Genomic DNA, 57,056 nt, shown 5'->3' on the forward strand with positions numbered 1-57,056 from the left:
CGCGCCCGCGACGGGCGGCCCGCCGGACTCCGCCGGCGGCAGCGCGTGCTCGAGGCGGCGGTTGATGCGGTCGAGTGCGAGATAGATCACCGGCGTGGTGTAGAGCGTGAGCAATTGGCTGAGCAGCAGGCCGCCGATGATGGAGATGCCGAGCGGAAAGCGCAGCTCGGCGCCGGTGCCGCTCTCGATCGCCAGCGGCAGCGCTCCGAACAGCGCGGCCAGCGTCGTCATCATGATCGGGCGGAAGCGCAAGAGGCAGGCCTGCACGATCGCCTCATGCGCCGGCATCCCCTGCCCGCGCTCGGCCTCGAGCGCGAAATCGATCATCATGATCGCGTTCTTCTTGACGATGCCCATCAACAGGATGATGCCGATCAACCCGATCACCGAGAGATCCTGCCCGCACAGCATCAGCGCCAGGATCGCGCCGACGCCGGCCGAGGGCAGCGTCGAGAGGATCGTGATCGGGTGGATGTAGCTCTCATAGAGCACGCCGAGCACGATGTAGATCGTGATGACGGCGGCGAGCAGCAGCCAGGGCTGGCCCGCCAACGCCTTGGCGAATTCGGCGGCGTCGCCGGCATAGACGCCGACGATGCTGTTGGGCATCTCGATCCGGGTCTCGATGGTCTTAACGGCCTCGACAGCGTCGCCGAGCGCCGCGCCCGGGGCGAGATTGAAGCTGAGCGAGATCGACGGGAATTGCGCCTGGTGCGAAATCGCGAGCGGCGCGGTGGTGCGGGTCAGCGTCGCCACGGCGGAGAGCGGCACCTGTGCGTTGGGCGCGCCGGCAGTCGCGCTCGCCGCGCCCGGCAGATAGAGCTTCGACAGGATCGAGGGATCGCGCTGGTACATCGGCAGCGCTTCCAGCACCACGCGGTACTGGTTGGCCTGGCCGTAGATGGTCGAGATCTGCCGCTGCGCGAAGGCGTCGTTGAGCGTGTCGGTGATGCCCTGGAGGCTGACGCCGAGCTGGCCGGCGCGGGTGCGATCGACCGTGAGCTGCGCCCGCAGACCGCCTTCCTGCGCCTCCGAGGAGACGTCGCGGAACAGCGGATCGCGCCGCATCTCGGCAACCAGCTTGCGCGCCCATTCCGACACCAGGGCAGCGTCGGTGCCGGTCAGCGTGTACTGGTATTGCGAGCGGCTCGACTGGGTCGAGATCTGCACGTCCTGCACCGGCTGGAAATAGACGGTCATGCCGGGGATGGCGGCCACTCGCTCCTTCAGCCGGGTGATGACCACGCTGACATCATCGCGCCGCTCGCCGCGAGGTTTCAGCGTCATGACAAGACGGCCGACATTGGTGGTCGGATTGACCGAACCAGCACCGATCACCGAGACCACGCCTGTTACATCGGGGTCGGCCTTGATGGCGTCGGCCGCCGCGGCTTGCCGCTTCTGCATCTCTGCGAACGACACGTCCGGACCGGCTTCCGTCACCGCCGTGATCGAGGCAGTGTCCTGCAGCGGCAGGAAGCCCTTTGGCGCGACGACATAGAGCGCCAGGGTCGCAATCAGCGTGGCGAAGGTCACGACCAACGTCGCGCGCTGGCGCTCCAGCACCCAGAGCAGCGTGCGGTGATAGAACTCGACGGTGCGGTCGATGAAACGGCTGACCGCGGCAAGACCCGGCACTGCCAGCTCTTCATGGGCATGCTTCAGCAGGCGCGAGCACATCATCGGCGTCAGCGTCAGCGAGACGACGGCCGAAGTCACGACCGCGATCGTCAGCGTCAGCGCGAATTCGCGGAACATGCGGCCGACAAGGCCCGACATGAACAGCAGCGGGATGAACACCGCGATCAGCGACACCGTCAGCGAGATCACGGTGAAGCCGATCTCGCTGGCGCCCTTTAGCGAAGCCTCCATCGCGCTATCGCCGTTTTCCATGTGGCGGACGATGTTCTCGATCATGACGATGGCGTCGTCGACGACGAAGCCGGTGCCGATGGTGAGCGCCATCAGCGACAGATTGTCGAGGCTGAAGCCGGCGAAATACATGATGCCGAAGCTGGTGATCAGCGACAGCGGCAGCGCCACGCCGGCGATCAGCGTGGCCCGCAGCGAACGCAGGAACAGCAGCACCACCAGCGTCACCAGCACGACGCTCAGGATCAGCGTGAACTGCACGTCGCGGACCGAGGCACGGATGGTGACGGTGCGGTCGGAGACGATGGTGAGGTTCACGCCGGCCGGAATAGCGCGTTGAACCTTTGGGATTTCCGCGCGGATCTGGCTGACGACGTCGATCACATTGGCGCCCGGCTGACGCTGGATGTCGATGATGACGGCGGGCGAGCCCTGGTACCAGCCGCCGGTGCGGTCGTTCTCGAGCCCATCGACGATCTGCGCCACGTCGGCGATGGTGACGGGGGAGCCGTTGCGGTAGGCGATGATGACGGGCTTGTAGGCGTCGGCGGCGGCGATCTGGTCGTTGGCGGCGATGATGTAGGATTGCTGCGCGCCGTCGAGCGAGCCTTTCGGCCCGGAGACGTTGGCATTGGCGATCGCGGTGCGCAGGTCTTCCATGGCGATGCCATAGGCGGCCAGCCGCGCGAGATCCGCCTGGATGCGGACGGCTGGCTTCAGTCCGCCGAGCACAGAGACGCGCCCGACGCCGGAAATCTGGCTCAGCCGCTGCGCCAGAAGCGTGTCGGCGATGTCGCTCATCGCCCGCAACGAGATCGTGTCGGAGCGCAGCGCCAACGTCATCACCGGCGCATCGGCCGGGTTCACCTTGGCGTAGGTCGGCGGATAAGGCAGCGTCTTGGGCAGCACGCCGGCCGCAGCGTTGATCGCGGCCTGGACGTCCTGGGTCGCGCCGTCGATGTCGCGGTTGAGATCAAACTGGAGCGAGATCTGGCTGACGCCGAACGAGCTCGTCGAGTTCATCGCCGACAGCGACGGGATCTGGCCGAGTTGCCGCTCCAGCGGCGCGGTGATCAGCGAGGCGATCACGTCGGGGCTCGCGCCGGGCAATTGCGTCGTCACCTGCACGGTCGGGAAATCGACCTGCGGCAGCGCGGACACCGGCAGCGCGAAATAGCCGAGCAGCCCGCCAATCAGAAGCGCGATGCCGAGCAACGAGGTCGCGATCGGCCGTCGGATGAAGGGTTCGGAGACGCCCATGGGATGCGCCTGCGCTCAGGCGGCTGTTGTCGGGATCATGGCTGCTTGGCTCCACTTCCCGATGCACCAGGACTTGACGGAGGCCCTGGTGCCGGTCCGGTCTGGCCCTTCTGGTCGCCTTCGCTGCTCTTGCGCTTGGCGCGGAACTCGCCGTCCTTGTCTTGTCCGTCCTTCTGGCCGTCTTTTGCGCCGTCCTTCTTCTGACCATCCGGCCCGCGCGAGCGCTTGCGCGGCGCCAGATCGGCCGACGGGGTCTGGTCGTCGCGCCCGATGACCACCTTGGAGCCATCGGACAGATTGGCAAAGCCGGTGGTGACGACCTTGTCGGTCGCCGACAGGCCGCTGGCGATCACGGCGTCATGCTCGTTCTGCTGCGTCACCGTCACCGGCTTGGCCGCAACCACGTTGTCCTCGCCGATGACATAGCTGAAGGTGCCGATCGGTCCGCGCTGCACGGCCGAGGTCGGCACCACCAGCGCCTGCGTCAAGGTCTCGACCTTGAGGCGGACATTGACGAACTGGCCGGGCCAGAGCTGGTAATTGGCGTTGGGGAATTCGGCCTTGAGCCTGAGCGTTCCCGTGGTCTGGTCGACCTGGTTGTCGATGCCGGTGAGCTTGCCGGTGTCGATCACGGTGAGGCCGTCATTGCCGAACACGTCGACCGCGAGCGCGCCCTTCGCCGCCGCGGCGTTGACCCGCATGATCTGCTGCTGCGGCAGGCTGAACCACACCGCGATCGGCTGCAATTGCGTGATCACCACGAGGCCGGTGGTGTCGGAGGCGTGGATGATGTTGCCTTGGTCGACCTGGCGCAGGCCGGCGCGGCCCGAGATCGGCGCCACGATCTTGGTGTAGCTCAGCGTCGCCGCCGCATTGTCGATCGCGGCCTGATCGGCCTTCACCAGCGCCTCCGTCTGCGCGACCAGCGCGCGCTGGGTGTCGGCCTGCTGCTTGGATCCGGCATTGGAGGCAGCTAACTGCTCGTAGCGCGTGAGGTCGATACGCTGGTTGGCGAGCTGGGCCTGGTCCTGGGCCTTCTTCGCGACGGCCTGATCGTACGTCGCCTGGTAGAGCGCCGGGTCGATCTCGCCGACCACGTCGCCTTTCTTGACGTCCTGGCCCTCGGTGAAATTCACTGCGATCAGCTTGCCGTCGACCTGCGAGCGGACGGTCACGGTGTTGAGCGCGCGGATCGCGCCGACGCCGTCAAGATAAACGGGAACGTCCTGGATACGCGGCGTCGCCGCCAGCACTGGTACCGGCAGATCGGGCCGTTGGTTGCGGCCGTTCGCCTGCTGCGGCTGCTGGTGCCAGGTGCTCCAGCCGTAGTAGCCAAGCCCGCCGAGGATCGCCAGCGTGATCAGGGGCATGATGAAGCCGCGCCCGCGCGGCTTCTTCGCCGTTCCCTCCTTCGCGCCTTGCTTCGTATCCGGCTTAAAGAGCATTGACCGGTTTCTCCATCCTCGGCTCCCAGCCGCCGCCGAGCGCCTGATACAGGCTGACGATAGCAAGAAGGCGGGCAAGTTGCGCCTGCGACAGCGCGTCTTCCGCCTGGAACAGGGTCAGTTGCGTGTTGAGCACGGTGACGATGTCGGCGGTGCCGGCGCGCAATTGCTGTTCGGAGAGATCGAATGCGCGGCGGGAGGCGTTGAGGACGTCACGCTGCAATTGCAGCCTGATCGTGGTTTGCTTGATCGAGAACAGCGCGTTATCAACGTCGGCAAAGGATTGAATGATGGTCTTGCGGTAGGTCTGCAGCAGTTCGTCCTGCCGCGCCTTGGCAAACTCGAAATTGCCGAGGATCTTGCCGCCGTCGAAGATCGGCTGCGTCGCGCTGCCAACCAGCTGGAAGAAGGCCGCATGCGGCTGAAACAGCGAGACCAGGGCGGAGCTCTGATAGCCGCCATTGCCGGTCAGCTGGATGGTCGGAAAGAACTGCGCGCGGGCATTGCCGATATTCGCCGTCGCCGAGGCGAGCTGCGCCTCCTGCCGACGAATGTCGGGGCGCTGGGTCAAGAGCTCGGACGGCAGACCGGGTGTCACGCGGGGTATAGCGATCCGGTTCAGCGAGCCGCCGAGCACGCGCACGCTCTCCGGCGGCCGCGACACCAGGACCGCAAGCGCATTGACGTTCTGGTCGAGCGTCTGGCGCAGCGGCGGCACCAGTGCCTTCTGGTTTGCGAGCACGCTCTCCTGCTGGGCGACGTCGAGATCGGTACCGGTGCCGGCCTTGCGCCGTTCCCTGACGGCATCGAGGATGCGCTGCGCGCTCGCGATGTTGCGCTGTGACGTCCGGATGCGATCCTGCGAGGCCAGCACCTGGAAGTAAGCGTTAGCGACGCCTGCGAGCGTGGTCAGCGCAACGACGTCGCGATCGAAGCGGTTGGCATTTGCCGTCTCTTCCGCCGTTTGCAGGGCGTCCCGGTTCTGGCCCCAGAAATCGAGCTGGTAGCTTGCGCTCAGCGAAGCCTGGTAGTTGACGACCTCACGGCCGCCATTGGTGAGCCCCGAGGCGGAGGAGCCGGAGGTGCGCGAATAGGCCTCCTGCCCGGTGCCGGAAAGGCTCGGCAGCAGCGCCGCACCCGCCTGCCGCGCCTGCGCGTCAGCCTCGACGATGCGCGACACGGCGGCGGCAATGTCGAGGTTGACGGTCTGCGCCTCCTCCATCAGCTGTGTCAGCTCCGACGAGCGGAAGCTGCGCCACCAATCCAGCGACGGCGGGGCATCCGCCTTGCCCGCGTATTTGTACTGCGTGGGAACGTCGAGCGCGGGATCAGGTAGATCCTGCGTCAACACGCAAGCGCCCGAGCCGGCGGCAAGGCAAACGACCGCAAGCCAGCGCGCCGCACGTCGCGTCCGGGACGTGGCGCCTGGAGACCGCCGCACAGCGATCGCAGGAACATCCTGTGTCACACATACCCCCCGCCGGGCAGATCGAGCCGCCACCGCGCAGCTGGAGTAACCGATTCGCGGCGGCACAGTCGGGGGGCTTTGGACAACTCGTTCACAAGGTGAGGCTTTCTACGGAACCGGACACCCATACTAGCCGGGTGCGGAACAGCGGGACAGTCCCGCAGTTGCGAGATGGTCGCCAAAGTGCGACGATCCCGCGGCGAACAAATTGCAAAAAGTCTCTGTCCTGCAGTACTTTCTTGAATCTCGAAGCCGTTCCGGAGCGCATTCAAGCTTACCAACATTTCATGTGATATTGCCGCCACACCAACTTCAGTGGCTTTAATTCGTCCGTAGCGCTCGCAATCCGGCTTCAGAGCTGGTCGCGAAGCCGTCCGAGCCGGTCCACGAGGTTGTTTACCGTCGAAAATAAACAGGCATTCGTCGCGCCGATATGTCTGCCGGCTTCTGCAGGCTATCCACGCGCGTCGTTATCGACGCGTCCCGCCCAAAGGCGATGAATTGTCGCGAGTGCGCTGACGACGGCCTTAATCTTCCATGTTTTGGCAGAGTCCGACCCGATCTTCCTCTGTTGTCGGCGCCGCGTAGCCCAGCATCATCGGCCATCGTCCCTCGCAAGAATTTCACTGCTTCGACGGGCACTTCCGCCGGTTTCGCCGCAGCGCAAAAGCCTTCCCCTTTGGCCTCCCAAGCACTAGGTTCTGGCCAACCTGATCAACCCCTTTGCCAGTGATTTGCCCAGACATGACCATCAACAACGACGTTGTCGAAGCCATCGGCAACACCCCGCTGATCAAGCTTAAGCGCGCTTCCGAACTGACCGGCTGCACCATCCTGGGCAAGGCCGAGTTCATGAATCCCGGCCAGTCGGTGAAGGATCGCGCCGGCAAATGGATGATCCTGGAGGCCGAGAAGCGCGGCGAGCTCAAGCCCGGCGGTCTCGTCGTGGAATCGACCGCCGGCAATACCGGCATCGGCCTTGCGGTCGTGGCCAGCGCGCGCGGTTACCGCACGCTGATCGTGATCCCGGAGACGCAGAGCCAGGAGAAGAAGGATTTCCTGAAGCTGTGCGGCGCCGAGTTGCTGGAATCACCGGCACTGCCCTATTCCAATCCGAACAACTACCAGCATGTCGGCCGCCGTCTTGCTGACGAGCTGCGCAAGACCGAGCCGAACGGCGTGCTGTTCGCCGACCAGTGGAACAACCTCGACAATGCGAAGGCGCATTACGAGTCCACAGGTCCCGAGATATGGGAGCAGACCGGCGGCAAGATCGACGGTTTCGTCTGCTCGGTCGGCAGCGGCGGCACGCTCTCCGGCAGCAGCCGCTTCCTGAAAGAGAAGAGCAAGGACGTCAGGATCGCCTGCGCCGATCCCCATGGCGCCGGCATGTATGAGTATTTCAGAACGGGCGATGCCAAGGCGACGCCGGGCGGCTCGATCACCGAGGGCATCGGCCTCAACCGCGCGACCGCAATCGTCGAGAGCGCAAAGGTCGATGACGCTTATCTCATTCCCGATGCGGAAGCAGTTACGGTGATCTACGAACTGCTCCAGCACGAAGGCTTGTGCCTCGGCGGCTCGACCGGCATCAACGTTGCCGGCGCGATGCGTCTCGCGAAACAGCTCGGGCCCGGCAAGACGATCGTCACCGTGCTCTGCGATTCTGGCAGCCGTTACCAGTCGAAGCTGTTCAACGCCGACTTCATGCGCGCCAAGAGCCTTCCTGTGCCTGAATGGCTGGAGAAGCGCAGCAACATCAAGCTGCCGTTCGTCTAGCCCCAAGTCGGCCGCGACGATCCCTGCGACACCCGCGCGAGCCGCTCGTTCGATAGCGAAGGCTTGTTCGCGCGCGTGCGCGGCGGGAGGGGTGCGCTGTAGGAGCCTTCGCTGTCGCCGCTCGGCCAGAACATGAGCGCGAGCATCAGCGCGAGGTTGACGAGCGCGCCGACCGCCGTTGCCTGCTGCTCCTGCCCGATCCCCCAGGCCGGAAAACGGCCCGCGACGACATGGTCGACGATCATGAGCGCGAACCAGGCAGGCACCACGCAGACCGGATCCCAGCCGATGTCGCGGATGCGCATCGATTGCAGCGTGAAGGTCGCAACTCCGAAGAACACGATCGCGGCGATCATCGCCCAGCTCTTGGTGAGGTCTTCGGGTCGGATCGCGCCGGGCGAGTTGTTGTTCAGCACGGCCATTGCGATGGCAAAGCAGATCGCCGTCATCACGATCGCAAGCGCGACCGTCGCGAGGAGGAAATGCAATCGCCCGAGCCGGGCGTTCAAGCCGAAGACGAAACCGAGCATTGGCGCACCCTTTTTGGCGCCACATGCCCAGAGATAGCTTTCGGAGCCATGAACCGGCACGGTCGCGCAGCGCCGCATGGTTTCCGGAGGACTAAGGTGGCCGGCGCAATTCGAGGCTTCGCCCCACCCGGCACGGTCAGGCGCCCTCGCCGCCTTCCGAGGCCGCAGCACAATAGTTGCGCCAGAACTGGCGGTAACCCGCCTCGACCCTGGCCGTGTAGATTTCGACATTGCCGGCAGGCGAAGCCGCGATCCGAGCCGGCAAGTCCGCGCGCAGCTTCGCCAGATGCGCCGGCTGTGCCGCATATTTGGATGCGATCGCGGCATAGCCCTCGTCATTATCGGCGACCCAGTCATTGAGACCGACCGCAGCCACGATCGACCCGCCGGCGCGCGACGATGCACCGTTGCCGAGCTTGGCTACGACCGGCACGCCCGCATAGAGCGATTCCCAGGTGCTGACGCCGCCGTTTTGCGGGAACGTGTCGAGCGATATGTCGACGTTCGCAAACGCCCGCAAGTGCTCGTGGCGCGGCGACGAGCCCAGGCAGGTGACATTCTCCTCGGCAATTCCCTGTGCCACGAACCGCGCGACCAAATTGTCGCGCAGCATGGGATCGTCGAGCAGGGTATGTTTGATGATGATCTTCGAACCCGTCACCTCGCGCATCACTTTCGACCACACCCGGATGGCCTCGTCCGAGATCTTGTAGATGCGGTTGAACACGCCGAAGGTGACATAACCATTGCGGAGCATGGGCGGCTCCGATGCAGGTAGATCCAAAATGGGATCGATCGTGATCAGGCACGGCAGGTCGTAGACCTTTTCAGCCAGCAGATGGCGCGCCGATTGCGGAATGAAGACCGGATCCGCGAGCACGTAGTCCATGGTCTGAAGGCCCGTGCCCGTGGCGTGACCAAACCCCGAGACCTGGATCGGAGCCGGCTTGCGGGCGAAGACATGGAGCCTGTTGCCGGTCGTGTGCCCGGACACGTCGATCAGGATATCGACCTTGTCAGCCTGAATGCGATCGGCCAGTTCGTCGTCCGACATCTGCCAGGCGTCGACCCAGACGTCCGCCGAGGATCTGAATGCGGCGGTGATCTCATCTCTTACCGGCGAGCACGAATAGCAGACGATCTCGAACCTGGCGTGGTCATGGTGGCGCAGCACTGGCAACAGAGCGAACGCTGCCGAGTGATGCCAAAATTCGGCAGCAACATAGCCGACCACGATCCGCTTGTCGGGATCAAGCTGCCGGGGGGCAAGAATCCTTCGCGGCAACTTCGAGCCGATCGCGTTCCACCACTGCTTTCGTGCGGCCTGCTGAACCGCGAAATCGGCGTCGGAAAGATAGTCGAGAAAGAAGATCTTCCGGCCGATCAAGGACGCATCCGGTACAATGGCCAGCGCCGCATCGAGTAGCTCGATCGCCGATGCGATCTCGCCCTGGTTGGCAAAACAAGCGCTCAGCAGCGCCATCGCGATCGCGGAGCGTGGATATTCCTCCAGCAACGTGGTGCACGCCAGAATCGCTTGCGCCGTGTTTCCCATGGCAAGCGCGACTTGTGCCTTCCCCTGCAGGGCCACCTCGAGCTTGGGCGCAAGCGCAAGGGCCGCATCAAAGTCCGCCGCCGCCTGTTCCAGGCTCGACGTCTCAAGATTGAGCCGTCCACGATTCGCCAAGATCTTCGCCGACCCCGGCCTGATCGCGAGCGCCGCCTCCAGCGCGCCCTTGGCCTCGTCGAAGTTTTTGAGCTCGATATTGACCAAACCTTTGCCGACGAGCGCCTCCACGTTTCGCGGCTGAAACAACAGTGCGCGCTCGAAGCTCTGTTTGGCGCGAACAAGCTGGCGCAGCGCAAGCTCTGCCAGGCCGCGATTGCAGAGCGCATCGGCATGATCGGGCTTCAGCCCGATCGCGCGATCGTACGATTCGATAGCCTGCTCGACGCGGTTGAGATGCAACAAGGTATTGCCGAGGTTGGCCAAGGCCATGGGGAAGCTCGGCTTCAACGCGATGGCCCGCTCCAGGGATGTACGCGCGTCCTCATATTCCCCAAGTGCGAAATGCGTGGCTCCCAAATCGGAAAATGCCTGTGCCGAGCGTGGGTCGACCGTCACGGCATATTTGAGCGCCTGTTTCGCTGCCTCGAAGTGTCGGCTCGCGAATGCGCCCAAGCCAAGCAGGTGCAAGGCGCCGAAATGCTCCGGAAGTTCATTGAGGATCTGGCGGCAGAGCGCCTCGGTCTCCGCATACCGGCCCTGGCCATAGGCCGTATTCGCGGTCGAAATGATCGCGTCCGCCTGCTTCTTCAATTTCTTCTGCAACCGCGCGTTCTGGAACGCGCGTGCGCCGGCGCCGCTGCTCTGCAAGGATTCTCTCCGGAGGATGCCCGGGAGGATTCTAGCTGATTCGCGGCCAAGGCCGTCCGGTTTAGGCGGCCCGGCAATCTCCGGAAGATGCCGGTGCTCAACGCAGGCCTCGCCTACGCAACGCCGCCGTCACTCGAGGCGGCGGCACAATAGTCGCGCCAGAACTTTCGGTAACCCACCTCGAGCTCGCGCGTGTAGGTCTCGACATTGCCCGAGGGCGAAACCGCGATCCGAGCCGGCAAATCCGCGCGCAATCTCGCCAGATACTCGGGCTGTGACGCAAATTTGCGGGCGATCTCGACATAGCCATCGTCATCTTCCGCGACCCAGTCGCCGAGGCCGACGGCGGTCACGATGGAGGCGCCAGCACGCGAGGAGGCACCGTTGCCGAGCTTGGCAACGACGGGAACGCCCTTGTAGAGAGATTCCCAGGTGCTGATGCCGCCATTTTGCGGGAACGTGTCGAAGGAAATATCGACTTGGGCGAAAGCCGCCAGATGGTCGTCGCGCGAGGTGGTGCCGAGGCAGGTGAGGCTCTCTTCGACAACACCCTGCGCCAGGAAACGCGCGATCAGGCTATCGCGCAGCAGCGGATCATCGAGCAGACCATGCTTGAGGATGATCTTCGATCCCGGCAGCTCCCGCATGATGCGCGACCAAACACGGATCGCATCATCCGAGATTTTGTAAATGCGGTTGAACACACCGAAAGTGACGTAGCCGTTGCGGAGCATCGGCAGCTCTGAGGGCTGCAGATCCGAGACTGGTTCAATCGTGATCAGGCACGGCAGATCGTGGATTTTCTCGGCAAACAGATGCCGAACCGACGGCGGAATGAAAATGGGATCCGCCAGCACGTAGTCCATGGTCGGCATGCCCGTGCCTGTCGCGTGTCCGAAGCCAGTGGCCTGGATCGGGGCCGGCTTCCGAGCGAAAGTCAGCAGCCTGTTTCCGGTCGTGTGCCCCGAAACGTCGATCAGGATGTCGACATTGTCCGCCTGGATACGATCGGCGAGCTCGTCATCCGAAAGCCCCCAGGCTTCGACCCAGACGTCCGCCAACGATTTGAACATGGCGGTGTACTCGTCCCCGCCCGGCCAGGAATAGTAGCAGATGATTTCGAATTTGGTGTGATCGTGATGGCGCAGCACCGGCAGCAGCGTGAGCCCCGCGGAGTGCTGCCGGAATTCGGCAGCGACATAGCCGACCACGATCCGCTTCTCCGGATCCAGCGGCCGCTTCGGCAGCTCCCTTCGCGGCTGTTTGGAGCCGATCTGGTCCCACCAGGATTTTCGCACCGCCTGCTGGACCACGAAATCGGCCTCGGCGCGGTAGTCCTCCAGGAAGATCTTTCCTCTGATCGCATCCCCATAATCCGGCCGGAGCGCCAGCGCACGATCGAGATATTCGATCGCGGCGTCCATGTCCCCCTGGTTCGAATACGAGAAGCCCATCAGCGCCAGCCCCATCTCGGAGCGCGGATTTTGCTCGATCAGGGCCGCTGCGGCCGCCATCGCCTGCGCGGTCTTTCCCATGACGAGGCAGGTCTGGGCCTTGCCGCGCAGAGCCAGCTCGAGCTTGGGCGAGATCGCAAGCGCCGCCTCGAAATCCGCAAGCGCGGGCTCCAGGCGCTGCAACTCGTAACTGAGCCGCCCGCGTTGGGCTACGATCCTCGGCGAGCCGGGCTTGATCGCGAGCGCCATGGCAAACTTGGCGGCCGCCTCGTCGTGGTGCCGCAGCTCCATGGCGACCATGCCGCTGCCGACGATGGCCTCGGCGTGACGGGGCTGAAACAGCAGGGCCCTGTCGAAGCTTTCCTTGGCGCGCATGATCTGTCCAAGCACAACTTCGACCATGCCGCGATTGCAGAATGCATCGGCATAATCCGGCTTGATCTTGATGGCGCGCTCATGCAGCTCCAGCGCCTGTTCGTACTGCCCCAGATGCATCAGCGTGTTGCCGAGGTTGGTCAGCGCGACCGCGAAATTCGGCTTTAGCGCGATGGCCCTTTCCTGGCACCGCCGCGCCTCCTCGTAATTGCCGAGGTCGAAATGCACGGTGGCGAGGTTGTTGTGGGCATCATGCAGTCGCGGATCGAGTGCAATCACGCGCTCGAGCAGCTGTTGCGCCTCCTCCAGGCGGCGACCGTCATGCGCGCACATGCCAAGCAGGTGCATCGCGTCGACATGATCGGGCAGCGCCTTCAGGATATCCCGGCAGAGTGCTTCGGTCTCGGCATATCGACCCCGGCCATAGGCGCTAGCCGCGGCGGAGAGGACGGCGTCGGCCTGCTTCATCAATTTCTTCTGCAATCGCGCGTTCTGAAATGCGCGCGCGCCGGCGCCGCTGGTCTGCAAGGTGTCTCTCCGAGGGATAGCCCGGCGAGAGTCTAACTGATTCGCAGGCCTGGCCGGCCGGTCAGCCGGCGCGGTGATACCCCGGGATTTCCCGGGGCTCAGCGGCCCGGCGCCGCTGGCCTCCTACGCATGTCGCCGCCCTTCGAAGCCGCGGCGCAATAGTCGCGCCAGAACTGGCGATAAGCCGCTTCGACCTCGCGCGTGTAGATTTCGACGTTGCCGGCGGGCGAAGCCGCGATCCGAGCCGGCAAGTCCGCGCGCAGCTTCGCCAGATGCGCCGGCTGTGCCGCATATTTGGATGCGATCGCGGCATAGCCCTCGTCATTATCGGCGACCCAGTCATTGAGATCGACCGCAGCCACGATCGACCCGCCGGCGCGCGACGATGCACCGTTGCCGAGCTTGGCTACGACCGGCACGCCCGCATAGAGCGATTCCCAGGTGCTGACGCCGCCGTTTTGCGGGAACGTGTCGAGCGATATGTCTATGTTCGCAAACGCCAGCAGATGCTCGTGGCGCGGCGACGAGCCCAGGCAGGTGACATTCTCCTCGGCAATGCCCTGTGCTACGAACCGCGCGACCAGGCTGTCGCGCAGCATGGGATCGTCGAGCAGGGTATGCTTGATGATGATCTTCGAACCCGTCACCTCGCGCATCACTTTCGACCACACCCGGATGGCCTCGTCCGAGATCTTGTAGATGCGGTTGAACACGCCGAAGGTGACATAACCATTGCGGAGCATGGGCGGCTCCGATGCAGGTAGATCCAAAATGGGATCGATCGTGATCAGGCACGGCAGGTCGTAGACCTTTTCAGCCAGCAGATGGCGCGCCGATTGCGGAATGAAGACCGGATCCGCGAGCACGTAGTCCATGGTCTGAAGGCCCGTGCCCGTGGCGTGACCAAACCCCGAGACCTGGATCGGGGCCGGCTTGCGGGCGAAGACATGGAGCCTGTTGCCGGTCGTGTGCCCGGACACGTCGATCAGGATATCGACCTTGTCGGCCTGAATGCGATCGGCCAGCTCGTCGTCCGAAAGCTGCCAGGCATCGACCCAGACGTCCGCCATGGACCTGAATTCGTCGGTCATCTCATCTCCTAACGGCGAGCACGAATAGCAGACGATCTCGAACCTGGCATGATCATGATGGCGCAGTACCGGTAACAGAGCGAATGCTGCGGAGTGGTTCCTGAATTCGGAAGCGACGTATCCGATCAATATCCGCTTGTCCCGATCGAGCTTGCGGGACGACAACGCGCTTTGCGGCAATCTGGCGCCGATCGCGTCCCACCACTGCTTTCGTGCGGCCTGCTGAACCGCAAAATCGGCGTCGGGGAGATAGTCCAGAAAGAAGATCTTGCGCCCGATCAAGTCCGCATAATCAGGCGCGATTGCCAGCCCCGCGTCGAGATGTTCGAGCGCAGTCGCGATGTCTCCCTGGCTCGCATAGCAGGAAGCCAGAAGCGCAATTCCGATGTCGGACCGCGGATTTTCCTCGAGCAACGTCTTGACCGCCGCAATCGCCCCGGCCGTGTTGCCCCTGACAAGGTTGACTTGCGCCTTTCCCTGCAAGGCCACTTCGAGCCTTGGCGAAAGCTCCAGCGCCCCATCAAAGTCCGCGAGCGCCTGCTCCAGCCGCGACAGATCGAGATTGAGCCGTCCGCGCTGCGCCAGAATCTTCGGCGAATCCGGCTTGATCGCGAGCCCTGCCGCGATCGCCGCGGCCGCCTCTTCGTAGTGCCGGAGCTCGATGCATACCATGCCCTTGCCCGCGATCGCTTCCGCGTGGCGCGGCTGAAAAGCGAGGGCGCGATCGAAACTCCCCTTGGCGCGCTGGAACTGACCTTCGATCAGCTCCGCCATGCCCCGATTGCAAAATGCATCGGCATAGTCCGGCTTCAGCCTGATAGCGCGTTCGTGCAGCTCGATAGCCTGCTCGGCGAGGCCCATGTGCAGCAGCGTATTGCCCAGATTGGTCAAGGCGATCGGAGAATTCGGCTTCAGCGCAATCGCCTTCTCCTGGCATGCGCGAGCGTCCTGAAACTTCTGGAGGGTGAAATACACTGCCCCGAGATTACCATGGGCATCGGGCGAACGCGGATCGAGCACGGTCGCGCGCTCGAGCAATTGTTGCGCCTCTTGGAGCCGCCCGCCATCATACGCGCGCAGGCCGAGCAGGTGAGCGGCGTCGAAATGATCCGGAACCTCCGTCAAAATCCGGCGGCAGAGTGTCTCGACCTCCGCGTATCGGCCCTGCCCGAGTGCCTGAACCGCGGCGGACATGAGCGCGTCCGCCTGCTTCTTCAATTTCTTTTGCAATCGCGCGTTCTGGAATGCGCGCGCGCCGGCGCTGCTCTGCAAAATCTCTCTCCGGAATATGGCCCGAAAAGAGGCTGGCCGATTCGCATGGTGCCAAGCTGGCGGGTCGGTTAGACCGGCGACGCCACCGGATTGCAGGTACTCAGCGCAGGATCTGGCTCAGGAACAGTTTTGTGCGGGCATGCTGCGGGGCCGCGAAGAACTCGTTGGGCGTGTTGGCTTCGATGATCTGGCCCGCGTCCATGAATACCACGCGGTTGGCGACCTCGCGGGCAAAGCCCATCTCGTGGGTGACCACCAGCATGGTCATGCCCTCCTCGGCGAGGTCGACCATGGTGTCCAGCACCTCCTTGACCATTTCGGGGTCGAGCGCCGAGGTAGGCTCGTCGAACAGCATCACCTTCGGGTTCATCGTCAGCGCGCGGGCGATCGCGACGCGCTGCTGCTGACCGCCGGACATCTGTCCCGGAAACTTGTTGGCTTGGTGCGGGATCTTGACCCGCTCCAGAAACTTCATTGCCGCTGCCTCCGCGTCCTTCTTGGGGATGTTGCGCACCCAGATCGGCGCCAACGTGCAATTGTCCAGCACGGAGAGGTGCGGAAACAGGTTGAAGCTCTGGAACACCATGCCAACTTCGCGCCGCACCGCGTCGACGTGCTTCAGGTTCGGCCCGAGCTCGATGCCATCAACGACGATCTCGCCTTCCTGAAACTCCTCGAGCGCGTTGATACAGCGGATCAGCGTCGACTTGCCGGAGCCGGAGGGGCCGCAGATCACGATGCGCTCGCCCTTCTCGACCGCAAGGTCGATGTCGCGCAGCACGTGAAACTCGCCGTACCATTTGTTCAGGCCGGATATCTTGACGATGGGGTCGGACATGGTGACCTCGATCAGTTGCGGCGGTGAGCGTTGAGGCGGTGCTCGACGAAGAGCGAGTAGCGCGACATTCCAAAGCAGAAGATGAAGTAGATGATCCCGGCGAAGGCGAACCCGGTGAACGCGGTCGATGGCGACGACCATTTAGGATCCGAGAACGACGCCCGCAGCGAGCCCAAGAGATCAAACAGCGCCACGATCGAGACCAGCGATGTGTCCTTGAACAGCGAGATGAAGCTGTTGACGAGGTTCGGAATGACGTGGCGCAGCGCCTGCGGCAGAACGATCAGCGAGGTCGTCTTCCACCAGGACAGCCCCAATGCCGCGGCCGCCTCGCCCTGCCCGCGCGGGATGGCGGCCAGCCCGCCGCGGACGTTCTCGGCCTGATAGGCGCCGGTGAACAGCGAAATTCCAATCAGCGCACGCACCAACCCGTCGACCGTGAAATTGCCCGGGAGAAACAGCGGCAGCATGTAAGTGGCGAAGAACAGGACGGTGATCAGCGGCACGCCGCGCCAGAACTCGATGAAGGCTATCGAGAAGATCCGGATCAGCGGAATGGTCGAGCGGCGGCCAAGCGCCAGCGCAATGCCGATCGGCAGCGAGGTGACAATGCCGGTAACAGAGACCACCAGCGTCACCAGAAGCCCGCCCCACAGGTTGGTCTGCACGATCGGCAGTCCGCCGTGATCGAGCCCCATCAGCTTGATCACGATTGCGATGGCGACGAAGGTGGCGATGCTGGACGTCAGGGCCCGCCCCCCGGTGCGGAGGCCGCCGCCGAGAACGAAGGCGATCAGGGAGACGATCGCGGCGGTGATGGCGAAATCGGCCCAGATCGACTGGCCTGTCCCGTGCAGCTGATCTCGCAGCCAGGTCAGCGGAAAGATCAGCCAGTAGATCAGGTTACCCACGAGCACGATGACATTGCCGACGACCCACAACACCGGTGCGGCAGAGGACGTCTTGCCGAGACTGAGCAGAGCCTGCCCGGCGCCGATGATGCTGTCGTCGAATAATTGCAGCAGGTCAGCGGTCCAGCTCAGGCCAAATCCCTTGATGCCGCCGCCATGCAGCAGAAAGAATGCAACCACTGGAAACGCAAAAAAGAACAGGCCTGCGTTCAATCCTTTCGAGGGCAGCCGCGGAATGAGCAACGGCACCAACAGAACCACTGACAGGACGAGCGTGAGGTCGACCCGCCAGCGTTCGGCTTCGGGGTAGAAGCCGTAGATCAGTTGCGGCAGCTTGGCCTGGATGTAGGGCCAGCAGGCACCGACCGCAAAGCCGGCGTTCTCGGCGAGGCAGGCGGTGCGATCCTTGCCGGTCCAGACTGCGTCGACCATCAGGAATTTGACGGAAGGAATGACGGTGAACCACAGCAGCAAGGCGCCGACGATCGTGAGCAGGATGTTGGTCGGCGAGTTGAACAGGCGCGTCCGTACCAGGCCGACGAAGCCCGTGGTCTTCACCGGCGCGGGACGCTCATCGAGAAGATCCTGGCGGACGAAACTGGACGAGCTGATATCGCTCATGCGCCGAGACTCCGGCTGATGCGCCAACCGTAGACGCTCATGACGGCGCTGGTGATCAGCGAGATCAGGAGATAGACGCCCATCGTCATGGCGATGATCTCGATGGCCTGCCCGGTCTGACTCAGCGACGTGCCGGCGAACACGGAGACGAGGTCGGGATAGCCGATCGCGACGGCCAGCGACGAATTCTTGGTGAGGTTGAGGTACTGGTTGGTCAGCGGCGGAACGATGACGCGCATCGCCTGTGGCACGACCACCAGGCGCAGCGTAGTGCCGCGGCTCAGGCCCAGTGACGACCCCGCCTCCATCTGCCCGCTATGGACGGAGAGGATGCCCGCACGCACGATCTCGGCGATGAAGGCGGCCGTATAGGTCGACAAGGCCAACGTGAGCGCCACGAACTCCGGGATGATGCGCGAGCCGCCGGCGAAATTGAAGCCCTTGAGCTGCGGCAGCTCGAAGGTGAAGGGCAGACCCGCTACCAGCATGGTGACGAGCGGCAGTCCGAACAGCAGCCCCAGCACATAGGGCCAGATCCGGATCACCTGACCGCGCTGGAACAGCGCCCGGCGCGCATGGATGCGCAGCGCCACCGAAGCCACGATGCCGAGCGCCAGCACCACAAGAAACGCCTCGAATCCGCTCTCGCCGATCGGGCGGGGAATGACGAGACCGCGATTGCTGACGAAAGCGATGCCGAGCAGCGAAATGCTTTGTCGTGGATTGGGCAAGGCCGCGAGCACCGCCAGGTACCAGAACAGGATCTGAAACAGCACCGGCAGGTTGCGGATGATCTCGACATAGATTTCGCCAATGCGCGCGAGCAGCCAGTTGGGCGACAGCCGGCACAGCGCGACAATGAAGCCGATCACGGTGGCGAACACGATGCCCACCACCGAGACCACGAGCGTGTTGAGGAGCCCGACCAGGAATACGCGCAGGAACGTGTCTGAGCCGGTATACGAGATCAGCGTCTGATTGACGTCGAAACCGGCGTTGTTCGCGAGGAAGCCGAAGCCGGCCGCAATGTGCTGGTTCTCGAGGTTGGCGCGGGCGTTGGAGACGATTTCATAGGCAATCCAGCCCAGGACCGCAGCGAAGGCAAACTGGACGGCGATGCCGTTCCAGCCTGTCTTGCCTCCCAGCACGCGCCTGATCTTCAGCGCGATCTGAGGCGGGGGTTTGCGAGCCTCGATGCTCATCGCCGCGAGCGCGGATCAGGCGGGGTCAGCGGATCGGCGGCGCGTACTGGAGACCGCCCTTGTTCCAGAGATTGTTGAGACCCCGATTGATACCAAGCGGCGAGCCTGCGCCGACGTTGCGGTCGAACACCTCGCCGTAATTGCCGACGGCCTTCACGATGCGCACCACCCAGTCCTTGCTCAGGCCGAGCTGTTCACCGAAATTGCCGTCGGTACCGAGGACGCGCTTCAACTCCGGATTTTCCTGTTTCGTCTTCTCGTCGACGTTCTTCGCCGTCACGCCGAGCTCTTCGGCGGTGATCATGGCAAACAGCGTCCATTTCACGATGTCGAACCATTGGTCGTCGCCGTGGCGCACCATTGGTCCGAGCGGCTCCTTCGAGATGATTTCCGGCAGCACCATGTGATCGCCGGGATTGGCAAGCTTCAGGCGGTTGGCGTACAGGCCCGACTGGTCGGTGGTGAAGACGTCGCAGCGCCCGGCCTCGTAGGCCTTGACCGTTTCGTCGTTGGTGCCGAACGCGATCACCTCGTACTTCATGTTGTTGGCCTTGAAGTAGTCGGCGAGATTCTGCTCGGTGGTGGTGCCGGTCTGGACGCAGACCGAGGCGCTGTTGAGCTCGAGCGCCGAGTTCACCTTGAGCGACTTCTTCACCATGAAACCTTGCCCGTCATAATAAGTCACGCCGGTGAAGTTGGCGCCGAGCGAGGTATCGCGCGAGATGGTCCAGGTGGTGTTGCGCGACAGCACGTCGACTTCGCCGGATTGCAGCGCCGTGAAGCGGTCCTTGGCGGAGAGCGGCACGTATTTGACCTTGGTCGGATCGTTGAAGATCGCCCCGGCGATCGCGCGGCAGACGTCGACGTCAAGCCCGGTCCAGTTGCCCTTGTCGTCCGGCGAGGAGAAGCCGGGCAGACCCTGACTGACACCGCAGGACAGCATGCCCCGGTCCTTGACGGTCTTGAGCGTTTGCGCATGGGCGGCTTGGGCAGTCAGGCCGGCGGCGAGAGCGAGAGTGAGAGCCAGGGTTACGCGTTTCATGGGCTTTGGGCCTTTCAAAGTCGTCTCAAGGTCAGGAACGTTGTCTTTGCGATCGTCTCTGCCAGGGCTAGCCGTATCAAGACCAGCCCTGCAAGAGTCATGCTGGAAAACCTTGCCGATCACCCGCCGATCCCGGGAGGCCTTGCCTTAATCCTCGCCGAAAGGCGCCCGCCGTTATGGCTGTGGCGCTAGGTCCGGTCAGGCGATGGATCGAAGGTCGCGGCAGGCCCCTCAACATGCGGCGACTGAATAGCACCTGCGATAACAGAACGACTGGCGTGCCGGGTCAAGGGGTTGACGGGACTCTTCTGTGTTCTGTTATTAACGACAGCGGCCTTTCGGCCAGCCCGCGGGCGCAGCGCCTCGTGGAAACGCGCTTTTGAAAGCAGACGCATGGATTCCTCACACCCCTCCGAGCAGCACGCCGAGACCCGACTGGTCACCTCCGGCCGCGACACCAAGGCGCAGAAGGGGTTCGTCAACCCGCCCGTCTTCCACGGCTCGACCGTGCTCTATCCGACCGCCGAGGACCTGCACGCCCATCGCGGCGAGTTCCAGTACGGCCGGCACGGCACGCCGACGACCCGTGCGTTCCAGGAGACCCTGGTGGCGCTGGAGGGGCCGCAATGCGCCGGCGTCGGCATCGTGCCGTCGGGGCTGTCGGCGATCTCGACCACCCTGCTCTCGGTGCTGAAGGCCGGCGACCACATCCTGGTCTGCGACAACGTCTATCGGCCCTCGCGCAATTTCTGCAACGGCATGCTCACCCGCTACGGCGTCGAGACCACCTACTTCGATCCGATGATCGGCGCCGGCATCGACAAGCTGTTCAGGCCCAACACATGCGCCGTTCTGGTCGAGGCGCCCGGCTCGCAGTCGTTCGAGATGCCGGACATCCGCGTCATCGCCGAGGTCGCGCATGGGCGCGGCGCGCTCATCATCGACGACAACACCTGGGCCACGCCGCTCTATCACCGTTCGCTCGAACAGGGCGTCGACATCAGCATGCAGGCTGCCACCAAATATATCGGCGGCCATTCCGACATCATGTTCGGCACCATCTCGGCTAATGCCAAGGCCTGGCCGCAGATCGCCGAAGGCATCCGCCTGCTCGGCGTTTGCGCCGGTCCCGATGACGTTTTCCTGGCACTGCGCGGCCTGCGCACGCTATCGGTGCGGCTGGCGCAGCATCATCGCTCCGGGCTCGACATGGCGCACTGGCTTGCGAGCCGTCCCGAGGTCGCGCGCGTGCTGCATCCGGCGCTCGAGACCGATCCGGGCCATGCGATCTGGAAGCGCGACTTCACGGGCGCGTCGGGCCTGTTCAGCATCGTCCTGAAGCCGGCGCCGCAGAAGGCGGTCGACACCATGCTCGATACGCTCAAACTGTTCGGCATGGGTTTCTCCTGGGGCGGCTTCGAGAGCCTGGTGATTCCCTTCGATTGCGACGCCTATCGCACTGCGACCAAGTGGGCGCCGGGCGGCCCCACGCTGCGTCTGCATATCGGGCTCGAAAGCGTCGACGACCTCAAGGCCGACCTCGATCGCGGCTTCGCTGCCCTCAAGGCAGCAATGTGAGCCTGCTCACAAGGCATCGCGCCGCGGGACGCGCCAACGCGCGCCGGGGGAACGTGCAGAACCCGCAAACGTTAACGCCGACGCGCCAACAAATGGTTTGAACCTCAAGCATTTGGCGCTAGCCTCACCAATCGACTCCAATCCGGACTCGGAGCATGGGAACGTTGGTACTGCTCGATCTGATGGGCGGCGTGGCGCTGTTGCTGTGGGGCCTGCACATGGTCCACAGCGGGATTCTGCGCGCCTTTGGCCCCGACCTGCGACGGCTGCTCGGCAAGGCGCTTGGCAATCGCTTCAACGCGTTTGCCGCCGGTCTCGGGCTGACAGCGCTGCTCCAGAGCAGCACGGCGACCGCGCTGCTCACGAGCTCGTTCGCAGCCGAGGGCCTGCTCAGCCTGGTCACCGCGCTCGCCATCATGCTCGGCGCCAATGTCGGCACGACGTTGATCGTGCAGGTGCTGTCGTTCAACATCGCCGCCGTCGCGCCGGTCTTGTTCGTGCTCGGACTGATCGCCTTCCGCGTGGGTCCGCGCTCGCGGATCAAGGACGTCGGCCGCGTCTTGATCGGTCTCGGACTGATGCTGCTGTCGCTGCACATCCTGCTCGACACGCTGGCGCCGGCCGAGAACGCACCGGGCGTCCGCGTCGTGATGTCCTCCATCACGGGCGATCCCGTTCTGTGCATCGTGATCGCGGCGCTCGTCACTTGGGCGGTGCATTCGAGCGTCGCCAGCGTGCTGCTGATCATGTCACTCGCCTATTCGCAGTTCATCTCGCCTTACGCGGCGCTCGCACTGGTGCTTGGCGCCAATCTCGGCAGCGCCATCAATCCCGTGTTCGAAGGCGCCAAGCGTGACGATCCCGCCAGCTATCGCCTGCCGGTGGGCAATCTCGTCAATCGCGTGATCGGGATCGCCCTGGTCCTACCCTTCCTGGGCCCGATCGCCGAGCACATGCACGCCTGGCAGCCGGATCTCGCCAGGATGACTGCGGCGTTCCATATCGCCTTCAACGTCGGCACCGCCATTATCTTCATCGGCCTGCTCGACACCATGTCGCGCCTGTTGACCCGGCTTCTGCCCGATCGTTTGCAGGAGGCCGATCCGGCCCGGCCGCGCTATCTCGACGAGACCGCGCTAGAATCGCCGTCGCTGGCGCTGGCCGATGCCGGCCGCGAAACCCTGCGCATGGGCGATCTCGTCGAGATCATGCTGCGCAAGGTGATGGCGGCGATGATGAGCGGCGACCGCGCGCTGGTCGACCAGGTCTCGAAGATGGACAACATCGTCGACGGCCTCGACGAAGCCATCAAGCTCTACGTGACGAAACTCATGCGGGGCAGCCTCGACGAGAGCGAGGGCCGGCGCGCGATGGAGATCATTTCCTTCGCCATCAATCTGGAGCATATCGGCGATATCATCGACAAGAGCCTGAGCGAGCTCGCGACCAAGAAGATCAAGCGCCGCTTCCAGTTCTCGCCCGAGGGCGCCGAGGAGCTCGCCGCCTTCCACAAGCGCACGATGGATTCGCTGCGCATCGCCTTCGGCGTCTTCATGTCGGGCGACGCCAACGAGGCACGCAAGCTGCTGGTGGAGAAAACGGCACTGCGCAATACCGAGCTTGCCGCCGTCGAGCGCCACCTCGACCGCCTGCGCGAGGGCCGTCCCGAGACCATCGAAACCACGTCGCTGCATCTCGACGTGCTGCGGGACCTGCGCCGCATCCACTCGCATATCTGCTCGGTCGCCTATCCCGTGCTCGACGCGGCCGGCGAGCCCCATCGCAGAACCGAGACGGAGACCGCTGCCCTGCCTGCGACAGGCGCGGCGTCAGCGCTGCCGCGCTAGTCGCCTTGGATCAGCGCTCCAGCGTCTTTGACGCCCGGCCGCGGTTCTTCACGATCAGCATGATGTTGCGAATATAGATGACGGTCGCCAGCGCCTGGCCGAGGATGATCACGGGTTCGCGCTTGACGACGCCATAGACCAGCGTCATCAGCCCCCCGCCCATGGAGCAGAACCAGAACGCCATCGGCACCACGCTGTTGCCGGCGCGCTCGCTCGCGATCCACTGCACCAGGAAGCGTGCGGTAAAGAACAGCTGCGCGACGAGGCCGAACGCGAGCCAGAAGTCGAACTTGGCCACGAAGACGTCGTAGAAATAGTTGCTCAGCGCCTGACCGTATTGGATGATCATGCCTTCACCTCAGTCACATCCGGCGTCGGCTTCTTGCGGCGGATCAGCCACCACACGCCCACGAGATCCATGATGCCGATCCACAGCCGGTCGAAGAAACCGTAGTTTGACACGCCGGAGCGGCGCGGCCGGTCGATCACGTCGACATAGGCGATCTCGTAGCCCTCGCGGCGCACCAGCGCCGGCAAAAAGCGATGCAGCCCGTCGAAATAGGGCATCATCAGGAACACCTCGCGCCGGAACGCCTTCAGGCCGCAGCCGGTGTCGCGCGTACCGTCCTTCAGGATCGCGTTGCGGACGCCGTTGGCGACGCGCGACTGGAATTTCTTGAAGCCGGTATCCTTGCGGCCGACGCGTTGTCCGGCGGCGAGTCCGACCTTGCTTCCGTTCTCGACGGCCGCGATCAAGTCCGGCAGGAAGGCCGGATTGTTCTGCCCGTCGCCGTCGAGCGTCGCCACGATCGCGCCGCGTGCCGCACGCACGCCGCTGCGCACGGCCGCGGATTGGCCGCCTGATTTGGCATGGCGCAGTTGGCGCAGATTGTCCCGCTGCTTCATGACCGCGCCGAGCCGTTCGCCGGTCGCGTCGGTCGAACCGTCATTGACGTAGATGATCTCATAGGCCCAGCGGCCGTCGAGCGCCGCGCCGATCTCCTCGATCAGCGGCACAATGTTATCGGCTTCGTTGCGCACGGGAACGACGATGGAAACCGAGGGCTGGAAAACCGAAGGCTGGGACGACAAATCGAAGCTCGTGGTTGGAATTGGCTTGGCTCGGGAACCGGCGGCCCGGCAGGCAGCCGCTTTTATGGGGCGGATGCCCCGTGGGCAACCCTTTTGAGGCGGCCCGAGACCGCCCCTGCAAGAGGCACAATGGTGCCGTCGGCACGGATGGCAAAGCCGAGCCTGCGGGCCGCGAACCAGTAGCGCACCGCCATGGCGCCGACCATGCCGACCAGGGCGCCGGCCACCACGTCGCTCGGGTGGTGCGCGAGCAGCACCAGTCGCGTCAGCAGGATCACGATCGCGTAAGTGAACATGAATACGCGCAGGCGCGGCCATAGCGCCGAGACGGCGAACGCCAGTGCGAACGCCGTCACCGCATGACCCGACGGCAGACTGGCATAGGCCCCCGTCCCCTCGAACGGGATGAAGTTGAACGGATTGGCCTTGCCGCCGACGAACGGACGTCCTCGACCGATGAGATATTTCAGGATCTCGGCGACGAATATCGGCACGGCAACAGACAGAAACATGAACTGCAGCCGCGTGCCGAGGCCGAGCAGCAACGCGCGGCTTCTGCCGCGCAATCCCGCCGCAACCAGCGCCAGCACCACCAGCCCGCCCCCGAGCACGGAGAGCACATACTCGTCCTTGCCGAAATCGGTCAGGATGCGGATCGGCCACAGGCCCGGCGTGCCGCGCGCCGGCATCAGCTGGATCTCGGTCAGGTCGAACACGACCATCAGCGCGATGACCAGGGCTGCACCTGCCGCACTGAGCCATAGCGAATGCCGCGCCAGCTTTCGCGCGGCCTCGGCGCGGCGCGAATGCGAGGGCGTACGCACGAGCTGCGCCAAGGCGCGCCCCGACAGCGTGAGCAATTGCGCGGGATAGCTCGCGCGCGGCGCGATGTCGGTGGGTGCCGACATCCTACTCGGTGCCTTCCGAGCGGAAGATCGAGATCGAGATCGCTCGCCCTTGGGAGAAATTGTAGCCGTCGATGCGCGTACCAACCTTGTAGCGCAGCCCGATCGCCTCGGCGCGCTGCACGAAGCCGCGCTCCGAACGCTGCTCGATCAGCGCGAAACGGCAACTCCCCTGCCGCAGGAAATCCGCCGCGCCCGAACCATCGGTGAGCACCGTCTGCGTGCCGGTCAGGAAGACGAGGCTTGGCTCGTGATAGCCGGCCGCGGCCGCCTTCGGGCCGACGCAGGTGACGTTGCGAAGCGCGCGTGCGATCTCGATGCTCGGAAACAGCGGCGTCAGCGACGGCAGCACGATGCCGTAGACTGTCACCGCGAGCATCAGGGCTGCGACCAGCGCGTTGAGCAGCGAGCGCTCGGCGTGATTGTTGTCGTGGAGCCACCAAGCGAACAGGCCGAAGATCAGCGAGGCCGCGATGAACGGCCACGCCACGAAAGCAGGCTGCCGCGTCAGCATCACCGCGCCGACGACCGCGATGATCGAGCCGCCAACGGGGATCGCGAACCACCAGGCCGAGCCGCGCATCAGCCAGGACCAGGACAGCACGCGCCGCTCCAGCGCGCCCGCGGTGAGGATCGCGACCGCAGGGTACAGCGGCAGCACGTAATGCGGCAGCTTCGTCAGCACCACCTCGAACACGATCCAGGACGGGACCAGCCAGGCCAGCAGGAACTGCGCGCCGGGCTCGCGCCGCGCGCGCCAGACCGCGGGCGCGGCCATCGCGGCGAGCGGCGCGCCGGGCCAGAACGTGATCCAGAACAGCACCAGGTACAGTCCGGGCGGCGCGCCGTGGGATTCCTGCGCGCCCAACTTGCTCAACATGTCGCCGCCGACGGAATCGGCGAAGAAGGCATCGCCCGCGCGCCAGAAGATCGCGACGAACCAGGGCAGCACCAGCACCAGCATCCACATCAGGCCCCAGAGCGGGCGCAGCTTCCATAGCCAGGAGGCATCGCGGTCCTGGATCGCGAGCGCGACGATGGTGAGGCCTGCGAACATCAGGATCAGCGGGCCCTTGATCAGGATGCCGACAGCGAGAGCCGTCCAGAAGATCGCGGGCCAGCTCCATGGCGGATGCGTCTCGTCCTCGGCGCGCTGCCACGACAGATAGGCCCGCGCCATCGCGCCCATCGCGGCGACCACGCAGAACAGCAGCATCGCGTCGGTCTTCGCAAGCCGCGCCTCGACGCCGAGCAGCACGGAGGCGCACATCAGAAGCGCTGCAAGCACCGCGGCGCGCCGCGTGACGAAGCCGAGCGCCGTCCAATAAGTCATGAGCACGGCACCGATGGCGCCGATCAGCGAGGGCAGCCGGTAGACCCAGATTCGCAACTCGGCCTTCGGCAGACCGAGCGCCGATGCCGTCTCGACCGCGGCCGCTTGCAGCCAGTAGATCCCGACCGGCTTCTTGTAGCGGACGTCCTCCTGAAAGCGGATGTCTACATAATCGCCGCTCTCGACCATCTGCTTGGTCGCCTGCGCAAAGCGCGCCTCGTCGCGGTCAACCGGCGGAATCGTAAAGAAGCCCGGCAGGAATAGCAGCAGCGCGCACAACAGCAGGAAGCTCACCGCGCGGACGTGGCTGGCCGTGGCGATATCGAACATGGACACGAGCCGGCTGCCCGGATTCACCGGGGATTTCGGCTCGCGCGGAGCTCCAAAACGGGGTGCTGGGTAGGTCTCGGCCATCGGTTCCGCTTACGCTGAAACCGCCATCGCCACAACCGCTTGAGGCAGGGTCATTGAATTCGAATGACAACTGTGTCCGCGGCGCCCGTGGCGTCGATGACGGTCAGCCGCGCAAAGCCGGGACCGGGCGGATCGATCAGCCGCTGGCGCCGTCCGTCTATCTCGCCCTGCGCCGTTCCGTTAACCATGACGGTCATGGGCAGGACGCCGCCGGCGACTTTGACTGGCATGGCTGCGCCCGCCTCGCCACCTGAGCGATCGACGTCGATCCGCGAGCCGTTCAGCGGAAACTGGATGTGCAGGGCCTGTTCGCCCCCGGTCCGCACCAGATCCCCGACCGGGCGGAACCGCCTCAAGGGCAACGGCAGCTTGGCGTTGCTGGCAACCAGGGTCCCCTTCGGTGGCTTCGGCAACGGCAGGAGCGTCTTGCCGATCCGGGCGAAGGCGTCGAACAGGATCGGCGCGGCGGCAACCCGACCGATCAGGCCTGGAACCGGCGCACCATCGGGCCGGCCGACCCAGACGCCGATGGTCATGCGCCCGTCAAAGCCCATCGACCAGGCGTCGCGGTAGCCGTAGGAGGTGCCGGTCTTGAAGGCGATGCGGTTGTGAGCTGCGTTCTCCGGCGGCGGGGTGCCGAGCAGCACATTGCCGACCTGCCAGGCCGCGACCTGATCGAGCAGCCGCAGCGGCTCGCGGTCGTCCCTGTCAGTTATGATCTCGCGCAGCGGCCTGGTGGTGCCGAGCCGGGCGAAGCCCGCATAGAGCTGGGCGAGGTCCTGCAGCGTCACGCCGACGCCGCCAAGGCCCATGGCAAGTCCCGGCGCCTCGTCTTTGGGCAGAACCAGATTGCCACCGGCCTGGCGCAGCCGCGAGGCCAGCCGGCTCGCGCCGACGCGGTCGAGCAGGACGATCGCGGGCACGTTCAGCGACAGCTGCAGCGCCTTCTTTACCGGCACCGTGCCTTGGAACGTCATGTCGAAATTCTCCGGCGCGTAGGAGCCGAAGCGCACGGGTCGATCGTCGATCAGACTGTCGGGATGAACGAAGCCGTCCTCGAAAGCGAGCCCGTAGATGAAAGGCTTCAGCGTCGAGCCCGGCGAGCGGACCGCGCGGGTCATGTCGACCTGCCCTGCCCGGCGCTCGTCGAAATAATCCGCCGAGCCGACGCGCGCGAGCACGTCGCCGCTCTCATTGTCGAGGACGATGATGCCGACCGAGATGTTCGGCCCCAACGCAATGGCACGATCGCGCGCCAGCGGCTCCAGCACCTTCTGCAGGTTGGCATCCAGCGTCAGCTTGATGACGGGGGCGTCCTTGACCGTCGCGAGCGCCGCATCGGAGGCATGCGGCGCCAGGATCGGCATCGGCTTGCGCAGTTTCGGCACGGGAACGGCTTTGGCCTGCTTGGCATCGTCGCGGCTGATCTGTTGCTCCTCGACCATGCGGTCGAGCACGCGGTCGCGCGCTTTGCGCGCCGCATCGGGATAGCGATCGAGCCTGCGGGTCTCCGGGGATTGCGGCAGCGCGACCAGCAACGCGGCTTCAGCCAGCGACAACCGCTTCGGCTCCTTGCCGAGATAGGCGATCGAGGCGGCGCGAATGCCTTCGAGGTTGCCGCCGTAAGGCGCGAGCGCGAGATACAGATCGAGAATCTGCTCCTTGCTCAAGCTGCGCTCGATCTCGATCGCACGCACCATCTGCCGCAGCTTTGCATAAAGCGAGCGCTGCCGCCGCGGCTCCATCAGCCGCGCCAGCTGCATCGAGATGGTCGAGCCGCCCGAGACGATGTGGCCGCGGGTCCCAAGCTGAAACGCAGCGCGCCCCAGCGCCAGCGGGTCGATGCCGTCATGTGCGTAAAAGCGCTGGTCTTCATAAGCGAGCAGCAGCTTGAGGTAGGTCGGATCGACATTCGCCTTTGTCTCGACCGGCAACCGCCAGCGCCCGTCCGCCATCGCATAGGCGCGCAGCAGCTTGCCGTTGCGATCGACGATGGTGGTGGAGACCTGGCGGGCTTCGTCGAAAGGCAGCGGGCCGAGGGAGTAAACCCACGCGACGAAGCCGACGATGGTGAGGATGAGCGTGAGCGCGAGGCCGGAGAGGAGGCGATGGCCCCTGCCCCTTGCTCCATCATGGCCGGGCTCATCCCGGCCATCCAGATTTTCTCTCCCGCTCATCTTGCCATCACTCACTTCGCCGCCCGCACCTCGACCGTGCCGGTCCCGGTGCGGCCGTAGCGCGAGGGATTGTACATGTCCTCGACATAGGCTTGCGGCAGCACGTATTTGCCGGGCGAGACCACACGCACGACATAGGCCACCGTGAACACCGCCTTGGAATCCGAGGCCCGGTCGACGGCAGCCGTGAAGCGGTCGTCGCGGAACTCGGTATCCTCGGGCTCTTCGCCATCCTCGATCCAGCCCAGCGTGCCGCTGTCACCCGACGACACCAGTTTTGGATTGTCGATCTCCAGGCCGGCCGGCAGATAGTCGGACACCATGATGTGGCCGTACTCGGGCTTGGCCTCGGTGATCTTGAGCACCACGGCGAAGCGGTCGTTCTGCTTGACCTTGCTGATATCGGCGGGCTTGCCGTCGAGCGTGAAGAAACTGCGCTCGATCTTGAAGCCGTTCGATGCCGCGGGCTCCGGCGTCACCGGCGAGCCCGACACCGAGACCACCGCCTGCACCGGCGCATCACCGGTGTTGGTGATCTTCAGCGGCTTGCCTTCCAGGGTCGCAGCCTTGTAGCTGCGGTACAGCGCGGTCTTGACCGGCTGGCCGTCCACCTCCATCGACAGGTTCTCCTTGGCGAGCGCGCGCGCCGCCAGCACCAGCCACGCATTCTCCTGCGTGGAGGTGTAGGGCGTCAGCCCGCGCGCGGTCTCGACCCGCGACACCGCCTGCGTCAGCGTCGCCTTCGGGGCATTGCCTTCACTGGCAAGCGACACCAGCGCTGCGGCATCGCGGAGCTGCGAGCCATAGTCGGTGCGGCCGAACTCCAGCACCGGCTTTGGGGCGAGACTGTCGAGGGCTGCGCCATAGACCCGCTCCGCACGGTTGCGGTCGCCGACCAGCGCGAGCGCCGCGGCGAGCTGCGATTTCGCGATGGGAGTTGCGAGGTTGCTCAGCTTGGTGTCGGCGAGATAGCGGAGGTCGCCGATTGGCGCCGCGCCGTTTCGCGCAAGCACATAGAGGCCGTAGGCGAGATCGCGGCCGCCGTCCTTCTCCGGCTCGTTGCCGTTGACGACGGAGTTGCGGATACGATCCAGCGCAGTCTTGAACAGCACATCCGGCACCACAAAACCCTTTTCGCGGGCGCGGGTCAGGAAGTCCGTCACATACGCATCGAGCCAGGCATCGTCACCACCGGCCGACCACAGCCCAAACGAGCCGTTCGAGCCCTGGCGAGCCAGCAGCCGCTCGATGGCGTCGCGGATGCGCTGGTCGACCTCGGTGTCCATGGCCAGATGCGCGCCGACAGCGAGCTCGTTGACATAGAGCAACGGCATCGCCCGGCTGGTGATCTGCTCCGAGCAGCCATAGGGATAGCGGTCGAGCGCTTTGAGGATCGTCGCTGCATCGAGCGCAGTCGACAGGCTGGCTGAGACCGAGACGCTGCCGGTTCCCGGCACGAGATCGGCGAACATATCCGAGGTCAACGTCAGGCTCTCGCCCTTCGCGAGCGTCCGGATCGAGCGCCGCGCCAGGACTTGCGTCGCCGCCTTGACGTCGAGCGCATAATGGCGCGCCAGCGCCAGGCCATTCGGCCCCTTGATGTCGACGTCGAGCGTCGCCTGCCCCGCCGCCGTCGCGTCGATAGCGAGCGAGAAGGAGTTGCGCTGCTTGGCGGCGAGCTTGACCGTGGTTGCGGGATTGCCGGTCATCTTCACCGGCCCGCCCGTCTTCACGTTGATGACGTAATCGCCGGCCTGCCCTTCGACATTGTCGATCTCGAGATTGACCGTGCCGTGGTCGCCGTTGAGCAGGAAGCGCGGCAGGGTCGTGGTCAGCACCACGGGATCGCGGATCACGACGTCGATGTTGGCGCGACCGAGCTTGGTCGCGGTCCACGCCACCGCCATCACGCGCGCGGTGCCGGCGAACTCCGGAATATCGAAGCTCACTTCTGCCGTGCCGTCGGCGGCAACGGTGACGATGCCCGAATAGAGCGCGAGCGGCTTTTGCGCGGGCGGCGAGCCCTGGAGCTCGGCGGCACCAGCGTCGCCGCCGGACTTGATCTGCCCGCGCGTGCCCGACATGCCGTCGATGAGTTGCCCATAGAGATCGCGGATCTCCGCGCTCAGGCGGCGCTGACCGAGATAATAGTCGTCCGGCGCGGGCGGCTTGTAATTGGTGAGATTGAGGATGCCGACGTCGACCGCGGCGATGACGATCTTGGCGTCCTCGCCCGGATTGAGCCCGTCGAGCTTGACCGGGATCTTCAACATCGCATTCGGCCGGATCAGAGCCGGCGGCGTCAGCTTCACCTGGAGCGTGCGGGTCTGCTTGTCGATGCCGAACCATTTGAGGCCGATGGCACGGCCCGGCATGCGTTGCGCGGCCGCATCGAGCGGACGGCGCAGCGTCGCCACCACATAGGCGCCGGTGCCCCAGTCCTTGCCGACCGGGAGCTTCACCTGGGCGGTGCCTTCCTTGACATCGATGGTCTGCGTCGTCAGCAGGCGATCGCCGAGCACGTTGACGGTCAGCTTACCGGCGCTGCGGACGTTGACCGACACGGTCATCGTGTCGCCCGAGGCGTATTGCGGCTTGTCGATCGAGGTCTCCAGGAGGTCCGGCGTGTCGGCGCTGCCGTCGGAATACCAGCCGACGTCGAACTGCACCGAGGTCACCGGGCCGTCGGCGTCGTTCGACTTCACATCCAACCGGTAGCGGCCGGGCCGTGGGGTCAGCGAAATCCGCGACGGCTTGTCCGCGGCAACGGTCACGTCGCCGTCGGAGACGCGCGAGGTCGATTTGACCGGCTCGTACTCCCAGTAATTGCTCTGGCGATACCACTGGTAGCGCGACTCCATCTTCAGGAGCTCGTAGCGCAGACCGTCGCGGCGAAGCCTCTCACCCTCGGGCGAGACGAACACGACATCGAACTCGGCCTTGTCGCCCTCGGCGACGTTCTTGTCGCCGAACAGCGGCTTGATGCCGATCATGGCAGCAGCAGGCGCGACCGGCAGCACGATCTTGCGTTCGACGGCGCGGCCGCCGGTCTCGACCATGCGGACGAAGATCTGCGCCTCCTGTGGTCGCGTCGAGGCCGGCTGCTTGTCGAGCGTGACCGGGAAGGTGGCAACGCCGTTGGCGTCAGCTTCCGGCAGGTTCTCCAGCGGCGTGCGCTCGTTCGAGGTGGTCTCCTCGTCGGCAACACCGAACTGGTAGCCGGCAAAGCCCGGCCGCTCCGACGCGGGCGCGACCAGCATGTCGCCTTCGAGCGCCAGCCCGGAGGCCGGCGCGCCATAGAGGAAATGACCGTCCGCCTTAAGCTCCACTGGAGCGTTAGCTTTGATCAGCTTGTCCTTGGCAGACAAGTCGAATTCGATCCGATCAGGGACGTAGTCCTCGACCATGAAGGTAGTTTCGCCGACCGAAGAGCCCTTCGGATCGGTGAAGGCGCGCACCCGCCAGGTCCCGGTCGGGACGGCCGAGTTGAGCGGCACGGACAGGGTGCGCCCGCCGGCGCCCTGGTCGGCCAGCACGGCGCGGCGGTATTCGACGCCGTCGGGGCGCTCGATCACCAGGGTCATCGGCCCGCCGGTGACGGCGTTGCCCTGCCCGTCCCGCAACAGCGCGGTCAGATAGACGGTCTCGCTGGAGCGGTAGACGCCGCGCTCGGCATAGACGAAGGCGTCGGCGCCCGCAGGCACGGCCCTGCCCGAAACGCCACGGTCCGACAGGTCGAAGGCGGAGGACTTGAGGCTGAGGAAGGCATAGTCGGCCTTCTCACCGGTCACGGTGAGCATCGCCGGCGACAGACCGCCCTCGCCGCGCGCAAGCCCCGCCTCGAACAGCAAATGGCCGCTCTCATCGGTCTTGCGGGTGGCCAGGATCTCGTTGTTGCGCGCGACCAGCCGCACCTCGGCCTTGCCGACCGGATCGGTCGAGGCCAGCGAATTCACGAAGACATGGATGCCGTCATTGCCGGAATAGGCCGTGACGCCGAGATCGGACACGATGAACCATTGGGTGGCGAGCTGGTAGTCGTCGTCCGAGCCCGGCCCCTTGGCCGCGGCCGTCATCACATAAACGCCGGGCTGCAGTTCGCCGAGTGCCTGATCGACCGGGAATGCGGTGGTGACGTCCTGGTTCAGCGTCATCGCGGTCGCGAGCTCGCCGGTCCAGACTTTCACGCCGCGCTCGCCGCCGAGATCGCTGAGCTGGTATTTCGACAGAGTCTTCTGGAAATCGCTGTCGACCACCGTGTTGATCAAATTGCGGTCGCCGATCCGGAACACGTTGATGTTGACGGCTGGCGTGTTGACGCTGACCACGGGAATGCCGCGCTGGCCGGTCCTCGGCAGCACATAGGCGCGGCTGGTGAAGCGCACGAACGGCTTGCGGTCGCGCACATAGACGTTGAACTCGGCCGATTTCGGCAGGCCCTCCTTCACGGTGGACGGCAGGCCGGCGCGCAGATTGATGTTGTAGCGCTCGCCATGCTTCAGCCCGTCGACGCAGAGCTGCTTGCCCTCGGCCGACAGGGCCGGCTTGTCCTGGCCCGCCAGCGCGAGGTACGGCGCGAAATCGGTGCGTTTCGCCAGCTCCTCCGAGAACTGGAAGCAGGCGCGCGGACTGGCGGAGTCCGAGTCCACGGTGTAGTCGAGCAGCCGAAAACCGTGCTCGTCACGCATCTTCTCATATTGGCCGCGGACATCGGCGACCTCGCGCATGTCGAGCGACAGCCGCAGCGCATCCAGCGCCGGCCGCCACAGCTTGCGTTCGGACAGCGACTTGCCGAGCACCGCGAGCGCGTCGGCCTCCTCGCCCGCATTAGCGGCACGCTGGTAGGCGATGTAGGCGGCAGTCGAGGCGCGCTCCAGCAGGAACGTCTGCTCGCTCGAACTCTTCGGCGATATCTGGAAGATGACTTTCGCCAGCCGCAGCCAGTTGCCGGCATCCTCCGGCGTGGTCGCCGCGATCTGGCCGAGCACCGACAGGCCGGTGCGATAGTCGTTGCGCCGGAAGGCAGCATCGGCGTCGGTGCGCAAGCTCGCGCCAGTCTTGGCGACCGGCCCCGCCTCGCCCTTGATCTGCGCCTCCAGCTTGATCGCGGAATCGGCGAGGTCGTCCCGCTTGAAGGCTTTGTCGGCGGCCTGCGCTACGCTAAGGCCGAACGCCAGCGTGGCGCAGAGTGTGACGGCGCGAACAAGACCGATCATGGATGGACTCCCGGAAATCGCGGACGAACGCCGCTTGTCGCATGAAATGCGCGGAAAGGTGACGGACTCAAGGCGATGGAACCAAAGGTGCAGATCGTCGCATTCGCCATGACAAGGCAGGCCCAGAGGAGACCGATCAAGCTACCGCCGCGCACGCCGTCCTGATGGCGCAGCAATACCCGACCAGTCGTCCGGCGGCCGTGTCCCGGAAGCTGGCCAGCGTTCCCGGCGATGTGATCCATCGTCCAGTCCGCTGTCGCTCAACCCGGCACCCTGACACCCCACCGTTCCGCTTTGTCGCGGCTTCGCGGAAAACGGTTCGGTTCAGGCTTGGCGAAAGACGATATTTTTCATAATGGCATGGTAGATGAACAGCCGGCCCCAACCAGAGGGGCTCAAGACGGTCCCGTAGCTCAACTGGATAGAGCATCAGATTTCTACTCTGAGGGTTGCAGGTTCGATTCCTGCCGGGATCGCCATTTTCAGGTTCAAGCGCTCATGGTGAGCCCGGTCTACGACGCGCGCCCGCAGGGTCCGCTGTCCTTCACGAACGCGTGGGTCGCCTCGCTCCGGGCTTTGATCCGGGCAAACGAGCCCTATCTATCCGCCGAGCGACGTGCGCCCGATAAGGACTTCGATGCCACTATCCGACTTGACGAGAATGGCTATCGCATCTGCGGTGGCGGTTGTGGCAATATCGTTTCTGGCAGTTGACGCGGGAGTCGTGAACTCCGGTGTGGTCACAAAGCCCATCGCGACGGCCCGGGCCACTATCGCGGACGCGGCAGCGAGTCAGCATCAACTCGCGTTCGCCGTTCAGGCGTGGGCGCGTCGCGACCACCAGAAGCCGGCCGTGGAAGAATGCCTGGCGATCGATTGAAACAGCGCAGTTTGTAGCCGCTCTCGTCTCGCGGATGTATGCGCAACGTAACAATCATGTTTGTTATAGGCCGTTATTCCCCCGGATGAAGATCGTCCAAATCCAGCCGAACAGTGCGCTCAAGGCGGCGGCCGATGCGGCGATTGCCGCGGTCCGAGTCCACCAGATCTGCCGCTCGTGCCGTTCGATATCCGCCTCGGATTTTTGATTATCTTTCCAGTTCAGCCATTCCTGGGCGAACCCGATCGTCATGACGGGCGCGGTTCCGATCGCGATCGCTCCTGCGGATGCCGCGTCGGTCTGGGCGAGGCGCGCTCGGACGTTGGCTGCACCCGTCTTTTCAAGCACCGCAAGCCATTGCTGGGACTGTTCGTCTGAAACATGCCATGTGCATTCCCTGTAAGGAAACGCTTTCGGTCGCTCTGTCATGGCCTTGCACCGTACTCACCCTTCAGCGTCCCCCTTGATGTCGCGCCCACCACCCGGCAATCGCCGCCGCGAGATCCTTCCACGACTCGGTCGGCAGATCCGGCACCGCCACCCGGACGCTGTACCGATCCGTAGTCGCGTCGTGAAACCACTCGGTCGCCGCGAAATCGAAGCCAAAACTGCCGGCGTGGCGAATGGGGAAGCCTTTGCCGCTCAGGTCGCGGCTCATGTCGTCGGCCGCCTGCCGCGCGGTCGCCTCGTCGAGGGCGCGCCTGCCGCGAAGCGTGACATAGAGGCCGTGGGTGAAATGCAGCTCGGCCGAGAGCGAAGCGAGCTCGGAGGCGAAATATCGCGCCGTGTGGCGACCGTTGCGCAGGATTGCCGCGACGCGCCTTTTCGTCAGGGCCCAATAGGCCGCCGAGCCCACGAAAGGCGGGAAGTGCGCCGGCAACGCCGCGCCACCGAGAAGCCGGACGGCATTGCGGGTTTCCGCCGCCAGGCTTTCGGACAGCAGCTGGCCTGCCTTGAGGTCCTTCCGGCTCCAATGCACGAAGACGGCAGAGCCCAGCCGGCCATATTCCACGCCGAGCGAATCCAGCTTGTTGTGACTTCGCACCAACACGACGGGGATGTCCCATCGCGCGGCCCATCTCAGGACGCGCCGGATGCGCCCTGACCTGCCGGCAAAACATGTCGTGTCGAAGATCAACAGGTCGAGCCCCGAACCGTCGCAGCGCAGAGCCGCCTCGAACGCCCCGGCAGGGGCGCATGAATCCAGCAGCAGAAGCCGTGGCGCGGCCACCGCATCAAACGCTTCGCCCAGCGGCAGCCTGGCGGTCACAAGCTGCAAATGGGGGACGAGGCTCTCGATCAGCTCCACTGTCTCGCCGTAGGTGCCCGGCAGCACTACGACGTCTGCCTTGCCGATAGTTCGTGTGGACGCGAGCAGCAGTGCGGAGATCGCGGCCATGCCGGAGGCGGTATAGATCGCCTCGCTCCTGCAGCCCCGCTCGAGTTCATAAAACGAGGGACCGCACACCTTGAGGTCCGCGCGCTGATAATCGTAGCTGAACACGAACGGACCGCTGGAGGGAGACGCCGCGTGCGACCAAGCCGTCTCCGTCGCCTTCCAGTCCTGCAGCGCATGCTCCGCGCGCAGTGCGGCGGCGAGCTGAAATTTGGAGTCGACAACCTCCTCGACCGATTGCGGCCGAGCCAAATGCAGCGGGCTCCTCAGGCAATCGTTCAGCAGCCCGATTTCCCTGTGCTTTCGTTCGAGATAGGCCTCGGAGGTCTCCATGCGGATCTTGATGATGGTGGTCTTGGCAATTGCGACTGCCTTTCAACGTTCGGCGAACGCATTGGCTCCAACAGCCGGGCCCGCTCATCCTTGCAACAAAGACCGGCCCTCGCCGTTGACACTTCATAGGGAGAACATCATGAGCGAGATCAGAGAGCACATGAAGATCATCGGCAAGGACGGCGCACCTGTCGGCACCGTCGACCGCGTCGAGGGCAACCGCATCAAGCTGACGCGGAAGGACAGCCCGGAAGGTCACAAGGACCATCATCATTACATCGACACGAAATATGTGGGTGCTGTCGAAGGCGATGTCGTCAAGCTCTCGGTGAATGCCGACGCGGTGCCAAAGTCGGAAGCTGCCTGACACACTGCAGCCCTTTGCGGGCTTTTTGTTTGTTCACGATCCTGCTCCGCTTCGTTCCGCGAAACGAATCGCGATCGGAAAATCGTCATCCGAACGAGTCTTAACGTCGCGTTTCGGCGACTTGCGTCAGGCGTCGAGCGTCACGAGCACGGGCCGGAAGCGGTAGGCATCGATCGCGGCGTTGGACAGCAGCAATCGTCGCCTTTCGCCAGCCAGCATCATGCGGTCGATCCTGTGCAGGATGAATCGGGCCGCGTCCCTGCGCTCGCCAGTCAGCAGGCCGGATTGGTCGAGATACTTCCAGGCAATCTCGAAGGATTGTGCGCGCAACTCGGGATCGGTCATAGCGGCTCAACGTCGCCGGGAAACCGACGTTCCACCTGCACGCGCCTCCCGCTCGGTCGTCCTTGATCTCGCGCGAAAAGAATTGAGGGGGCGCGGAACGAACCTGCGATCGACGCGTTCGAAATCCAGTGGTGCCGATTTGCCAGCCCCGATCGGCTCTCGAGAACCCCGTGCTTGTCCCCCCGACCACGGGGTTTTTCTGTGAATACGGGTATTGTCGTAAGAGCGTGAGCTCAGTCCGTCCGCTCTTCGCGCCGGTCGCGGGCGAGTTGATGCCAGGCCAGGGCCAGCTCGATGAGACGTTGCCGGTCGGGACCTTCGGCCGCCACGGCGCGCTTCATCGCCGCCTCGGCTTCATGCTGTGGATCGTACTTGGTACACATGAAGCCAATTCTAGCCGGACGATCTGGACAAGCGCGTGGCAATTTCGTCCGTATGATTGCGGGGTTAATGCCTCCCCACACGGATTTGCGACGCGATCCAACTCACGCATCTGTCGAACGACCGCCAACCATTGTGGGCTTGACGCGCACCGATCTGTGAAGTGCGTCACAGCCGGCGCCCGGCGTCTCCGCTAAACAGTCCTCAGCGCTCCCAGAGAGCGAGAAGGCTTGGGAGATATTCCCGTCATGACACAAGAAGCCGCAGCCGAAATTGCCGTCCCGACGCGGCGCGAACGATCCGACCCGCTCGGCATCGCATATCTTGCGACCATCGGCATCGTGATGCTGGCCTGGATCGCAGGCCTGGTCTGGGCCGCGATCGCGTTCTTCGGCTGGCTGGTTTCCTGAGGCGCGGACCGATCCTCTTTAATTCCCGGCCAGCTGGCGGCCAGCGCCAAACGAAAAGAGGCGGGATCTTGGCCCGCCCCTTCGCTTCAGCTCTCGCCTGGAGTGCTCAGTAACAGGCCCGGGGATCGGCCTGCACATACTGGCCGCTCGGATAGCGGTAGTAGCAGTTGCCCTGGGCCAGATAGTAGCCGGGGCGCGAAGCAGCCGTCGCGCCGGCGATCGCGCCGGTGGCACCGCCGATCACGGCGCCTGCGGCCGCACCCGAGGCGTTGCCCGAGATCAGGCCGCCCAGCACACCGCCGACGATGGCGCCGCCAAGGGCGCTCGCGCCGGGGTCGGCTGGCGGCGGAGGCGGTTCGTAGGCGACGGGCGGGGCGTAGGCTACCGGCACGTCGTCGTAATAATCCTCCGAAATGTAGGCCGGGGGCCCCTCCATCCGCTGCGGATAATAATACCGCGCGCCGCCCACATCCCACCACCAGCCGGAGCGGCCGTTGTGGACCTCGTGGCGCCAGCGTCCGCCATCCCAGGCGAGATGGCCGCGATAGGCATGTCCGCCCCAATCGCGCGCCGGCGCGGGACCCCTGGCGTAATTGCGTCCGGGCGGCGGACCGCCGGCATTGCGCGGCGCAGGACCTGCACCTGGACCTGCATGACCAGGACCGGCAGCGTGGGGCTGGCCGCCGGGCTGTGGCGCGGGCCGGACAGCCTGCTGCGGCGGCGGACCCTTGCGCATGTTCTGAGGCGGCGCGCCGCCGCCTGGCCCGGCCGATGGCTGGGCGGCGTCTCTCGGCGGTCTGGCGTCCTGAGCCTGCGCCGGGACGGCGAGCAATGCCATGGCCGAAACCAAGGGAATGATGATCTTGATGCGACTGGACGCACTCATGCGTGCTTGCCCCCTACTCTCTCGATTGCCGTCAATGGCCGTGATGCCTCGCGCGACAGACGATTCGGCTCGCGCTGAGCTGATGCCGGCTGACATGACTGACCTGCTTTGGTCGCCCAAGTCCCGTTACAAATGATTAAGATCACGACATTTTTCCGTCCGCCCGGGCCGCTCTGGAGTGCCTCTAGCGGGCCGGCTCGATCACATTGCAGTTGCTTCGCCCGGACATCAGGCAGTCCTGCATCTTGCTCGCGGAGGTGAGATCGCGGGCGAGCCACCAGCCGACGCCGAGGATCACGATCGCGATGATCAAGCCGGCGATGGCGCCGCGGCGGTTGTCACCGGCCTGAGGTTTTGGAGGGGATTTGAGCTTAGCGCCCGGTTCGGGCTTAGCTTCGGAATTAGGCTCGGAATTGGCTTCGGACTTGGACATGGCTGACCGATCACGGGGCGAGCGGGCTTTATCACCTCTGCGGCGTGGCGTCACATCCTGCCCAAGCTTCTCCCGGTTAGCCTCGGGTCGGGCGGATCGCTTCCTTGCGCGAGGTTTCGACCGCCGGGATCGCCTGCTGGACCCGCGGTGCGCAGGTCGTAAGTACAAACGCGGTCTGGGTGCATTCCCAATCTGCACCCAGGACGGCACTTTCGATCGGCTGCGGGCCAGCGAGGAGCAGCGCCGCACCGGCCAGGGCTGCCACCGCGACGGCGATTGCGAGCGCCTTCAGGCTCAGTCTTGAGATCGTCATACCCGTGCTCCGCGTCTCATACCCGGGCGGACGCTAGGCACCGCCCTGGTGCCCCCTTATGAGGGACATCACAATTCGGCAGTTTTTCGGGGCTACGAGAGATCGTCGGGGGCGGCGATTTTCGTCTACCTGATCGGCTGCGATTATAGGTGGCATCACGGCGCGCGCCGATGTACACGCATCTGCGTCGCGCGGCGCCCGCTATGCCCAGCCGACGTACCAACAGGCAGTGATGTAGGATCGAAAGCGAGGATGACAAGGTTCGCCGATGAGTGGATTTAGGGAACCAGGCTTCTCCGACCGGCAAAAGGCGGCACAGGAAGCACGCAAAAACCTTTTGAACAAATTCAAGTCGCAGCCGGGGCCGGATGATCCCGCGGTTGTGGCGAAGCGTGCGGAGCGCGAGGCCCTTGCGGCCAAGCGCGCCGAGGCAAAGGCTGCGCGCGAGACGGAAAAGGCCGAGCAGAAGCGCCTTCAAGAAGAGGCTGCCGCGCTCGACGCCGCGCGGATCGCCCGCGAAGCCGAAGAAGCCGTCGCGAAGGCGGCCGAAGCCGAGGCCGATCAAAAGGCCAAGCGAGACGCCCGCTACGCCGCCCGTAAGGCGAAGCGCAAGTAACGTTCGCAAGTCTAACGCTCGGAAGTCACGTTCAATTGAATTTGGACTGAAACAATACTCCGGGGGCGGTCTACGTGACCGCCCCCGGATTTTTGGCGCGCGTCTGCCTGTCGCAAGCGCCTCCTCGACGATGGAAGATCAGTGCTTCTTCATCATCCCGTCGTCTTTCTTCATCCCGTCCTTCGACATCGTGTCCTTCTTCATGCCGTCGTCCTTGGACATGGTGTCCTTCTTCATGCCGTCCTTGGACATCGTGTCCTTTTTCATCATGCCGTCATCCTTGCCCATCTTGTCCTGGGCAAAGGCAGCCGGCGACAGCGCGAGGCCGAGCGAGAGAATGGCCGCTGAAACGCCGAGCGCGATGCGGGTACGAATGGTCATGACTGGTCTTCCCTTCGAGGTGAGGTTTGTCAGCGACGGACGCCGCTATCTGATCTCGACGGATTGCCACGGGGCGTTGTTACTCGGCCGCTGATAAATTTCCGCGGCAATTGCCGCTGATGCAGTAAATCAGAAGTGTGCAACGCAGCATGGCCGGCACTTGCCGCGGCATTCGGTCTCGAACTATCAGATGAGAGAACATTGTCCGAAAGACCGGCTAGGATGGGCTTCAGCACGGTCTCAAAGACCAACCCAAAATCACGGCAAACAAGGCCCTCCAAAGAACCGTCCAAAAAACCGTCCAAGAAACCGTCCAAGGGAATCACGCCATGCTTACGCGCCGCCACCTGATTGCGACCGCCGTCGCCGCACCCGCCATTCTCCGTTTCGGCACCGGCACCGCGCATGCCGCGACCACGCTGAAGATCTCGCATCAATTCCCCGGCGGCACCGTCGATAAGGGCGATTTCCGCGACCGGCTCTGCCGCATGTTCGCCGCCGAAGTCACCAAGCGCAGCAATGGCGACATCGCCGCCGAGATCTATCCGAACTCCTCCCTGATCAAGACCAACGCGCAGTTCTCCGCGATGCGCAAGGGCGCGCTCGACATCAGCCTCTATCCGATGCCCTATGCCGGCGGCGAATTGCCGGAAACCAATATCGGCCTGATGCCGGGCCTCGTCACCACCTACGACCAGGGCATGCGCTGGAAGAAGGAGCCGGTCGGCAAGGCCTTGACCGACTTCCTCGCCGACAAGGGCATCATCCTTCTCAGCTGGGTGTGGCAGGCCGGCGGCGTCGCCAGCCGCTCCAAGCCGATCGTGGCCCCCGAAGATGCCAAGGGTCTCAAGGTGCGCGGCGGCTCTCGCGAGATGGATATGGTGCTGCAGACCGCCGGCGCATCCGTGCTGTCGGTGCCCTCGAACGAAATCTACGCAGCGATGCAGACGGGTGCCTGTGATGCCGGCATCACCTCCTCGACCAGCCTGATCTCGTTCCGCCTCGAAGAGGTCGCGAAATCGCTGACCTCGGGCGCAGGCGCGTCCTACTGGTTCATGCTCGAGCCGCTGATGATGTCGAAGGCGATCTTCGACAAGCTGCCGAAGAACCAGCAGGACGTCCTGCTCGCGGTCGGCACCGAGCTCGAAGCCTTCGGCCGCAAGGGCGCGCAGGACGACGACGTCGAGGTCGCCAAGGTCTACGAGAAGGCCGGCGCCAAGGTCTCGGCGCTCGATGCCGCGACCGTCGGCAAGTGGCGTGACATCGCCCGCGACACCGCGTGGAAGGACTACGGTGCCAAGACCGCGACCTCGGCCAACCTGCTCAAGCTCGCGACCGACGTCGCCGCATGAGCCACGGTCCGCTTCCGGATCGTGACGACCAGGCAAACGCTGCCGCAAGGACCGGCCTTGCGGCGGCGATCGATCGCGGTCTCGCCATCCTCAACAACATCATCGTCGTGTTCGCAGCGATTGCATTGATCGCCGCCTGCGCCATCCTGAGCTACAGCGTGCTCAGCCGCGCCTTGTTCAAGGCCGCCAATTACTGGCAGGACGAGGCCGCGGTGTTCCTGCTGGTCGGCGCCACCTTCATGACGGCCGCCTACGTGCAGCAGAACCGCGGTCACATCGGCATCGAGGCGTTCGTCGGCCTGCTCTCGCCGCTGGCGAACCGGATCAGGCTCTGGCTGGTCGATGCCGTGACGCTTCTGTTCTGCGCTTTCTTCGCCTGGAAGTCCTGGACGCTGGCGCATGAAGCCTATGTCGACGGCCAGGTCTCGAACTCGATGTGGTCGCCGCCGCTGGCCATCCCCTATTCGCTGATGGCGTTCGGCATGAGCCTGCTCTGCGTCCAGATCCTCGTGCAGCTTGCGCTGCCTTTCGCTGGAGCCAGGCGATCATGAGCGTTTTCGGTATCGGCCTCGCGTACGGGATCGCGACGTTGGTCGTGATGTTTTCGGGCATGCCGATTGCGTTCGCGCTCGGCGCGGTCGCAGTCGTGTTCATGGGCATCTACATGCCCGCCGCCTCCCTCGATACGGTGACGCAGAACGTCTACGAGGAAATGGCGTCGATCACGCTGCTGTCGATTCCGCTCTTCATCCTGAAGGGCGCCGCGATCGGCAAGTCGCGCGCGGGCCAGGATCTCTACTCGGCCCTGCACGCCTGGCTGCACCGCGTCCCCGGCGGCCTCGGCGTCGCCAATGTGTTCGCCTGCGCGTTGTTTGCGGCGATGGCGGGCTCCTCGCCCGCGACCTGCTCGGCAATCGGCTCGGCCGGCATCCCCGAGATGCGCAAGCGCGGCTATTCCGGTGGTTTTGCCGCCGGGATCATCGCCGCCGGCGGCACGCTCGGCATTCTGTTGCCGCCGTCGATCACCATGATCCTGTTTGCGGTCGCCGCCGAAAAATCGCTGGGACGGCTGTTCCTCGCCGGCATCGGGCCCGGCCTGCTGCTGGTCTCGCTGTTCGGCGTCTACGCCGTGATCCGCTTCCGCCAGGAATATGCCGCGGCCGAAGCGATCTACAAGAACGGCGGCCCGGAAGCTGCGATCCTTGCCCGTGACGAATACACGCTCGCGGAACGCTTCAGTGTGCTGCCGCGCGTGATCCCCTTCGTGCTGCTACTCACCGGCGTCATGATTGCGCTCTATGGCGGCTATGCGACGCCGTCGGAGACCGCTGGCCTCGGCGGCCTCTTGGCGCTGGCATTGATCGCGGCGATCTACAGCGTGTGGCGTCCGAGCGACCTCGCCCCAATCCTGAAATCAACGATCCGGGAATCGACCATGCTGATGATGATCATCGGCATGTCGCTGCTCTACTCCTACGTGATGAGCTATCTCCATATCTCGCAATCGGCCGCCGAATCCGTCGTGGCGATGCATCTGCCGCGCTGGGGACTCTTGTTCGCGATCCTCGTCATGGTCGTCGTACTCGGCTTCTTCCTGCCGCCGGTCTCGATCATTCTCATGACCGCGCCGATCATCCTGCCGCCGCTCCGCGCCGCCAATTTCGACATCATCTGGTTCGGTGTCGTCATGACCATCGTGATGGAGATGGGGCTGATCCATCCACCCGTCGGCCTCAACATCTTCGTCATCCGCAACGTCGCGCCCGACATCCCCTTGCGCGAAGTGATCTGGGGCACGTTGCCGTTCGTGCTGCTGATGATGGTCGCGGTGCTGCTGCTGTGCTTCGTGCCGGAGATCTCGACCGGGCTGCCGGACCTGGTGATGGGGCCGGACGGGAGCAGGTAGCTGCTGCGTCCACCGTCATTGCTTCGCTGCGCTCGCAATGACGGGAATTAGGAAGTCGCGCGCTTCCTCCTAGCGTTCAGCGCGGACGCCACGCGGCTCACGGGCGGTTTGCCCAGCATGCCGCTCATCTCGTTCGTCGCCGCCAGCAACCGATCCATGTCGACGCCCGTCCTGACCCCCATGCCATCGAGCATATAGACGACGTCCTCGCTCGCGACATTGCCGGTCGCGCCAGGCGCGTAGGGACAGCCGCCGAGGCCGCCGGCGGCGGCGTCGATGACGCGGACGCCCTGCTCCAGCCCGGCATAGAGATTGGCGAGTGCCTGGCCGTAGGTGTCGTGGAAATGCATCGCGAGATTGGCGGGAGGGATGTTGGCGCTGACCGCGCGCAGCATCTCCTTCGCCTTTTCGGGCGTGCCGACCCCGATGGTGTCGCCGAGCGAGATTTCGTAGCAGCCGAGCTCCCACAGCGTGGTGGCGAGATCGGCCACCGCCTTCGGCTTGATCTCGCCGTCGAACGGACAACCGAGCACGCATGAGATATAGCCGCGCACCTTGATGCCATCGGCCTTGGCGCGCGCCAGCACCGGCTTGAACCGTTCGATGGACTCCGCGACCGTGCAGTTGATGTTGGCCCGCGAAAAGCCCTCGGAGGCCGCGGCGAACACCGAGACGATCTTGGCGCCGGCCGCGCGAGCGGCGCCATAGCCCTTCTCGTTAGGCACGAGCACGTGGAATTCGGCGCCAGTCACATGGGCGACACCGCGCAGCACGGCGTCCGAGCTCGCCATCTGCGGGATCGCCTTGGGCGAGACGAAGGCGCCGACCTCGACTGTATTGAGGCCGGCTGCGACCAGCGCCTCGATGAAGGCGATGCGGGCCTCGACGCTGACCGCCGTCTTCTCGTTCTGCAGGCCGTCGCGCGGCCCCATTTCGATGATGCGGACCGGATCGCTCATCTCATTCTCCGGAAGGCTCGACCACGGCGAGCTCGACGCCCTCCTGGACGATGTCGCCGACCTTGCATTTGATGGACTTCAGCACGCCGGCATAGGGCGCGCGCAGCGTCTGCTCCATCTTCATCACTTCCAGCGTCAGGATCGGCGCGCCCTTCTCGAGCTTGGCACCCTCCTCCGCCAGCACGGCGACGACGGTACCCGGCAAGGGCGCCGCGATCTTGTCCGCGCCGGCCTGCTCCTCCATCTCGCCGCCGAACGGATCGACCCAATGCAGGTCCAATCGCCCGTTGCGCGTGCGCAAATACAGCTCATGGCCATCGATCACGGCCGCGACCGAAGTTTTGACGCCGTCAAGCGTCAGATCGAAGCCGCCGTCCTTCACCACGATCGTGAACGCCAGCTCGCGCTCGCCGATCACCAGTGTGGACGGGCCGCTGCCGTAGTTCAGCCTAACCTTCTGCTCCGGCTCGTGGCCAACGCGGAACGCAAAGCTGCGCTGGCGGCGGCCGACCGGCATCCAGCCAAAGGTCTGCCAGGGCGAGCTCGCCTCGCCTTGCGCGGCCTGCCGCTCGTCCTTGATCACAGCGGCCACCGCGGCGCAGAGCTCGAGCTCGCTTGGCGCCGGCGGTGCCTGCGTCAGCACCGCCAGCTCGCGCTCGATGAAGCCGGTGTCGATCGCATTCGCCCTCACCTTCGGATGCGTGATCAGGGCGGAGAGGAACGGGATATTGGTGACGATGCCGCGAACGTCTGAGTCCTCAAGCCCGCGGTTCAGCCGCTCGATCGCGACATCACGCGTCGGCGCCCAGGCGATCATCTTCGCTAGCATCGCATCGTAGTACGGCGAGACGGCATCGTCCTCGCGATAGCCCGCGTCGATGCGCAGGCCGCCGGTTTCCGCCGGCAACCGCCAGGTCGAGATCTTGCCGACCGAGGGCATGAAGTTCTTGGTCGGGTTCTCCGCGTAGACCCGAGCCTCGACGGCATGTCCGTTGAGCTTGATCTGATCTTGTTCGAGTGGCAGCGCTTCGCCGAAGGCGACGCGGAGCTGCCACTCGACGAGATCGATCCCGGTGATCAGCTCGGTCACGGGATGCTCGACCTGGAGACGGGTGTTCATCTCGATGAAGAACACGTCCTTGCCGTCGGAAACGAACTCGATGGTGCCGGCACCGACATAGTTGACGGCCCCCGCTGCTTTTCGCGCGGCGGCGCAGACCGTCTCGCGCTGGGCCGCATTGAGCGTCGGTGACGGCGCCTCCTCGATCACCTTCTGGTGGCGGCGCTGCAGTGTGCATTCGCGCTCGAACAGCGACAGCAGATTGCCGTGGCTGTCGCCGATCACCTGCACCTCGATGTGGCGGGGATTGTCGACATATTTTTCGATCAGCATGCGGTCGTCGCCGAACGCGGCCTTGGCCTCGCGCTTCGCACTGACGATCGCAGGCGCGAGTTCATCCGCCGAGCGAACGATGCGCATGCCACGGCCGCCGCCACCGGCGGACGCCTTCACCAGAATGGGGAAACCGACCTTCTCGGCCGCCTTCGCCAGCGTGGCATCGTCCTGGGCCTCGCCGTGATAGCCGGGCACCAGCGGTACGCCGGCCTTCTCCATCAGCGCCTTGGAGCCGGATTTCGAGCCCATTGCGGTCATCATCGCGGCGGTGGGGCCGACGAAGACCAGGCCGGCGTCGAAACACGCCTGCGCAAACTCGGCATTCTCCGACAGGAAGCCGTAGCCGGGATGGATCGCCTCCGCGCCGGTCTTGCGCGCGGCCTCGATCAGCCGCTCGACGTTGAGATAGCTGTCACGGGCACGTGCGGGACCGAGCAGCACGGCCTCGTCGGCGAGCGCGACATGCATCGCGTCGCGGTCGGCCTCGGAATAGACGGCCACGGTGCGCAGGCCCATGGCGCGCGCGGTGCGGATCACGCGGCAGGCGATCTCGCCGCGGTTGGCGATCAGGAGCGTGCGAAAACGGCGGTAGAGCTTTGAGCGGTCCATCGCATCACATCCTGAACAGGCCGAATTTCGTCGGCTCGATCGGCGCATTCGACGCCGCCGAGAGGCCGAGGCCGAGCACCAGCCTTGTATCGGCCGGGTCGATCACGCCGTCGTCCCAGAGACGCGCGGTCGCGTAATACGGGTGCCCCTGGCTCTCATATTGAGCGCGGATCGGCTCGCGGAATTTATCTTCGTCTTCTTTCGACCAACTGTCGCCCTTCGCCTCGATATTGTCGCGGCGGACCTGGCTCAGCACCATCGAGGCCTGCTCGCCGCCCATCACCGAGATGCGGGCGTTCGGCCACATCCAGAGGAAGCGCGGTGAGTAGGCGCGGCCGCACATGCCGTAATTGCCGGCGCCGTAGGAGCCGCCGATCACCACAGTGAACTTCGGCACCGACGCCGTCGCGACCGCCGTCACCAGCTTGGCGCCGTCGCGCGCGATGCCGCCGGCTTCGTATTTCTTGCCGACCATGAAACCCGTGATGTTCTGCAGGAACACCAGCGGAATGCCGCGCTGGCAGCACAGCTCGATGAAATGCGCCCCCTTCAGCGAGCTCTCGCTGAACAGGATGCCGTTGTTGGCGATGATACCGACCGGAAAACCCCAGACGTGGGCGAAGCCGCAGACCAGCGTCGTGCCGTAGAGCTTCTTGAACTCGTCGAACTCGGAACCATCAACGACGCGCGCAATGATGTCGCGCACGTCGAACGGCTTGCGCCCGTCGACGGGCACCACGCCGTAAATCTCCTCCGCCGCGAACAAGGGATCACGTGGCGGATGCATGTTGAGGTTCGGTCGTACCGATGGCTTCAGCGTGCCGACGATGCGGCGGGCAATGCCGATCGCGTGCGCGTCGTTCTGGGCATAATGATCGGTCACGCCCGATTGCCGCGAATGCACGTCGGCGCCACCAAGCTCCTCCGCGGTCACCACTTCGCCCGTCGCCGCCTTCACCAGCGGCGGCCCGCCGAGGAAGATCGTGCCCTGGTTGCGCACGATGATGCTCTCGTCCGACATCGCGGGGACATAGGCGCCGCCGGCGGTGCAGGAGCCCATCACGATCGCGATCTGCGGGATGCCTTGCGAGGACATCTGGGCCTGGTTGTAGAAGATGCGGCCAAAGTGACGCTCGTCCGGAAAGATCTCGTCCTGCAGCGGCAGGAAGGCGCCGCCGGAATCGACCATGTAGACGCAGGGAAGATTGTTCTGCCGCGCCACGTCCTGCGCGCGCAGATGCTTCTTCACGGTCATGGGATAATAGGTGCCGCCCTTGATGGTGGCGTCATTGGCGACGATCACGCATTCGCGGCCCGCGATGCGCCCGACCCCGGTGACGACGCTCGCCGAATGCACGTCGCCGCCATAGAGGCCATAGGCCGCGAGCGGCGACAGCTCCATGAACGCAGTGCCGGGATCGACCAGCAGGTCGACGCGCTCGCGCGCCAGCATCTTGCCGCGCGAGGTGTGGCGGTTGCGCGAGACCTCGCCGCCGCCGCCGGCGACCTGGCTCAGCTTTTCGCGCAGATCCGCGACGAGGGTGCGCATGGCCTCGGAATTGCGCGCAAAGTCCGATGAAGACGTATCGATGCTGGAATGGAGCGGCATGTTTATTCCAATTGCGTGAAGGTTTTAAGCCGTCTCAGCCATCAATTCGCGACCGATCAGCATGCGCCGGACCTCCGAGGTGCCGGCGCCGATCTCGTAGAGCTTTGCATCGCGCCACAGACGTCCGACCGGAAATTCGGAGGTGTAGCCGACCCCGCCCAGCGCCTGGATCGCCTCACCCGCCATCCACGTCGCCTTCTCGGCGGAATAGAGGATCGCAGCGGCGGCGTCCTTGCGCAAGCTGCGCGCGTGATCGGCGCGGTCGCAGGCACGCCCCACCGCATAGACATAGGCGCGCGTGGCCTGCCAGGTCGCATACATGTCGGCAAGCTTGCCCTGCATGAGCTGGAAGTCGCCGATCGGCTGGCCGAACTGCTTGCGCTCGTGCATGTAGGGCACCACCGCGTCCATGCAGGCCGCCATGATCCCGAGTGGCCCGCCAGAGAGGACGGTACGCTCATAGTCGAGGCCGGACATCAGCACCCTGACGCCCTCGCCGACCTTACCGAGCACGTTCTCCTCCGGCACCTCGCATTCGTCGAAAAACAGCGGATAGGTGTTGGAGCCGCGCATGCCGAGCTTGTCCAGATGCCGGCCGTGGGTGAAGCCCTTGGCCCCCTTCTCGACCAGGAAGGCGGTCATGCCGCGCGGGCCCGCTTCCGGATCGGTCTTTGCGTAGACCACCAGCACGTCGGCATCGCCGCCATTGGTGATCCACATCTTCGAGCCGTTGAGTACGTAGCGGTCTCCGCGCTTGTCGGCGCGCAGCTTCATCGAGACGACGTCTGAGCCGGCGCCGGGCTCGGACATCGCGAGCGCGCCGACAAACTCGCCGGAGATCAGCTTTGGCAGATAGCGCTCGCGCTGCGCATCATTGCCGTTGCGGCGGATCTGGTTGACGCAGAGATTGGAGTGCGCGCCGTAGGAGAGCCCGACCGCGGCCGAGCCGCGCGAAATCTCCTCCATCGCGACGATATGGGCGAGATAGCCCATGTTGGAGCCGCCATATTGCTCCGGCGCGGTCATGCCGAGCAGGCCGAGGTCGCCGAAGCGCTTCCAGAGGTCCGCCGGGAACAGATTGGCTTTCTCGATATCGGCGGCACGCGGGGCGATCTCCGCCTCCACGAAGGCGCGCAGCGTGTCGCGCAGCATGCTGATATCTTCGCCCAGATCGAAATCGATGCTCGGGATATTCAAGGCGATTCCTCCGTATTTTGGGGACCAAACCTAGCGGCATCGGGGCCCTTCTGCGGTCGAAAAGGTTGCATTTTCCGCCAAACTTGGCGAGGATTCTTCCAGAGGATGTCCGATGCCTTTTCAAGTCGCAACCGCGATCCCGCGCCGTGCCGTGACCCCTGCCGCCTTCGTCCGCGGCGTCGTTGCCGCTTACGAACGCTACGGCCGCGATCCGACCGAGGCGCTGAGCCGGGGTCAGGTAACGCCAGACCTTGTCAATTCTCCGGATGGGCGGGTCACGGCCGGCCAGTTCGAGGCGCTGGCCGGTCATGCCATGCGCGAACTCGACGACGAGGCGCTCGGCTGGTTCTCGCGGCGGCTGCCCTTCGGCACCTACGGCATGCTGTGCCGCGCCTCGATCACCGCCCCGACGCTGGAGGTCGCGCTCAAGCGCTGGTGCCGGCACCACCGCCTGCTGACCGAGGACGTGCTGCTCGATCTCGCCGTCGGCGAGGAGACCGCCGTGGTGTCCATCCGCGAGCTGCGTGACCTCGGGCCTTTACGCGAATTCTGCCTGGTCACCCTGCTCCGCTATGTTCTCGGCTTTTCCTGCTGGGCCGTGGATTCCAGGATCGCGCTTCGCGCCGCGGAATTTCCGCACCCCGAGCCCGGCCACGTCTCGGTCTATCCGACCATCTTTTGCCGAAACATCCGCTTCGATGCGGACCGAGCTTCCATCACCTTCGACAAGCATTATCTGCCGCTGCCGCTCACCCGTAGCGCGGCGGACCTCGACAACATGCTCAAGGGCGCGCTGCGGCTGACCGTACTACCCTATCGGCGCGACCGGCTCCTGGTCGAGCGCGTTCGCCGCGTGCTCCGCAATGCGCGCGGACGCAGCCTCGGAGCCGAGGATGTCGCGAGCGAGCTGGCGCTCTCCACCCGCACCATGCATCGGCGCCTGCGCGATGAAGCGACCTCGCTGCGCGATCTCAAGGAAGAGGCAAAATTCGAGCTCGCCAAGCAGGAGCTGATGCGCGGTCGTAACCCGATCAAGCGGATCGCGGAGGTCGCGGGCTTCCGCAGCGAGAAGAGCTTTTCCCGCGCCTTCCGCACCTGGGCCGGCGCCTCACCGCGCGAGTTTCGCGGCCGGTATCGCTGACGCGCGGGCTGTCATGCTGTCGCGGCCTCCGAGATCCAACTCGGAGGCCGCAACATTTCGAAACCGGTCTCGATCAGTTCGAGTTGGTCTGCCCACCCGGGCGAAGCTTGGTGCGCGACTGCGTCTGCTTCGGCTGGAAGGCCAGCGCGTCGGTCGAAGTCTTCGCGCCGCCGCTCTGCGAGCACGAGCCGCCGATGCCGCCGGCCGCGGCCCGGCAGGCCTCCATCGTCGGATAGCCGCAGCCGTGTGCGGCCTGGGCGCCATTGGTGATGCAGTAGTCTTCTGCCTGGGCAGCCGGCGCGGTCATCATGAGAAACGCAGATGCAAACAGCGTCGCAGCGGATGCGACGAACGTCTTCGAGGTCGGGGTCATGTTGTCTTTTCCTGCTTCAGGGTCCCACAAAAGAGGCCTCGGCATGCGACGCAGGCTGAGGTTCACAGCTCGCATGTAGGCCGGCGCCAGGAACCGGCAATCACGGCTCGGCGCATTGCAGAACTTCCCAAATCACATGTCACAGTTAGGTGAGTTACTTATGTTTTATCCGTCTTATCCGAACCTGTATCCCGGCAAGGGGATCACTCCCGCGCCTTCGGAGTTTTGGATGTCGTTGTGCCCGCCACGCTTTGGCACCCGTCCCCGCCGAACTATCCTGCCGCCGCGATCTCCTGCAACGGCAGCGGCACGTCCTTCGCCACACCCAGCACCGGGAAGCTCCGGACGTTCTTCACGTTCGGCATCGCGGCGAAATGCAGGAGCTGCTGGCGCATGCTCTCGACGCTCGGCGCCACGCATTTGAGAAGATAGTCGGTGTCGCCCGAAATCCGCCAGCACTGCTGGATGCGCGGGATCGCGGCGATCGAGCTCTCGAACGCCGCCAGCACCGGCTGGGCCTGGCTGCCGAGCTGGATCGAGACGAACGACACCACCTCGTAGCCGAGCAGCCGCTCGTCGATGACGGCGCGCACCGCCCGGATCACGCCGCGACTGAACAGCGATCTCAGCCGCCTCACGCAGTTGGGCCCGGACACCCCGACGCGCAGCGCCAGCTCGTTGTTGCGAACCCGCCCGTCCTGCTGCAATTCGGAGAGTATTTTCAGATCGACGCCGTCGAGCTGGTCACGCCCCGCCATACCCCACCTCGCCATGAGCCTGTCTTGCGCGGCAGCGAAGCACGGGGCGGAATGGCTGCCAAGGGCAGGACCATGGGAAGAACCCGCGTGATTGACCGAGCTTGTCCCGGCCGTCCGCGCCTTTTCACGCGGAGGCTAAAACGTAGATGCCCGGGACCCGGCTCCGCCAAGGCTTGCCGGGCATTCGGTGTTGGGCCGGCGAAGCTTCAGCGAAGACTGCAAGCCCGGGCGCGACGAGAGTCTCGACGCGTGGCCCGCCTTCAATGCGTCCAGGGCTCGCCGCGGCGGAACGAGAAGTTGTCCGCATAGGCGACCGGACGGCGCACCGATTCCTTCGGCTCGATCACCTGGTAGGCGATGCCCTTGCGCTCGCAATAGGCGACCGCCTCTTCCTTGCTGTGGAAGTGCAGCGTGATCTGCTGCTTCATGTCGCCGGACGAGGTCCAGCCCATCAGCGGCTCGACCACGCGCGGCTGCTCGGGCTCGTAGTCGAGCTGCCATTCCTTGGTCTTCGACCGGCCGGATTGCATCGCGTTCTTGGCGGGCTTGAAAATGCGTGCGGTCATGGATGGTCCGGGCCTCTTGTTCGTCTTTTCGTCCGATTTCGATGCGTCACGGTAGCAGTTGGTTGAAACCGCGGGCATAGTATAGAGACACCTTTTGGGAACTGATCGGTGATTCCGGCCCCCGGGATGGCTCGCCGATGGGTATAATCATTATGCTGCATCGTGACAATTGCGTACCCGCCTTCCGCGCCGGGGTCTCGCCCGGCGGCCCTGCTTCGTTGACATCTCCCTGTCCGTCCCCTCCGAAAGCTCCCGTCGCATGTCCTTCCTGAACATCAACGCCACGCTCCCCGAGAAGGGCCGTGACCTCAGGCTCGACCTGTTTCGCGGCATTGCGAACTGGGCGATCTTCCTCGACCATATCCCCGACAACGTGGTGAACTGGATCACCACCCGCAATTACGGCTTTTCCGACGCCGCCGATCTGTTCGTCTTCATCTCCGGCTACACCGCATCCTTCGTGTATGCGCGGATGATGCTCGAGCGCGGCTTCCTGGTCGGCGCCACCAGGCTAACCAAGCGGGTCTGGCAGCTCTACGTCGCCCACATCATCCTGTTCGTGATCTACATCGCCTCGATCAGTTATCTGGCGCTGCGCTTCGGCGATTCAGAGATGATCAACGAGTTCAACGTCGCCGGCCTGGTCGACAACGCCACCGAGACGCTGCGCCAGGGCCTGTTCCTGCGCTTCAAGCCACTCAATCTCGACGTGCTGCCACTCTACATCGTGCTGATGGGACTGTTTCCGCCGGTGCTCTGGTTCATGCTGCGCAAGCCAGACCTCACCATGGCGCTCTCAATCGTGCTGTGGCTCGCCGCCCGGCATTTCGGCCTGAACCTGACCGCCTATCCGGCCGGCCAGTGGTACTTCAACCCGTATGCCTGGCAGGTGCTGTTCGTATTCGGCGCCTGGTGCGCCATGGGTGGCGCGCGGCGCTCGATGACGCTGATCAACGCGCCGGTCACGCTGTGGCTCTGTCTCGGTTACATGCTGTTCGCGCTGGTCATGACCATGGCTGGTCGTTTCCCGACCCTCGGCGGCATGTTCCCGGAATGGCTGTTCTCGGCATTCAACCCGAACGACAAGACCAACCTCGCGCCCTACCGCTTCATCCACTTCGTCGTGATCGTGATCCTGGTGATCCGCTTCGTGCCGAAGGACTGGCCGGGCCTGGAATGGAAAGGGTTCGACCCCATCATCGTGTGCGGCCAGCAGTCGCTCGCCGTGTTCTGCGTCGGCGTGTTCCTGTCCTTCGTCGGTCATTTCGAGCTGTCGATGAGCTCCGGCTCGCTGTTTGCGCAGATCTTCGTCAGCGTCGCCGGCATCGCGATCATGACGACGGTGGCCTATTACATCTCCTGGTCGAAGAAGCAGGACAAGCCGATGAAGCCGCCGCCGCCCAAGCCTGCGGCCGCAAAGGCCGCTTGAAGGCAGCAGCGATACCGCGCCGGACGACAGCGACGCCGCTTCAGGCCGCCGCTTCGCTATCGTACTCGGTGAATTTCTTGTAGATCCAGTCGCGGCCGTCGTGGCGGCGCCAGACCTTGCCGTAAACCAGCTGCCCGTTGATCGAGCGGCGCGGCACGAGCACGGTCCAGAGGTGCCAGATCTCGGTCCAGCTCGCCTGCGGACCGGTGGTTCGGACGTTGCGATCGAAAGACATGATGCAGAACTCACAGGATACGAGCACTGCGACGAACTGTGATGTCGTGTGAGCACGAATTCAGGCAGCCCATCGCGAGCCGGACCGATCTGATAACAGTCACGAACGCGGCCGCAACAACCGCTCGCCCTTAACCTAACCGGTCAACCTTACTTCCTGTGAGCGCGTGGCAAGACCGGTTGAAAGCGCTCGCCGATTTTCCTAGACTGTGTGCGATTTGAGAATGAGCGCGTCGTTTTGAGGACGCGCGGTGATTTCCAGGCTGACGCGAATTTTTGAAAACGATTGATGGGCGGGGGCCACCACGATGAATTTGCAATGTGCATGTCTGCGCTTGGCGCTGCATTCGACGCCGCCTGCTCTGCCCGCCAAGACGCCGGAGCAAGAGCCGCGGAAGGTCGCCAACGACAATCAGCTGGCCTGGCCGTTCCTGCCGTTTCCGTTCGGCTGGTACGCGACGAACTGATGGTTGGAAAAGCGTAACGCCGCGCAAGCGGAATATCATCGCTTGGCGGCGTCCGTTAGGCATTGGGCGCTGAAATCCCCCAACACCTATACGTCTAGGGCGACGCCTAAAGGTTCGACAAAGTTTTACGATTTCCGCGCCGTCCGACCCGCCCTATGCCTTGAAAAATCGCGCGAAAGTCGCGTTGCGCAGGGAATGAGCGCTGAGGGTTTAGGAGGCTTTGGCAGCTCCGGCATCTGCATCGAACGCGGCTGGTCGGCTTGGCCTGGATCGCCGCGCTCGGCTGGAAACCGCGCTCGCCTGGATCGCCTGGCGCCTCGCCGAATGGCTGTTGTTCTCTGGTGCCGTTCCGACCCACCTCCGGACTGGTCGGGGCAGCTGGATTCGAACCAACGACCTGCAGTACCCAAAACTGCCGCGCTACCAGGCTGCGCTATACCCCGAATGTCCGGCGAGCCCCGTCGATACACGCTTCCCAAAGCGCCAGCAAGCCTCCCAAAGGCGCCAGCAAGCTTCCCAAAAGACCGTCAGGACGGGGGCAATGGCCCTACCAATAGCCCCTTGCCCGCCTACTTGCTGCCGAACAGCGGGTGGCCGACGCGGTCGCCGGCGCGGATACCATATTTTTGCGCCGTCCCCGCCACCACCTCCAGAACGGCCCGCGCGGGCCCCCTGGATGAGATGATCTTTGTCGACATCGGCTCGGTATTTTCGGCGATGCGCAGGATGCGGCCGTCGGCGCGAATGAAGATCATGTCGAGCGAGACGTAGGTGTTCTTCATCCACATCGACACCTCCTGCTCGGGATTGAAGTCGAACAGCATGCCTTTGCCGTCCGCCAGTTCCTTGCGGTACATCAGGCCGGTCTGCTTCTCCTCCTCGGTGGTCGCGATCTCGACCGAGAACACCTGCACGCCGTTCCTGGTGACGATCTCGAGCGGCTGGAAGCTGGCGGCGCGGACGGGTGCGCTCGCGACGGCACAGCCGGCGATGACGAGGATGGCGGCAAGCCAGCCCTTCGCAACGGCGAAGACGGCCTTTCGATCGAAATTCATGGATGGCTCTCGAGGCGTGGGACTGGACCAGTCCTTACGTGGCGGTCGCCGGAAAAGCCAGAGGCGCGCCGGCCAGCCAACGCGCCTCTGCTCACGATCGCGGGAATGGAATTAGTGGGACGAAACCGGCGATCCCGTCTCGGGATGGATCTCGGCCGCCATCATGCCCTTCGAGCCGGGTCCGAAGCGGACCAGGACATACTGGCCGGGCCGCAACTCGGTCATGCCGAAGCGGCGCAGCGTCTCCATGTGCACGAAGATGTCGGGCGTGCCCTCGCCGCAGGTCAGGAAGCCGAAACCGCGCAGCCGGTTGAACCATTTGACCTGAGCCCGTTCCAGCCCGCTGGTCGCGGTCACCGTGACATGGGTGCGCGGCGGCAGCATCTGCGCCGGATGGATCGCCGTGGATTCGTCCATCGAGACCACACGGAACGCCTGGTAGCCCTTGGCGCGCTGAATGCACTCGACGACGATGCGGGCGCCCTCGTAGGCGGTCTGGAAGCCGTCGCGCCTAAGCACGGTAACGTGCAGGAGCACGTCAGGCCAGCCATTGTCGGGAACGATGAAGCCGTAGCCCTTTGAGGCGTCGAACCATTTGATGACGCCGTGAACCTCGACGAGGTTAGCGCTGCTCTCA

47 protein-coding genes and 2 tRNA genes (2 of these 49 only partly in view) are annotated in these 57,056 nt (G+C 64.6%); 13 read left to right on the top strand and 36 right to left on the bottom strand.

The genetic code is table 11. The features are described from left to right. The 3 genes in view from IVB40_RS18695 to IVB40_RS18705 are tightly spaced (at most 35 nt apart) and all read right to left on the bottom strand, a layout consistent with a single transcriptional unit that may run on beyond the window. Positions 1-3,132: the 5' portion of an efflux RND transporter permease subunit gene (locus IVB40_RS18695; protein WP_247286105.1), read on the bottom strand. The gene continues 18 nt to the left of window position 1, outside the view; the window shows 3,132 of its 3,150 coding nt (coding positions 1-3,132); the start codon lies at positions 3,130-3,132; the stop codon falls past the left edge of the window. Between the two features lie 35 nt (positions 3,133-3,167). Further along, on the bottom strand, positions 3,168-4,577 hold the full coding sequence (locus tag IVB40_RS18700; protein ID WP_247815927.1) for an efflux RND transporter periplasmic adaptor subunit: 1,410 nt from the start codon (positions 4,575-4,577) through the stop codon (positions 3,168-3,170). Next, positions 4,567-6,018, bottom strand: a complete 1,452-nt coding sequence (locus IVB40_RS18705) for an efflux transporter outer membrane subunit (protein WP_247463151.1) — start codon at positions 6,016-6,018, stop codon at positions 4,567-4,569. The genes IVB40_RS18700 and IVB40_RS18705 overlap by 11 nt, the downstream gene beginning before the upstream one ends. A 771-nt stretch (positions 6,019-6,789) precedes the next feature. Here IVB40_RS18705 and IVB40_RS18710 point away from each other — a divergent pair. Then, the gene (locus IVB40_RS18710; protein ID WP_247815928.1) at positions 6,790-7,824 is read left to right on the top strand and encodes a cysteine synthase A; all 1,035 of its coding nucleotides are present in this window, start codon (positions 6,790-6,792) and stop codon (positions 7,822-7,824) included. Here IVB40_RS18710 and IVB40_RS18715 read toward each other — a convergent pair. The 8 genes from IVB40_RS18715 to IVB40_RS18750 all read right to left on the bottom strand — a co-directional run bounded on the left by IVB40_RS18715 (position 7,821) and on the right by IVB40_RS18750 (position 20,065). Beyond that, complete coding sequence (locus tag IVB40_RS18715; protein ID WP_247815929.1) at positions 7,821-8,354, bottom strand: DUF805 domain-containing protein; 534 nt, start codon at positions 8,352-8,354, stop codon at positions 7,821-7,823. The two genes, IVB40_RS18710 and IVB40_RS18715, sit on opposite strands and share 4 nt — an antisense overlap. A 136-nt stretch (positions 8,355-8,490) precedes the next feature. Beyond that, positions 8,491-10,731: a glycosyltransferase family 41 protein gene (locus IVB40_RS18720; protein ID WP_247815931.1), complete on the bottom strand. Its 2,241-nt coding sequence runs from the start codon at positions 10,729-10,731 to the stop codon at positions 8,491-8,493. 113 nt (positions 10,732-10,844) lie between these two features. Next, positions 10,845-13,088: a tetratricopeptide repeat protein gene (locus IVB40_RS18725; protein WP_247815932.1), complete on the bottom strand. Its 2,244-nt coding sequence runs from the start codon at positions 13,086-13,088 to the stop codon at positions 10,845-10,847. A 98-nt stretch (positions 13,089-13,186) separates the two neighbouring features. After that, entirely contained in the window at positions 13,187-15,451 is a 2,265-nt protein-coding gene (locus IVB40_RS18730) for a tetratricopeptide repeat protein (RefSeq protein WP_247815934.1), read from the bottom strand. 100 nt (positions 15,452-15,551) lie between these two features. Beyond that, positions 15,552-16,289, bottom strand: coding sequence for an amino acid ABC transporter ATP-binding protein (locus tag IVB40_RS18735; RefSeq protein ID WP_007591212.1), 738 nt, complete (start codon positions 16,287-16,289; stop codon positions 15,552-15,554). 11 nt (positions 16,290-16,300) lie between these two features. After that, on the bottom strand, positions 16,301-17,821 hold the full coding sequence (locus IVB40_RS18740) for an amino acid ABC transporter permease (RefSeq protein WP_247462066.1): 1,521 nt from the start codon (positions 17,819-17,821) through the stop codon (positions 16,301-16,303). After that, positions 17,818-19,023: an ABC transporter permease subunit gene (locus IVB40_RS18745; RefSeq protein ID WP_247286121.1), complete on the bottom strand. Its 1,206-nt coding sequence runs from the start codon at positions 19,021-19,023 to the stop codon at positions 17,818-17,820. Before IVB40_RS18745 ends, IVB40_RS18740 begins: the two co-directional genes overlap by 4 nt. A 25-nt stretch (positions 19,024-19,048) precedes the next feature. Then, complete coding sequence (locus IVB40_RS18750; RefSeq protein ID WP_247434597.1) at positions 19,049-20,065, bottom strand: amino acid ABC transporter substrate-binding protein; 1,017 nt, start codon at positions 20,063-20,065, stop codon at positions 19,049-19,051. A gap of 393 nt (positions 20,066-20,458) precedes the next feature. On the opposite strand from IVB40_RS18750, the gene metC reads away from it, so the two are divergent. Together metC and IVB40_RS18760 are read left to right on the top strand one after the other, a co-directional pair. Continuing rightward, entirely contained in the window at positions 20,459-21,643 is a 1,185-nt protein-coding gene (gene metC, locus IVB40_RS18755) for a cystathionine beta-lyase (RefSeq protein WP_247815935.1), read from the top strand. 155 nt (positions 21,644-21,798) lie between these two features. Further along, a complete protein-coding gene (locus tag IVB40_RS18760; protein WP_247815936.1) occupies positions 21,799-23,490 on the top strand; it encodes a Na/Pi cotransporter family protein in 1,692 nt (563 codons plus the stop codon). 10 nt (positions 23,491-23,500) lie between these two features. On the opposite strand, the gene IVB40_RS18765 is transcribed toward IVB40_RS18760, so the two are convergent. The 6 genes from IVB40_RS18765 to IVB40_RS18790 form a co-directional block, all read right to left on the bottom strand. Then, the gene (locus tag IVB40_RS18765) at positions 23,501-23,839 is read right to left on the bottom strand and encodes a lipid-A-disaccharide synthase N-terminal domain-containing protein (protein WP_027517911.1); all 339 of its coding nucleotides are present in this window, start codon (positions 23,837-23,839) and stop codon (positions 23,501-23,503) included. After that, positions 23,836-24,582 carry a glycosyltransferase family 2 protein gene (locus IVB40_RS18770; protein ID WP_247360934.1) on the bottom strand — a complete coding sequence of 249 codons (747 nt, stop codon included), beginning with the start codon at positions 24,580-24,582 and terminating at the stop codon, positions 23,836-23,838. Before IVB40_RS18770 ends, IVB40_RS18765 begins: the two co-directional genes overlap by 4 nt. Positions 24,583-24,644: 62 nt before the next feature. Continuing rightward, a complete protein-coding gene (locus IVB40_RS18775; RefSeq protein WP_027569957.1) occupies positions 24,645-25,490 on the bottom strand; it encodes a phosphatase PAP2 family protein in 846 nt (281 codons plus the stop codon). Position 25,491: 1 nt separating this feature from the next. Next, complete coding sequence (locus IVB40_RS18780; protein WP_247815938.1) at positions 25,492-27,234, bottom strand: glycosyltransferase family 39 protein; 1,743 nt, start codon at positions 27,232-27,234, stop codon at positions 25,492-25,494. 50 nt (positions 27,235-27,284) lie between these two features. Further along, a complete protein-coding gene (pbpC, locus tag IVB40_RS18785; protein WP_247815939.1) occupies positions 27,285-29,411 on the bottom strand; it encodes a penicillin-binding protein 1C in 2,127 nt (708 codons plus the stop codon). Between the two features lie 11 nt (positions 29,412-29,422). After that, complete coding sequence (locus tag IVB40_RS18790; RefSeq protein WP_247815940.1) at positions 29,423-34,627, bottom strand: alpha-2-macroglobulin; 5,205 nt, start codon at positions 34,625-34,627, stop codon at positions 29,423-29,425. Positions 34,628-35,029: 402 nt separating this feature from the next. Between IVB40_RS18790 and IVB40_RS18795 the strand changes: the two genes are divergently transcribed. Further along, positions 35,030-35,106: transfer RNA gene (locus tag IVB40_RS18795), tRNA-Arg, on the top strand. A 464-nt stretch (positions 35,107-35,570) separates the two neighbouring features. On the opposite strand, the gene IVB40_RS18800 is transcribed toward IVB40_RS18795, so the two are convergent. After that, positions 35,571-35,936 carry a hypothetical protein gene (locus tag IVB40_RS18800; RefSeq protein ID WP_247815941.1) on the bottom strand — a complete coding sequence of 122 codons (366 nt, stop codon included), beginning with the start codon at positions 35,934-35,936 and terminating at the stop codon, positions 35,571-35,573. A gap of 22 nt (positions 35,937-35,958) precedes the next feature. Further along, entirely contained in the window at positions 35,959-37,236 is a 1,278-nt protein-coding gene (locus IVB40_RS18805) for a hypothetical protein (RefSeq protein ID WP_247815942.1), read from the bottom strand. Between the two features lie 139 nt (positions 37,237-37,375). Here IVB40_RS18805 and IVB40_RS18810 point away from each other — a divergent pair, with 139 nt between their 5' ends. Then, positions 37,376-37,603, top strand: coding sequence for a DUF2171 domain-containing protein (locus tag IVB40_RS18810; RefSeq protein ID WP_063994351.1), 228 nt, complete (start codon positions 37,376-37,378; stop codon positions 37,601-37,603). Between the two features lie 126 nt (positions 37,604-37,729). Here the strand turns inward: IVB40_RS18810 and IVB40_RS18815 are convergent, their stop codons facing one another. Together IVB40_RS18815 and IVB40_RS18820 are read right to left on the bottom strand one after the other, a co-directional pair. Continuing rightward, positions 37,730-37,948, bottom strand: coding sequence for a hypothetical protein (locus tag IVB40_RS18815; RefSeq protein WP_027569948.1), 219 nt, complete (start codon positions 37,946-37,948; stop codon positions 37,730-37,732). Positions 37,949-38,181: 233 nt separating this feature from the next. Beyond that, the gene (locus IVB40_RS18820) at positions 38,182-38,331 is read right to left on the bottom strand and encodes a hypothetical protein (RefSeq protein ID WP_197031201.1); all 150 of its coding nucleotides are present in this window, start codon (positions 38,329-38,331) and stop codon (positions 38,182-38,184) included. A gap of 246 nt (positions 38,332-38,577) precedes the next feature. Here IVB40_RS18820 and IVB40_RS18825 point away from each other — a divergent pair, with 246 nt between their 5' ends. Then, positions 38,578-38,739, top strand: coding sequence for a hypothetical protein (locus IVB40_RS18825; RefSeq protein WP_199198412.1), 162 nt, complete (start codon positions 38,578-38,580; stop codon positions 38,737-38,739). 106 nt (positions 38,740-38,845) lie between these two features. Here IVB40_RS18825 and IVB40_RS18830 read toward each other — a convergent pair whose 3' ends face one another. The 3 genes from IVB40_RS18830 to IVB40_RS18840 form a co-directional block, all read right to left on the bottom strand. Then, on the bottom strand, positions 38,846-39,625 hold the full coding sequence (locus tag IVB40_RS18830; RefSeq protein ID WP_247815943.1) for a hypothetical protein: 780 nt from the start codon (positions 39,623-39,625) through the stop codon (positions 38,846-38,848). Between the two features lie 184 nt (positions 39,626-39,809). Continuing rightward, entirely contained in the window at positions 39,810-40,058 is a 249-nt protein-coding gene (locus tag IVB40_RS18835; RefSeq protein ID WP_247397897.1) for a hypothetical protein, read from the bottom strand. 76 nt (positions 40,059-40,134) lie between these two features. Next, complete coding sequence (locus tag IVB40_RS18840) at positions 40,135-40,371, bottom strand: hypothetical protein (protein WP_247286132.1); 237 nt, start codon at positions 40,369-40,371, stop codon at positions 40,135-40,137. A gap of 268 nt (positions 40,372-40,639) precedes the next feature. Here IVB40_RS18840 and IVB40_RS18845 point away from each other — a divergent pair, with 268 nt between their 5' ends. Continuing rightward, on the top strand, positions 40,640-40,987 hold the full coding sequence (locus IVB40_RS18845; protein ID WP_247815945.1) for a DUF6481 family protein: 348 nt from the start codon (positions 40,640-40,642) through the stop codon (positions 40,985-40,987). 138 nt (positions 40,988-41,125) lie between these two features. Here the strand turns inward: IVB40_RS18845 and IVB40_RS18850 are convergent, their stop codons facing one another. Beyond that, a complete protein-coding gene (locus tag IVB40_RS18850; protein WP_007610178.1) occupies positions 41,126-41,368 on the bottom strand; it encodes a pentapeptide MXKDX repeat protein in 243 nt (80 codons plus the stop codon). A gap of 329 nt (positions 41,369-41,697) precedes the next feature. On the opposite strand from IVB40_RS18850, the gene dctP reads away from it, so the two are divergent. The 3 genes from dctP to IVB40_RS18865 are packed head-to-tail and all read left to right on the top strand — an operon-like array spanning position 41,698 to position 44,626. Further along, positions 41,698-42,720 carry a TRAP transporter substrate-binding protein DctP gene (gene dctP, locus IVB40_RS18855; protein WP_211395902.1) on the top strand — a complete coding sequence of 341 codons (1,023 nt, stop codon included), beginning with the start codon at positions 41,698-41,700 and terminating at the stop codon, positions 42,718-42,720. Further along, on the top strand, positions 42,717-43,271 hold the full coding sequence (locus IVB40_RS18860; RefSeq protein ID WP_027517812.1) for a TRAP transporter small permease: 555 nt from the start codon (positions 42,717-42,719) through the stop codon (positions 43,269-43,271). Before dctP ends, IVB40_RS18860 begins: the two co-directional genes overlap by 4 nt. Then, complete coding sequence (locus tag IVB40_RS18865; protein WP_027569941.1) at positions 43,268-44,626, top strand: TRAP transporter large permease; 1,359 nt, start codon at positions 43,268-43,270, stop codon at positions 44,624-44,626. Before IVB40_RS18860 ends, IVB40_RS18865 begins: the two co-directional genes overlap by 4 nt. 47 nt (positions 44,627-44,673) lie before the next feature. Here IVB40_RS18865 and IVB40_RS18870 read toward each other — a convergent pair whose 3' ends face one another. Genes IVB40_RS18870 through IVB40_RS18885 form a run of 4 tightly spaced genes read right to left on the bottom strand, consistent with a single transcriptional unit; the run spans position 44,674 to position 50,396 of the window. Beyond that, positions 44,674-45,585, bottom strand: coding sequence for a hydroxymethylglutaryl-CoA lyase (locus IVB40_RS18870; protein ID WP_247815946.1), 912 nt, complete (start codon positions 45,583-45,585; stop codon positions 44,674-44,676). A 1-nt stretch (position 45,586) separates the two neighbouring features. After that, positions 45,587-47,590 carry an acetyl/propionyl/methylcrotonyl-CoA carboxylase subunit alpha gene (locus IVB40_RS18875; RefSeq protein WP_247815947.1) on the bottom strand — a complete coding sequence of 668 codons (2,004 nt, stop codon included), beginning with the start codon at positions 47,588-47,590 and terminating at the stop codon, positions 45,587-45,589. A gap of 4 nt (positions 47,591-47,594) precedes the next feature. Next, a complete protein-coding gene (locus IVB40_RS18880) occupies positions 47,595-49,199 on the bottom strand; it encodes a carboxyl transferase domain-containing protein (RefSeq protein WP_247286140.1) in 1,605 nt (534 codons plus the stop codon). Positions 49,200-49,223: 24 nt separating this feature from the next. Next, a complete protein-coding gene (locus tag IVB40_RS18885) occupies positions 49,224-50,396 on the bottom strand; it encodes an isovaleryl-CoA dehydrogenase (protein ID WP_247815948.1) in 1,173 nt (390 codons plus the stop codon). Between the two features lie 112 nt (positions 50,397-50,508). Between IVB40_RS18885 and IVB40_RS18890 the strand changes: the two genes are divergently transcribed. Then, on the top strand, positions 50,509-51,537 hold the full coding sequence (locus tag IVB40_RS18890; protein WP_247815949.1) for an AraC family transcriptional regulator: 1,029 nt from the start codon (positions 50,509-50,511) through the stop codon (positions 51,535-51,537). A 73-nt stretch (positions 51,538-51,610) separates the two neighbouring features. Here the strand turns inward: IVB40_RS18890 and IVB40_RS18895 are convergent, their stop codons facing one another. From IVB40_RS18895 to IVB40_RS18905, 3 genes are all read right to left on the bottom strand, one after another. Then, the gene (locus IVB40_RS18895) at positions 51,611-51,910 is read right to left on the bottom strand and encodes a DUF3551 domain-containing protein (protein WP_027569935.1); all 300 of its coding nucleotides are present in this window, start codon (positions 51,908-51,910) and stop codon (positions 51,611-51,613) included. 272 nt (positions 51,911-52,182) lie between these two features. Then, positions 52,183-52,668, bottom strand: coding sequence for an Lrp/AsnC family transcriptional regulator (locus IVB40_RS18900; RefSeq protein ID WP_247286141.1), 486 nt, complete (start codon positions 52,666-52,668; stop codon positions 52,183-52,185). Between the two features lie 260 nt (positions 52,669-52,928). Beyond that, positions 52,929-53,234, bottom strand: a complete 306-nt coding sequence (locus tag IVB40_RS18905) for an ETC complex I subunit (protein ID WP_247815950.1) — start codon at positions 53,232-53,234, stop codon at positions 52,929-52,931. 259 nt (positions 53,235-53,493) lie between these two features. On the opposite strand from IVB40_RS18905, the gene IVB40_RS18910 reads away from it, so the two are divergent. Further along, complete coding sequence (locus IVB40_RS18910) at positions 53,494-54,663, top strand: OpgC domain-containing protein (RefSeq protein ID WP_247815952.1); 1,170 nt, start codon at positions 53,494-53,496, stop codon at positions 54,661-54,663. Positions 54,664-54,703: 40 nt separating this feature from the next. On the opposite strand, the gene IVB40_RS18915 is transcribed toward IVB40_RS18910, so the two are convergent. Then, positions 54,704-54,898: a hypothetical protein gene (locus IVB40_RS18915; RefSeq protein WP_027569933.1), complete on the bottom strand. Its 195-nt coding sequence runs from the start codon at positions 54,896-54,898 to the stop codon at positions 54,704-54,706. A gap of 307 nt (positions 54,899-55,205) precedes the next feature. Between IVB40_RS18915 and IVB40_RS18920 the strand changes: the two genes are divergently transcribed. Next, entirely contained in the window at positions 55,206-55,364 is a 159-nt protein-coding gene (locus IVB40_RS18920; RefSeq protein WP_018457759.1) for a hypothetical protein, read from the top strand. Positions 55,365-55,730: 366 nt separating this feature from the next. Here IVB40_RS18920 and IVB40_RS18925 read toward each other — a convergent pair. The 3 genes from IVB40_RS18925 to IVB40_RS18935 form a co-directional block, all read right to left on the bottom strand. Next, positions 55,731-55,807, bottom strand: a tRNA-Pro gene (locus tag IVB40_RS18925). A 126-nt stretch (positions 55,808-55,933) separates the two neighbouring features. Further along, the gene (locus tag IVB40_RS18930; RefSeq protein ID WP_027517796.1) at positions 55,934-56,419 is read right to left on the bottom strand and encodes a DUF192 domain-containing protein; all 486 of its coding nucleotides are present in this window, start codon (positions 56,417-56,419) and stop codon (positions 55,934-55,936) included. 111 nt (positions 56,420-56,530) lie between these two features. Next, positions 56,531-57,056: the 3' portion of a cold-shock protein gene (locus tag IVB40_RS18935; protein ID WP_018457757.1), read on the bottom strand. Its footprint extends 107 nt past the window's final position; only the last 526 of its 633 coding nucleotides appear in the window; its start codon lies off the right edge, out of view — the gene reads right to left on this strand; it ends in the stop codon at positions 56,531-56,533.

Source organism: Bradyrhizobium sp. 40, from assembly GCF_023100925.1.
In the GTDB taxonomy this organism is placed as follows: Bacteria; Pseudomonadota; Alphaproteobacteria; order Rhizobiales; family Xanthobacteraceae; genus Bradyrhizobium.

Excerpts from the sequence above, each read along its gene's own strand:
- IVB40_RS18700 (WP_247815927.1), bottom strand. The coding sequence starts at position 4,577 with ATGCTCTTTAAGCCGGATACGAAGCAAGGCGCGAAGGAGGGAACGGCG.
- IVB40_RS18710 (WP_247815928.1), top strand. The coding sequence starts at position 6,790 with ATGACCATCAACAACGACGTTGTCGAAGCCATCGGCAACACCCCGCTG.
- IVB40_RS18715 (WP_247815929.1), bottom strand. The coding sequence starts at position 8,354 with ATGCTCGGTTTCGTCTTCGGCTTGAACGCCCGGCTCGGGCGATTGCAT.
- IVB40_RS18735 (WP_007591212.1), bottom strand. The coding sequence starts at position 16,289 with ATGTCCGACCCCATCGTCAAGATATCCGGCCTGAACAAATGGTACGGC.
- IVB40_RS18740 (WP_247462066.1), bottom strand. The coding sequence starts at position 17,821 with ATGAGCGATATCAGCTCGTCCAGTTTCGTCCGCCAGGATCTTCTCGAT.
- IVB40_RS18745 (WP_247286121.1), bottom strand. The coding sequence starts at position 19,023 with ATGAGCATCGAGGCTCGCAAACCCCCGCCTCAGATCGCGCTGAAGATC.
- IVB40_RS18750 (WP_247434597.1), bottom strand. The coding sequence starts at position 20,065 with ATGAAACGCGTAACCCTGGCTCTCACTCTCGCTCTCGCCGCCGGCCTG.
- metC (WP_247815935.1), top strand. The coding sequence starts at position 20,459 with ATGGATTCCTCACACCCCTCCGAGCAGCACGCCGAGACCCGACTGGTC.
- IVB40_RS18760 (WP_247815936.1), top strand. The coding sequence starts at position 21,799 with ATGGGAACGTTGGTACTGCTCGATCTGATGGGCGGCGTGGCGCTGTTG.
- IVB40_RS18765 (WP_027517911.1), bottom strand. The coding sequence starts at position 23,839 with ATGATCATCCAATACGGTCAGGCGCTGAGCAACTATTTCTACGACGTC.
- IVB40_RS18775 (WP_027569957.1), bottom strand. The coding sequence starts at position 25,490 with ATGTCGGCACCCACCGACATCGCGCCGCGCGCGAGCTATCCCGCGCAA.
- IVB40_RS18780 (WP_247815938.1), bottom strand. The coding sequence starts at position 27,234 with ATGGCCGAGACCTACCCAGCACCCCGTTTTGGAGCTCCGCGCGAGCCG.
- pbpC (WP_247815939.1), bottom strand. The coding sequence starts at position 29,411 with ATGAGCGGGAGAGAAAATCTGGATGGCCGGGATGAGCCCGGCCATGAT.
- IVB40_RS18790 (WP_247815940.1), bottom strand. The coding sequence starts at position 34,627 with ATGATCGGTCTTGTTCGCGCCGTCACACTCTGCGCCACGCTGGCGTTC.
- IVB40_RS18800 (WP_247815941.1), bottom strand. The coding sequence starts at position 35,936 with ATGACAGAGCGACCGAAAGCGTTTCCTTACAGGGAATGCACATGGCAT.
- IVB40_RS18805 (WP_247815942.1), bottom strand. The coding sequence starts at position 37,236 with ATGGAGACCTCCGAGGCCTATCTCGAACGAAAGCACAGGGAAATCGGG.
- IVB40_RS18810 (WP_063994351.1), top strand. The coding sequence starts at position 37,376 with ATGAGCGAGATCAGAGAGCACATGAAGATCATCGGCAAGGACGGCGCA.
- IVB40_RS18815 (WP_027569948.1), bottom strand. The coding sequence starts at position 37,948 with ATGACCGATCCCGAGTTGCGCGCACAATCCTTCGAGATTGCCTGGAAG.
- IVB40_RS18820 (WP_197031201.1), bottom strand. The coding sequence starts at position 38,331 with ATGTGTACCAAGTACGATCCACAGCATGAAGCCGAGGCGGCGATGAAG.
- IVB40_RS18825 (WP_199198412.1), top strand. The coding sequence starts at position 38,578 with ATGACACAAGAAGCCGCAGCCGAAATTGCCGTCCCGACGCGGCGCGAA.
- IVB40_RS18830 (WP_247815943.1), bottom strand. The coding sequence starts at position 39,625 with ATGAGTGCGTCCAGTCGCATCAAGATCATCATTCCCTTGGTTTCGGCC.
- IVB40_RS18835 (WP_247397897.1), bottom strand. The coding sequence starts at position 40,058 with ATGTCCAAGTCCGAAGCCAATTCCGAGCCTAATTCCGAAGCTAAGCCC.
- IVB40_RS18840 (WP_247286132.1), bottom strand. The coding sequence starts at position 40,371 with ATGACGATCTCAAGACTGAGCCTGAAGGCGCTCGCAATCGCCGTCGCG.
- IVB40_RS18845 (WP_247815945.1), top strand. The coding sequence starts at position 40,640 with ATGAGTGGATTTAGGGAACCAGGCTTCTCCGACCGGCAAAAGGCGGCA.
- IVB40_RS18850 (WP_007610178.1), bottom strand. The coding sequence starts at position 41,368 with ATGACCATTCGTACCCGCATCGCGCTCGGCGTTTCAGCGGCCATTCTC.
- dctP (WP_211395902.1), top strand. The coding sequence starts at position 41,698 with ATGCTTACGCGCCGCCACCTGATTGCGACCGCCGTCGCCGCACCCGCC.
- IVB40_RS18860 (WP_027517812.1), top strand. The coding sequence starts at position 42,717 with ATGAGCCACGGTCCGCTTCCGGATCGTGACGACCAGGCAAACGCTGCC.
- IVB40_RS18865 (WP_027569941.1), top strand. The coding sequence starts at position 43,268 with ATGAGCGTTTTCGGTATCGGCCTCGCGTACGGGATCGCGACGTTGGTC.
- IVB40_RS18870 (WP_247815946.1), bottom strand. The coding sequence starts at position 45,585 with ATGAGCGATCCGGTCCGCATCATCGAAATGGGGCCGCGCGACGGCCTG.
- IVB40_RS18875 (WP_247815947.1), bottom strand. The coding sequence starts at position 47,590 with ATGGACCGCTCAAAGCTCTACCGCCGTTTTCGCACGCTCCTGATCGCC.
- IVB40_RS18880 (WP_247286140.1), bottom strand. The coding sequence starts at position 49,199 with ATGCCGCTCCATTCCAGCATCGATACGTCTTCATCGGACTTTGCGCGC.
- IVB40_RS18890 (WP_247815949.1), top strand. The coding sequence starts at position 50,509 with ATGCCTTTTCAAGTCGCAACCGCGATCCCGCGCCGTGCCGTGACCCCT.
- IVB40_RS18895 (WP_027569935.1), bottom strand. The coding sequence starts at position 51,910 with ATGACCCCGACCTCGAAGACGTTCGTCGCATCCGCTGCGACGCTGTTT.
- IVB40_RS18900 (WP_247286141.1), bottom strand. The coding sequence starts at position 52,668 with ATGGCGGGGCGTGACCAGCTCGACGGCGTCGATCTGAAAATACTCTCC.
- IVB40_RS18905 (WP_247815950.1), bottom strand. The coding sequence starts at position 53,234 with ATGACCGCACGCATTTTCAAGCCCGCCAAGAACGCGATGCAATCCGGC.
- IVB40_RS18910 (WP_247815952.1), top strand. The coding sequence starts at position 53,494 with ATGTCCTTCCTGAACATCAACGCCACGCTCCCCGAGAAGGGCCGTGAC.
- IVB40_RS18915 (WP_027569933.1), bottom strand. The coding sequence starts at position 54,898 with ATGTCTTTCGATCGCAACGTCCGAACCACCGGTCCGCAGGCGAGCTGG.
- IVB40_RS18920 (WP_018457759.1), top strand. The coding sequence starts at position 55,206 with ATGAATTTGCAATGTGCATGTCTGCGCTTGGCGCTGCATTCGACGCCG.
- IVB40_RS18930 (WP_027517796.1), bottom strand. The coding sequence starts at position 56,419 with ATGAATTTCGATCGAAAGGCCGTCTTCGCCGTTGCGAAGGGCTGGCTT.